Raw genomic sequence first — 56,766 nt, forward strand, 5'->3', positions numbered from 1 at the left:
TGGAGCCGCTGGGAATCAGGAAGGGCTGCACCACGAAGTTGCTGAAGAGCAGCACGCCGACCGCGCAGACGGCGCCCAGCGCCAGGGTGCGCCGCCATGACATCGAGGCGGCGAACCGGCTCGGGATACGCGAGAAGCGCGACCCCTCCTCCGAACCCTCAGGGAGTTCGGAGGAGCGGTCGCGCTCCTGGGGCTTTGCTTCCGTGTCCATCGGGGCCAGAGCTTATCCGGCCGTCCTGTGGACCAGGGAGTCAGCTCAGCGGTCGCGCTTCTCCTTGATCTTCGCGGCCTTGCCGCGCAGCTCACGGAGGAAGTACAGCTTGGCGCGACGGACGTCACCGCGGGTGATCAGCTCGATCTTCTCGAAGATCGGGCTGTGCACCGGGAAGGTGCGCTCGACGCCGACCTGGAAGGAGACCTTGCGGACCGTGAAGGTCTCGCTGATGCCCGCGCCCTGGCGGCGGATGACAATGCCCTTGAACTGCTGGATACGGGAGCGGTTGCCCTCGATCACTCGGACGTGGACGTTGACGGTGTCGCCGGGGCGGAACGCCGGGACGTCGGTACGCAGCGAAGCGGCGTTGACGTCATCGAGCAGGGAAGCCATGGTGTCTGCTTTCTTCGCCGATGCCACAGGTCATCGACGGGAGAGTGTGATGAGTTCGGGGTGCTGATCGCGTCGGACGAACGTCTTTCCCCCTGTGGCAGGGGCGCACGCGGACGTACAGCAGCGGCCTATTCTTCCACGGCTCGGGGCCTGCGCCAAAATCGGCCGCCGGGCTCCGGTGACCAGCCGAGGATGGAGAGCATCTCGCGGTCCTTCTTGTCGAAGGCGCTCGCCTCGCAACGCTCGATCAGATCCGGCCGGTTGAGCGCGGTACGACGGAAGGCCTCGTCCCGGCGCCAGCGCGCGATCCGGCCGTGGTGACCGCTGAGCAGCACATCGGGGATGCCCCGGCCACGCCACTCGGGCGGCTTGGTGTAGACGGGGCCCTCCAGCAGGTCGGCCATCGCGCCGGGTGCGAAGGAGTCGTCCCGGTGGGACTCGGCGTTGCCGAGCACCCCGGGCAGCAGCCGGGCCACCGCTTCCGTGATCACCAGCACGGCGGCCTCGCCGCCGGCGAGCACGTAGTCGCCGATGGACACCTCGATGACCGGCATCCTGGTGGCGTACTCCTCCGTCACCCGCCGGTCGATGCCCTCGTAGCGGGCCGGGGTGAAGATCAGCCAGGGCCGCTCCGACAGCTCGACGGCCAACTCCTGGGTGAAAGGCCGGCCGCTCGGCGTGGGCACCACGAGCACCGGGGAGTGCGCGCCCGACTCGTATCCGTCCGCCAGGGTCTCGTCCAGTGCGTCGCCCCACGGCTCGGTCTTCATGACCATGCCGGGGCCGCCGCCGTAAGGAGTGTCGTCGACCGTGTTGTGACGGTCGTACGTCCACTCCCGCAGATCGTGCACGTGGACGCCGAGGCGCCCGCGGGCACGGGCCTTGCCGACGAGCGAGACGTTCAGCGGTTCCAGGTACTCGGGGAAGATCGTGACGACGTCGAGGCGCATCAGACGTCTTTCCCGGGCTCGTCGGCACCCTCCGCGAAGGGTGCGTCCCCCGGCTCGGCCGCCGCTTCCTCGTCGCGCGTGGACACGACGATCGCCTGGCTCTCGTCGATCAGACCGGGCGGCGGCGTGATCACCGCGCGCTGCTCCTCCAGGTCGATCTCGGTGACGATCTCCTCGACGAACGGGATCATCACCTCGGTGCCGTCGGGACGCTCCACGATGAAGAGGTCCTGGGACGGCAGGTGCGTGATCTCGGTGATCCGGCCGATCTCGGTACCGTCGGCGAGGACCACGTCCAGGTCCATCAGCTGATGGTCGTAGAACTCCTCGGGATCCTCCGGAAGCTCCGCCGGGTCGACTTCGGCGATCAGCAGCGTGTTGCGCAGCGCCTCGGCGGCCGTACGGTCCCGTACGCCCTCGAAACGCAGCAGCAGCCGCCCGCTGTGCACCCGGCCGGTCTCGATGGTCAGCGGCCCCGTGGAGGCCGGCTCGGTGGCCAGTACGGCGCCGGGTCCGAGCCGGAGCTCCGGCTCGTCCGTGCGCACCTCGACGGTGACCTCGCCCTTGATGCCGTGGGCGCGACCGATCCGCGCGACTACCAACTGCACCTTGTGTCTCTCCTGTCGTACGACGACGGGCCGGGGTGGGCGCATGGCCCTCCCCGGCCCGTCGCCGGTGTTCAACTATTTCAGTGAACCTGGTCCACATCGACGAGGTCGACGCGAATACCACGGCCACCGATGGCGCCCACGACGGTACGCAGCGCGCGTGCGGTGCGGCCGTTGCGGCCGATCACCTTTCCGAGGTCATCGGGATGAACCCGAACCTCGAGCACACGTCCACGGCGCAGATCACGCGAGGCGACCTGCACGTCGTCGGGGTTGTCGACGATGCCTTTCACGAGGTGCTCGAGAGCCTCCTCGAGCATGCTCAGGCCTCGGTCGACTCGGCGGGCGCGGCAGCGTCAGCAGCCTCGTCCGCCTTCTTGTCGGCCTTCTTCGCCTTCTGCGTGATGGCCTCGCCCTTGGACTCCTCGCCGGCGTCCTTGGTGAGGGCCTCGAACAGGGCGCGCTTGTCAGCCTTGGGCTCCGGCTGCAGCAGCGGCGCGGGGGCCGGGAGGCCCTTGTGCGCCTGCCAGTCACCGGTGAGCTTCAGGATGGCGAGAACCGGCTCGGTCGGCTGGGCGCCGACGGACAGCCAGTACTGCGCACGCTCTGCGTTGACCTCGATGCGCGAGGGGTTCTGCACCGGGTGGTACAGGCCGATCTCCTCGATGGCCCGGCCGTCACGGCGGGTACGGGAGTCGGCGACGACGATGCGGTAGTGAGGCGAACGGATCTTGCCCAGACGCTTCAGCTTGATCTTGACTGCCACGGAAGTGGTGTCTCCTGGTCTATGACGTGGTTGGGCACAACAAGATGCCACGTGGGGTTGCGGTACTCGGAGTGCCCGATGGACGCGTCAGCCGGAGGAGAGAGGGGTCCTATGCGACTGTCGAGTACAGCTAGCCATTGTGCCACACCACATCGCCTCACCCCACCGCGGCCGCTGCTTCCGGGATCCGGAACGGCTTTCCGCAACCGCCGCAGACGATAGGGGCCTGTGCGAGGACCGACGGGACGACGCGCACGTTGCGGCCGCAGTCACAGACGGCCTTGACCCGCACCCCTCCTCCGGAGGAGCCGTGCCGGGCCGCGGGGCCCCGGAAGGAGCGCTTGGTGTCGGCGGCGGTGGCGACGGTGTGCGCCTTGAGGGCGCGCTGCAGTCGTTCCATCGTCGGCCGGTAGCGGCGCTTGGCCTCGGGGTTGAGCGTGACCAGCGAGAAGCCACTGCTGGGATGGGGCTCCTCGGCGTGATCGAGGCCCAACTCCTCGGCGATCGCGAGGAATCGGCGGTTGTGGTATCGGCCGGCGCGCGAGGTGTCGCGGACACCTCGGGCGGCGGCAATGCCATGGACTGCCTCATGGAGCAGTCGCTCGAAGGAGAGTTCGGCGCCACAGGCGGACGACGACTCTCCGATCAGGGACTCGGGTGCGGCTAGATCGGGCAGCTCGGGGTGGTACCGCTGAATGTCGGCCCACGCCTGTGCCAGCTCTGCGGCAAGTACAGGTGGTGTCGTGCTCACGTCGTGACAACGAGCGCGAGTGCCCCGGTGTTCCGATTCCGGGCCATCCCAAATATTTTGCACGTACCAGTCAGTTGCCGTTCATGCGTCCTGACGAGGGCGGGTGCGCTGATCTGCGGAGAAGCCTCACAGCTCGCACCAAGGTGGTACGTAGCGTCGCGTACGCCCGGGCGCGTAGACGGCGCGTACGCCCGCCCGCATGACAGTGCGGGCGCCGGGCGCGGACACCGACCGTATCCGGCTCACCGGCCGCCCCCGCGGCCTGTCCCGAGCAGCCGCGAAGGCAGCGCGCGGGCCGTCCCGGAGCGCTCGACGTGCCCACCCCCGCGTGCCGGGTGAGACTGGGACCGCGATGCGGGAACGCACAACCCCCGGCACCCCCGTCCTGCGGGTGGCCCGGTCCCGGAGGCATCGCCGGCCGCCGCCGCGGGCATCCATGGCCCGTAGCCCCTGGACGCGGCAGCGGATGCGCAGTTCTCTGGCATACGGGGGCGGCAGGGCCACGGGGAGATCGTCCATTCAGACTCGACAGATCGGTATGACCGGCATCTCGGCGGATTGGGGCGCATTCCATGACACCAACGCTCGTCCGGCACCACACGCAGGCGGAGCCGTCCGCGTCCGTGGACACCGGTTCCCGCGCCCGTGACTGGGCCGAGATCCAGGAGCGCATGCTCGCGCCGCTCTACGAGGCGGTGTACACGCGACTCGAGGTCGGACCCACCACGCGGATGCTCTCTCTCGGCTGCGGCTCCGGGCTCGCCCTGCTGATCGCGGCCCGTCGCGGGGCACACGTCACCGGCGTCGACCCCGATCTCGAACGTCTCGCACTCGCCCGGATGCGGCTGTTGCCCGGAGCGGAGGACGAGGGCCGGCCAGGAGCCGCCGAGCCGCGGCTCCTGGAATCCCTTCCGGCCACGACAGCCGGCCAGGAGCCCTACAGCCTGATCACCGCGTTCACCCCGATCGGCTGCTCCCCCGGAGACGGGGAGGCGCTGGTGAGGACGCTCGGTGCCGCGGTGCCGTCGGCCGGCCGGCGCAGCACGGTGGTGCTGACCGGCTGGGGGCCGCCCGAGCGGTGCGCCACCGAGGCCGTGTTGCGGGTGGCGACCCGGCTCGCGGGGGGTCCGGGCTCGGCGAAGGCCACGAGCGGGCGCGGAGCACGACGCGACGACCTCGAGAACGTGGCCTCCCGGTCGGGGCTGAAGCCGGACGGCTCGGGCCGGGTGGCGTGCCCGTTCGGCTACGCGGACGTCGACAGCGCGGTACGGGGCCTGCTGTCGACGCGGCTCTTCGACGCCGCGGTGGAGGCGACGGACCGGTCCCAGGTGGAGAAGGAGGTCGCGGAGGCGCTGCATCCGCATCTGCGCCGGGACGGCACCGTCTGGATGCCCAACGTGTTCCGTTACCTCGTCTGCACCACGTAGAACCTACGGGTGCCGGACCAGGTGGGGCCGGCACCCGAAGCGGCTACTTCGCCGTCCGGGTGACCCCGGCCGCCCGGTAGGCGTCCGCTTCGTCCAGCGTCTCGTTCGCCAACAGCGCCGCCGCCAGGGCGTCCAGCCGGTCGCAGTTCTCGCGCAGCAGCCGGCAGGCGCTCTCGTAGCACTCGTCGACGATGCGGCGCATCTCACCGTCCACCGCGTCCAGTGTCGCGGGCGCCGCCGACAGGCCGTACGCCTGCTGGGCATCGCCCGGGACCGCCGTCAGCCGGCCCACCTTGTGGCTCATGCCCCAGCGGCCCACCATGCCCCTCGCGAGGCTGGTGACCTGCTCCAGATCGCTCTCCGCGCCGGTGGTGATGACACCGAACACCACCTGCTCGGCCGCCATGCCGCCGAGCGCCCCGATGATCCGGCCGCGCAGGTACTCCTCGGTATAGGCGTACTTGTCGGCGTCCGGCGTGGAGAGCGTGACGCCCAGCGCACGCCCGCGCGGCACGATGGTGACCTTGCGGACCGGGTCCGAGCCCGGCTGGAGCATCCCCAGCAGCGCGTGCCCGCTCTCGTGGTATGCCGTCCGGCGGCGCTCCTCGTCCGACATGACGAGCGAGCGCTCCGCCCCGAGCTGGACCTTCTCCAGCGCGTCCGAGAAATCGGCGCCGTTCACCTCCGGCTGCCCCCGCTTCACGGCGAGGAGCGCGGCCTCGTTGGCGAGGTTGGCGAGATCCGCGCCGGTCATTCCCGGGGTCGTACGGGCCACCTGCTCCAGGTCCACGTCCGGAGCCATCGGGATCTGCCGGGTGTGGATCTGCAGGATCGCCTCCCGGCCGTTCTTGTCCGGCGGGCTGACCTGGACGACCCGGTCGAAGCGGCCTGGCCGGGTGAGCGCCGGGTCGAGGACGTCGGCCCGGTTGGTCGCCGCGAGCACCACCACGCCCTCCGAGCCGGAGAAGCCGTCCATCTCGGTGAGGATCTGATTGAGCGTCTGCTCGCGCTCGTCGTGCCCACCCATGCCCGAGCCGCCTCCGCGGACCCGTCCGATGGTGTCGATCTCGTCGATGAACACGATGGCGGGGGCGACCTTGCGCGCCTCGGCGAACAGCTCCCGGACCCGGCCGGCACCGACCCCGACGATCATCTCGATGAACTCGGAGGCCGAGGCCGAGAAGAACGGCACCCCCGCCTCCCCCGCGACCGCCCTCGCCAGCAGCGTCTTGCCGGTGCCGGGAGGCCCGGCGAGCAGCACGCCCCCGGGCATCCGGGCACCCATCTTCCGGTAGGCGTCCGGGTTCTTCAGGAAGTCGACGACATCGTTGAGTTCGCCCGCGACCTCGTCGATGCCCGCCACGTCCTTGAAGGTCGTACGCCGGCCACCCTCCAGCTCGACCGGCTTGGGCGGGGCCTTGCGGCCGAAGCCGCCCATTCCGCCGCCCATCCCTCCGCGCGACATCCGTCGGGCGAGGAACACCCACAGCAGCACGAGCAGCAGCATCGGTGCCAGCGAGATCAGCAGGTTGGCGAGGAAGCTGCGTTCCTTGACGACCGGTTCGGCGGTGACCGTGACGTCGTCCTTGAGGAGTTCCGCCCAGAGGTTGTCATCGGCGAAAGCGGGCCGCTGCGTGACGAACTTCGTGTACGTGTCGTCACTGCCGGGGACCTTCGCCTCCTTTTTCAGCTGCCCCTGGATGGCATCACCCTTGGAGTAGATCTTGGAGACGTTGCCCGAGGTGACCTGCTTGCTGAATTCCGTGTACGCGATGGTCGGCTCGTTCCTGCCGTTGAAGAACGACAGGACCAGATTGGCGATCAGATAGACGGCCAGCGCGGTCAGCAGGAGTCCGCCCCATCCCCCCGGCATCTTCCGGCCGGGGGGCGGGGGCTTCGGCGCGCCCTCGGAACGCCAGGGCTGGTCGGTGCGGTCGCGGGGAGGTACGGGGTTGGTCACGCGGTCTCCTCTGCCGACAGCCGTTGAGCCGACATTAAGGGAGAAATGTGAGCGAAGCCCTCCGAGTGACGGCCGGCCGGACCTGTCCGTTCCCTGATCCTCCGGAGGGGCCCCGGGAGCCCGGACGGAGCCGCCGCCCCGCCTGCACGCCCGAGGGGCGCCCGCCGGGTGGCGGGCGCCCCTCGGGGACACGATCGGTGGACTGCTCAGCCCATGAACTTCTTGAACTCGTCGGGCAGCTCGAAGTTCTTGTCGTCCTGACCGGCCGGCAGACCGAGCGCGCCACCCTGAGCCGCGGCCTCGCGGCGGGCGGCCTCGGCCTGCTCCTCGGCCTTGCGCTTCATGGGGTTGCCGCTCTTGCGCTTGCCCTTGGCCTGCTTGACCTGCTTCTTCTGCCGACCGGGGCCGCCGCCCATGCCCGGCATCCCGGGCATCCCCGGCATGCCGCCGCCCTGCGCCATCTTCGACATCATCTTGCGGGCCTCGAAGAACCGCTCGACCAGGTTCTTCACGGCGCTGACCTCGACACCGGAACCCTTGGCGATACGGGCCCGCCGGGAGCCGTTGATGATCGTCGGCTCGGCGCGCTCCTTCGGGGTCATCGACTTGATGATCGCGGCGGTGCGGTCGACGTCGCGCTCGTCGATGTTGTTGATCTGGTCCTTGATCTGCCCCATGCCGGGCAGCATCCCGAGCAGCTTGGAGATGGAGCCCATCTTCCGGACCTGCTCCATCTGGGCCAGGAAGTCGTCGAGCGTGAAGTCCTTGCCGCCCTTGCTCGACGCCAGCTTGGAGGCCATTTGAGCGGCCTCTTCCTGACTGAACGTCTTCTCCGCCTGCTCGATCAGGGTGAGCAGGTCACCCATGTCGAGGATGCGGGAGGCCATGCGGTCGGGGTGGAAGGCGTCGAAGTCCTCGAGCTTCTCACCGTTCGACGCGAACATGATCTGCTTGCCCGTGACGTGGGCGATCGACAGGGCGGCACCACCGCGGGCGTCACCGTCGAGCTTGGAGAGCACCACGCCGTCGAAGCCGACGCCGTCGCGGAAGGCCTCCGCGGTGTTGACCGCGTCCTGGCCGATCATCGCGTCGACGACGAAGAGGATCTCGTCCGGGTTGACGGCGTCGCGGATGTCCGCGGCCTGCTGCATCAGCTCCTGGTCGATACCGAGCCGTCCGGCGGTGTCGACGACGACGATGTCGTACTGCTTGGAGCGGGCGAACTCGATCGAGTCCTTGGCGACCTTGACCGGGTCACCGACGCCGTTGCCCGGCTCCGGTGCGTACACGGCGACACCGGCGCGGTCGGCGACGACGCTCAGCTGGTTCACGGCGTTGGGGCGCTGAAGGTCACAGGCGACGAGCAGCGGGGAGTGGCCCTGACCCTTCAGCCAGACGCCCAGCTTTCCGGCGAGGGTGGTCTTACCCGCACCCTGGAGACCGGCGAGCATGATCACGGTGGGCGGGTTCTTGGCGAACCGCAGCCGCCGCGTCTCGCCGCCGAGGATGGAGACGAGCTCCTCGTTGACGATCTTGATCATCTGCTGCGCGGGGTTCAGCGCCTGGGAGACCTCGACGCCGCGCGCACGCTCCTTGACCTTGGCGATGAAGGACCGGACGACGGGGAGCGCGACATCCGCTTCCAGCAGGGCGATACGGATCTCGCGAGCCGTGGCGTCGATGTCCGCCTCGGACAAGCGGCCCTTGCCCCTGAGGTTCTTGAAAGTCGCGGCAAGGCGGTCGGAGAGAGTATCGAACACGGCGCTCGTCGGTCCTCAGGGTCGGGGGCGGGGTCGGGTAGTCGTCCCCCAGGGTATCCGGACGCCGGGGAACGCAAAGCCCTCGCCCGGTTTACGTGGAGGACGAGGGCCTTTTCGCGCGGTATCCCGGCTCAGCCGAGCGCCTTCTCGATCTCCCGGGCCAGTTCCGCGGCCCGCTCCGCAGGCAGCGGCTCACCCTCCGCATCCGTGACGTAGACCGTGTCCACCGCATTCGCTCCCAGCGTCGACACGTGCGCGCTGCGTACCCGTACGGCGCTCTGCTCCAGCGCCCGGCCGATCCGGTGCAGCAGACCCGGGGCGTCCTGGGCGCGTACCTCGATCACCGTGGCCAGCTGCGAGCCCGCTGCCGCGACCGTCACCCTCGGCGGCGGGGCCTTCACCCCGCGGCGGCGAGGGTAGGCCGCTTCCCGTTCGGCGAGACGGGCGCGGATGTCCAGGGAGCCGTCCAGGGCGCGGACGAGATCGGCACGCAGCCGGGATGCCTGGGGCAGGGAGCCGTACTCGGCCGCGACCCGCCAGCTGAGCAGCAGCAGGTCCGCGGTCTCACCCAGTTCGGTGGGGAGCTCCACCGCCCGCAGATCGGCGGCGCGGACGGTAAGGCGGTGCAGGGCGAGGACCCCGGCGGCGGCGGGGAGGACCCCGGGGCGGTCGGGGAGGGCGATGAGGAGCTCGACGCCGACGGGTTCGGGGCCGCCGTCCTCGTGCGGGGCCTCGGGCTGGGTGTGCAGGGCGAGGACCGGTTCGCCGGTGCGCAGGGCCTCGATGGCCAGGCGCTCCTGTTCGGCGCTGGGCGCCTCGGGCGCCGGCGCCTCCGGCTCCTCGCCGGCGAGGACGGCGGCGACGCGCTTGACCAGGTCACCGACCAGGGAGGCGCGCCAGGTGGACCATGCGGCGGGCCCGGTGGCGAGCGCGTCGGCCTCGGTGAGCGCGTGCAGGAGCTCCAGGGTGGCGGTGCTCCCCACGGCGGTGGCCACGGAGCGGACGGTGGCCGGGTCGTCGAGGTCGCGGCGGGTGGCGGTCTCGATGAGCAGCAGGTGGTGGCGTACGAGGGTGGCGATGACGCCCACGTCGTGCTGGTCGAAGCCGATCCGGGCGGCCATGTCACGGGCGATGACCTCACCGGCGACGGAGTGGTCGCCGGGCCAGCCCTTGCCGATGTCGTGCAACAGGGCTGCGACCAGCAGGAGGTCGGGGCGCCCGACGCGGCGGGTGAGGGAGGAGGCGCGGACGGCCGCCTCGACGAGGTGACGGTCTACGGTCCAGGTGTGGACGGGGTTGCGCTGGGGCCGGCAGTGGACCCGTTCCCAGTCGGGCAGAAGGCGGGTGATGAGTCCCTCGGCCTCCAGTGCCTCCCAGACGGGGACGGTGGCCTCGCCCGCGCCGAGGAGCGTGACGAGTTCCTCCCGGGCCTCGGCGGGCCAGGGCACCGGCAGCGGCTTGGCGGCGCCGGCGAGGTGGCGTACGACGTGCCGGGAGAGCGGGAGTTCGGACTGGGCCGCCGCGGCGGCGGCGCGCAGGACGAGGACCGGGTCGCGTTCGGGCCGGGCGGTCCGGGCGAGGACGACCTCGCCCTCGGCCTCGACGACGCCGTCGGCGAGCGGGGTGCGGTCGGCGGCCGGAGCCCTGCCGCCTCCCAGCATGGCGCGCAGCCGGGGGCGGACCGAGCGGGCCCGCAGCACCCGGTTGACCTCGCGCCAGGTCACGTCGGTGGCGTACGAGACGGTGCGGGCTGCCTCGTACACCTGGCGGAGCAGGGCGTCGGCGTCGAGGAGGCCGAGGGCGGCGGCGACCTGGTCCTGTTCCTGCAGGGCGAGGCGGTCGGTGGCGCGGCCGGTGGTGAGGTGGAGGGCGTCGCGGGCGTCGAGGAGGACGCGGCGGGCCTCGGCTAGGCCCTCGCGGGGGGCGTCGGCGACCCAGGAGGCGGCGACGGCGCGCAGGGCGGTGGCATCACGCAGTCCGCCCCGGGCCTCCTTGAGGTCGGGTTCCAGGAGGAACTGGAGCTCGCCCTGGCGCTCGGCCCGCTCACGGCAGAGCTCGTCGAGCGCGGGCAGTCGTTTGGGGGCCTGGTTCCGCCAGTCGGCGAGGATCGCGGTGCGCAGGGAGGCGACCAGGCCGAGGTCCCCGGCGACGGGCCGGGCGTCGAGCAGGCCGAGCTGGACCTTGAGGTCCTCGCCTGCCGTCCTACGGACTTCGGCGGGAGTGCGCACCGAGTGGTCCAGGGCGAGGCCCAGGTCCCAGACGGGGTACCAGACCCGGTCGGCGAGGGCCGCCACGGCTCCGGCGTCGGCGCTGCCGTCGTGCAGGAGCAGCAGGTCGAGGTCGCTGCGCGGGGAGAGCTCGCCACGGCCGTAGCCGCCGACTGCGACGAGGGCCGCGCCCCGGACGCCGGCGTGTTCGGCCGCGGCGGCGAAGAGGGCGCTCAGCCACTCGTCGGTGAGCGTGGCGAGGGCCGCACGGCGCGGCGGCCCGGACTGCGCCTTCTCCTGGAGAAGGCGCAGCCGGGCCGCCGCGTAGCCGCTGGGTCCCGAGTCCTCGGATTCGGTGGTCACTTCGGTGCTCGTCACCCAGCTGCCTTTCCGTGTGCGGAACAGTCGGTCAGAGTGCGTCCGGGCCGCGTTCACCGGTGCGTACCCGGATCGCGGTCTCGACGGGGACGCTCCAGACCTTGCCGTCACCGATCTTGCCGGTCCGGGCGGCCTTCACGACGACGTCGATGAGCTGTTCGGAGTCCTCGTCCTCGACGAGGACCTCGATGCGGATCTTGGGGACGAGGTCGACGGTGTACTCGGCACCCCGGTAGACCTCGGTGTGGCCGCGCTGGCGCCCGTAGCCGCTGGCTTCCGTGACGGTGAGGCCCTGGACGCCGAAGGCCTGGAGGGCCTCCTTGATCTCGTCAAGCCGGTGGGGCTTCACGACTGCGGTGATGAGCTTCATGCGTCCACCTTCTTGGTCGTCGGGGCTGCCGTGGTGCCGGGCGCGGGGGGCGTGGAGCGCGAGGACGAACCGCCGCCCGCACCGCTGAAGTCGTAGGCCGTCTCGGCGTGTTCGACCTGGTCGATGCCGGAGACCTCGTCGTCCTCCTCGACCCGCATCCCGATCGTCCTGTCGAGCAGGAAGGCGAGGATCGCGGAGACGATCAGAGAGTACGCGAGGACCGCGAAGACACCGACGGCCTGCTTGCCGAGCTGGTCGAGGCCGCCGCCGTAGAAGAGGCCCTTGGCGTCGGACTGGACTCCGCCGGTGGCGAAGAAGCCGATGAGGAGGGATCCGGCCACACCGCCGACGAGGTGGACGCCGACGACGTCCAGCGAGTCGTCGTAGCCGAACTTGTACTTGAGGCCGACTGCCATGGCACACAGCACACCGGCGATGGCACCGACGGCGATGGCGCCGAGCGGGCTGACCGCGCCGCCCGCCGGGGTGATGGCGACGAGGCCGGCGACGGCGCCGGAGGCGGCGCCGAGGGTGGTGAAGGAGCCGTGGCGGAGCTTCTCGTAGCCGAGCCAGGCGAGCATCGCGGCGGCAGTGGCGACCTGCGTGTTGACGAACATGACCGCGCCCACGCCGTCGTCGTTGCCGAGCCACGAGCCGGCGTTGAAGCCGAACCAGCCGAACCACAGGAGACCGGCACCGAGCATGACGAGCGGCAGGCTGTGCGGCCGCATCGGGTCCTTCTTGAAGCCGACGCGCTTGCCGATGACCAGGATCACGCCGAGGGCCGCGGCACCGGCGTTGATGTGGACGGCGGTACCGCCGGCGAAGTCGATGACGCCGAGCTCGAAGAGCCAGCCGCCCGCGCCCCAGACCCAGTGCGCGACCGGGAAGTAGACGACGGTGACCCAGAGGGTGATGAAGAGCGCCCACGAGGTGAACTTGACCCGGTCGGCGAGCGCACCGCTTATCAGGGCCGGGGTGATGATGGCGAACATCAGCTGGAAGACGGCGAAGACGTAGACCGGGATGGTGTAGCCGTCCCAGAGCTCGGTGATGCCGATCCCGCTGAGGCCGACGTAGTCCGAGCTCCAGCCGATGATCGAGCCGGAGTCGGTGCCGAAGGCAAGGCTGAATCCGTAGAGCACCCACAGGATCGTGACGATCCCGAGGCTGATGAAGCTCATCATCAGCATGTTGAGGGTGCTCTTGACGCGGACCATGCCTCCGTAGAAGAAGGCCAGGGCCGGGGTCATGAGCATCACCAGGGCCGAGCAGATGAGCATGAACCCGGTGTTGGCGGCAGACAGCGTCGGGGCGTCTGCTGCAAGCGTCGTGATGCCTGGGGGCATCGGCGTCTCCTCGTCGTCGGTGCGGCCGCGTGCGGGCGATGGGGGCACAACCACGTGCGGGACCACTGGGGAAAAGGTGCGGGCCGGTTATGCGCCATGAGATTCGCTCAGCGCGGTTTCCGCCGATGCCGCACGATGTTTCGCCGCAGTGACTAAGAGGACCGCCGTGTTACGTCCCCATGAACCGCCCGTGCCGTACCCACGCTCGGGCCCACTCTGCCGCTGGAGCCGCATACGGTGCGGTTACGACGCTCCGGCGGGGGAACGACCACACGAACCGGCCACGACAACCACCCACTGACCAGGCAATCGGGGGAGCCGAAGTCGGTCCGTGCGGGGTGGCCGTCGTGGCCGGGGCAGAGATACTGCTCAGACCGCTTCGGCGGTCTCGGGCAGCTGTTCGGTGAGGAGATCGGTGAGCCGGGCGACCTCGGGAATGTCCCCGAAGTCCCTGGCAGCGGTGTCGACGGTCTTGCGCAGCCGGGTGTTGACGCGCTCCGAGCGGACCTTCTTGGCGACGCGCAGCGCCTTCTCGGCCAGCACCGTCGACTGCTCGGGTTCGTGCTTGAGGAGGTGAACGGTGGCGAGACCGACCAGATTGAGCGCGTACGACCGCTGGTGCTCGTCGTCCTCACCGAAGAGCTCGACCGCCCTGCGCATGACGGGCTCGGCGAGTGAGGCGTACGTGGGGCTGCGGCCCGCCACATAGGCCAGGTCACGGTAGGAGTGGGAGTTCTCGCCGTTGAGCTCGGCCTCGGAGAAGAAGCGGATCCAGTCGGGCTCGGGCTCACCATCCATCCCCGCGTCGAGGAAGGTGTCCTCGGCCATCCGGACGGCCCGCTTGCACTTGCTGGGCTGGCCCATGTTGGCGTAGGCGCGGGCCTCCATCGCATACAGCATGGCCTGGGTCCGGGCGGTGGCGCAGTCACGGCTGCCGTACTGCGCGAGGTGGATGAGCTCCAGGGCGTCGTCGGGGCGGCCGAGGTGGATCATCTGGCGGCTCATGCTGGACAGGACGTACGAGCCCAGCGGCTTGTCACCGGCCTCCTTGGAGGCGTGCAGGGCGAGTACGAAGTACTTCTGGGCGGTGGGCTGGAGGCCCACGTCGTAACTCATCCAGCCCGCCAGCTCGGCCAGTTCGGCGGCGCAGCGGAAGAGGCGCTTGGCTGTGGCGGCCGGCTGCGGCTCCTGGAGCAGGTCGGTGACCTCGTGGAGCTGGCCGACGACGGCCTTGCGGCGCAGTCCGCCGCCGCACTGGGCGTCCCACTGGCGGAACATCGCGGTGGTGGACTCCAGCAGGTCGAGCTCGGGTCCGGAGAGGCGGGAGGGGCGGCGGGCGGTGGCCGCCGACTCCGGCTCGACGGAGCCCCCGGAGGCGACGGGAACCAGCCAGCGCTGCATGGGCTCGATGAGCGCGGGTCCGGCGGCGAGCGCGAGTGAACTTCCGAGGAATCCGCGGCGGGCGAGCATCAGGTCGCTGCGGGAGAACTCGCTGAGCAGGGCGACGGTCTGGGGTCCGGCCCAAGGCAGGTCGACGCCGGCCACGGAGGGGGCCTGGTGGGCGGCGCGCAGCCCCAGATCCTCAACGGCGACGACGGAGCCGAAGCGCTCGGAGAACAGCTCGGACAGGATGCGCGGGATCGGTTCACGCGGCTGCTCACCGTCCAGCCAGCGCCGCACCCGTGAGGTGTCGGTGCTGATGTGGTGGGCACCCATCTGTCGCGCTCTGCGGTTCACCTGTCGGGCCAGCTCGCCCTTCGACCAGCCGCTGCGCACGAACCATGATCCCAATTGCCCGTTGGGGCGCTTACCGGCATTCGAATCGCCTGCGCCGCTGCCACTCACTGGAACGCCCCCATCCGCCGAATACTGTCGCGCGAACCTCTATCAGAATGCCGCGAACCGATGCCGCCCGTATGCAGGTTGCCCGCCATCGAACAGAGAATCGAGTTGCCTCCGGCATACCCACGAGCGCACATACTTCCACGGTTCGTGTACCGACGGTAATCCTACGATCACCCGCTCGGCGAGGTCGTTTACAGAAACGCCACCATTCGCCACCCCTTCGAATGAACGCCATCGCAGCCAGGCGCGATTCACTTGACAGACAGCGATCAGCGATGGGCGCAGAGATGCATTCGGGGGCGCGTGTCGGGCCTCGCACCCCCTGGGTGCGCCCTACGCCTCACGCGGGTCGTCAGGAACGACGGAGTATCACGACGACGCTCCGGTTCGTAACCACCGGCGAGCTGGACCCGTTGGAGGGGGCATGGGCTTCACGATCGGCGGCATCCGTGACATGCGATCCGGCGCACGGCGCCGCGGCCGTGCGGCCGAGAGCACCGCGGTGGCCGAGTACACGGGACTGTGGGGCTGGGCGGTCGCGCCCGGTGCTCGCGCCTCGGACGGCACCTGCTCGTGCGGGGACTCGGGTTGCCCCTCCCCCGGCGCCCACCCGCTCGACTTCGCCCAGGAGGTCCCCGCCGGGGCGACGCTCGACACGGCGGCACGGGCGTGGGCCGAGGTGCCCGGTGCCGCGATGCTGCTGCCGGTGGGCCGCACCTTCGACGTGCTCGATGTCGCCGAGCGGGCCGGGCGCCGGGCGCTCGTGCGGATGGAACGGATGGGGCTGCCGCTGGGCCCGGTGGCGGTGACCCCGGCCGGCCGGGCACAGTTCTTCGTCGCGCCCGGGGCGGCCGCCGGACTCCCCCGGCTGCTGTACCGGATGGGCTGGGACGACGCGGGACTGGACCTGCGGGCGTTCGGCGCCGGCTCCCACATCACCGCGCCGCCGTCGGACCAGGGCGGGCTCGGCCCGGTCCGCTGGCTGCGCCCGCCGGTCCTGGACACCGCGGCGGCGCCCCCGGAGGCCCGGCTGCTGCTGGGCACGCTGGCGTACATCTGCCACCGGCTGTCTCCCTGCGGCCGAGTGCCCGCTCACAGCGCCCGTACGACGATGAGCCCGGTCGCGCAGGGTGCGCGGCCGGGCTCATCGTCGTCGTAGCCGTGCGGGAGTTCAGTCCCCGATCAGGGCGTCCACGAACGCCTCCGGCTCGAACGGAGCCAGATCGTCCGGCCCCTCGCCGAGCCCGACCAGCTTCACCGGTACGCCCAGCTCGCGCTGGACGGCGATGACGATGCCGCCCTTGGCGGTGCCGTCGAGCTTGGTGAGGACGATGCCGGTGATGTCGACGACCTCGGCGAACACCCGCGCCTGCACGAGCCCGTTCTGGCCGGTGGTGGCGTCGAGGACGAGCAGGATCTCGTCCAGCGGTCCGTGCTTCTCGACGACCCGCTTGACCTTCCCGAGCTCGTCCATCAGCCCGGTCTTGGTGTGCAACCGGCCTGCCGTGTCGATGAGGACGACGTCGGCACCCTCGGCGATGCCTTCCTTCACGGCGTCGAAGGCGATCGACGCCGGGTCGCCGCCCTCGGGCCCGCGCACGGTACGGGCACCGACGCGCTCACCCCAGGTCTGGAGCTGATCGGCGGCGGCGGCACGGAAGGTGTCGGCCGCACCGAGCACCACGCTGCGGCCGTCGGCCACCAGCACCCGGGCGAGCTTGCCGGTGGTGGTGGTCTTGCCGGTGCCGTTGACACCGACGACCATCACGACGCCGGGGGTCTCCGCGCCGCCGTCCGACTTCACCGCACGGTCGAAATCGGTACCGAGGAGGGTGAGGAGCTCCTCACGCAGCAGCTTGCGCAGCTCCTCGGGGGTACGGGTACCGAGGACGCGGACGCGCTCCCGGAGCCGTTCGACCAGTTCCTGGGTGGGGGCGACGCCGACGTCGGCGGTGAGGAGGGTGTCCTCGATCTCCTCCCAGGTGTCCTCGTCGAGGTTGTCCCGGGAAAGGAGCGTGAGCAGCCCCTTGCCCAGGGAGTTCTGCGAGCGGGCGAGCCGTGCCCGCAGTCGTACGAGACGGCCGGCGGTGGGCTCGGGGACGTCCAGCGCGGGGGCCGCGGGCGTCTCCGGTTCGACGGATTCCGGGGCCTCCCCGGGCGGGGGGCCGACCTCCTCGGCGGTGCGGCGCGACGCGTCGCGCGGCGACTCGGCCTCCTCGCCGACATGGGGCTCGGCGGGAGGAGTGAGGGTCGGCGTGCTCGACGGTGCCGGGGGCAGCTGCTTCTTCTTGCGGCTGCTGACCACGAGCCCGCTGATCACGCCGACCGCGACCAGGGCGATGACTACAGCAAGGATGACGAATTCCATAACCCACCCAGTATCGGTCACGTGCGGCGGCGCGCGAGGGATGCGCGGGTCCCACGGGGGGCCGAGTGCGTACACCGGCCCACAGGACGTGAGGTGTCCCCACCCGGCCGGGCGTGACCTCTGCCCCGGCGCCGGCCGCGGCCCGGCCCGGGCGAGGATGCCGGTCGGATGACGGCACCCCCTGAATCGCCCGGGCGTTACGTACCGTATGTCAGTAAAGGTACGCTCCTGTTCGTGGAGACCCGTGGGCTGGACCCCGTCCCCGAACGCGAGCGCACCGGCCGGGTCCGGGCCCTCTTCCCCACGTGGGCGGCCGCCAACATGACCGTGCTGCTGCTCACCATCGGGGCGGGGCTCGTCGTCTTCGGCGGCCTGAGCTTCTGGCAGGTGCTGGTCGTCGCGGTCACCGCTCCGGCCGTCTCCTTCGGCATGGTCGGCCTGATCTCGGTCGCGGGGCGCGACGGTGGCGCCCCCGGCATGGCGCTCTCGCGCGCCGTCTTCGGCCAGCGGGGCAACCTGGCGCCCGGCGCGCTGATCTGGGTGGCCCGCTGGGGATGGGAGACGGTGAACGCGGTCACCGGGGCGTACGCCCTGCTGGCGGTGCTCGACGTGCTCTTCGACGTCCCGAGCACCACGACATTGATCATGGTGACGCTGCTCGCGTTCGTCGCGAGCAGCTTCCTGCTGTCGGGGCTGGGCGTGCGGGCGCTGCGGCTGTGCTGCACCTGGTCCGCGTACCTCTTCGGCGGGTTCAGTGTCCTGGTCCTGGCGCATCTGGTCGGGGCGACGGCCTGGCCGGCGGTACTGGACCGGCCGGCCGGCCCCACGTCGGCGATGATCGCGGGGATCGGCACCCTGGCGGCCGGCGGCATCAGCTGGGCGCCCACCGGGCCGGACTTCACCCGCTATCTGCCGCACACCGCGCCGGGGCGGGTGATGGTGGCGGCGACCGTCGGCGGGGCGGGCATCGTGTTCCTGCCGCTGGTCCTGACGGGTGCGGTGATGGCGGTCGGCACGCCGGGGCTGGCCGTCACGCATGATCCGGTCTCGTTCATCGGAGTGCTGTTGCCCGACTGGATCGCGGTTCCGTACCTGGTCGTCGCGGTGCTCGGAATGGTGCTGATCAACGCCATGTCGATGTACTCGGCCGGGTTCACCGCACAGACCCTGGGATTCGCGGTGCCGCGTGCCTGGGCAGTCGGCGTGAATGCGGCGATCAGCCTGTTCCTGGGGGCGCTGCTGATGCTCGTGGCGAGCAGTTTCGTCGATTCGTTCGTCTCCTTTCTGAACCTGCTCGCGGTGACGTTCTCGGCCTGGATCGGCGTCTTCGGCGTGGATCTGCTGCGCGGGCGCACATACGACCCGGCGGCACTGATGAACACCACCCCGACCAGCGCCTACTGGTACTCGGGCGGTGTCGCGTGGAACGCGGTGGCCGCTTGGGCGGCCGGCCTGGTGGTGGGGTTGCTGTTCACCGGCGTGGAGTGGTTCACCGGCCCGCTCGCGACGACCTGGCCGGGCCGCAACGGGCTCGGCTGGGCGGTCACGATCGTCGTCTCGGGAGGTCTGTACGCGGCGCTGCCGCGGCCCGGGGCGCGGCAGCGGGCCGAACCCCTACACTTCTGACGCTGCGTCAGCTAAGGTCCGGCCTCGCCCAGCCCGTCCAGACAGGACCCAGGGGGACAGCGTCATGGCCTTCACAGTCGTCCGGTTCAACCTCGTCGACCCGCAGGCCACGCCCGGGTCCCTCTCGGCCCGCTACCGCGCGGCGCTGGACATGGCCGCGTATGCCGACGAGAGCGGCGTGGACACGGTGCAGACCGAGGAGCACCACGGGGCCGCCAACTCCTGGCTGCCCTCCCCGTTCGTCTTCGCCGGGGCCGTCTTCGGGGCAACCCGTCGGATCGCGGTCACGGTCTCCGCGGTCATCGGGCCGCTGCACGACCCGCTGCGGCTGGCCGAGGACATCGCGGTGCTCGATCTGCTGGGCGCGGGCCGGCTGGTCACGGTGGCCGGTATCGGCTACCGGCCCGAGGAGTACGAGCGGGCGGGCGTCGAGTGGGGCAGGCGCGGCCGGCTCCAGGACGAGCTGCTGGAGACGCTGTTGCGGGCGTGGACCGGGGAGCCGTTCGAGTTCCGCGGCCGTACCGTCACCGTCACCCCGCGGCCGTACACCCGCCCTCATCCGTTGCTGCTGGTGGGCGGGAGTTCGAGGGCGGCAGCGCGGCGGGCGGCCCGGCTGGGGCTGCCGCTGTTCCCGAGCGCGCACCTGCCGGAGCTGGAGGCGTACTACCACGAGCAGCGCGCGGAGCACGGCACGGAGGGCTTCTGCATGATGCCCGCGGCCAAGACGCCGTTGCTGCACGTGTCGGAGGATCCGGACCGGACATGGGCGCAGTACGGGGAGCACTTCCTGCACGAGGCCCGTACGTACGCCTCCTGGCAGTCCAAGGACATCCGCTCGGCCGTCCGCTCCGCGGCGACGACGGTGGCGGAGCTGCGGGACGAGGGCGTCTACCGGATCGTCACACCGGAGGCCTGCGCTGCTCTCTCCGGGGAGCTGGACAGCCTGGTGCTGCACCCGCTGTGCGGCGGCATGCCGGTCGAGGAGGGGTGGCGCAGCCTGCGGTTGTTCTGCGGGGCGATCGGGGAGTGAGACGCGCGTACGGCCCCGGCTCGCGGGCGCGGGCCGGGGCCGTACGGATATCGAGGAGGGGGAGCGGGCCAGAGCCGGCCGTCACCTGGGGGGCGGCGGCGCGGGGCCGGTCGTGCGCTCCCCCGGGCTCCGGGCGGTCCGGCTGGTCTAACCCATCTCCTCCAGCGCCTTGCCCTTGGTCTCCTTGACGAACTTGATGACGAAGGGGATCGAGAGCGTGGCGAAGCAGGCGTAGATGATGTACGTGCCCGAGAGGTTCCAGTCGGCCAGGCTCGGGAAGCTCGCGGTGATCGCCCAGTTGGCGATCCACTGCGCGGAGGCGGCGACACCGAGTGCGGCGGCGCGGATCCGGTTCGGGAACATCTCGCCGAGGAAGACCCAGACCACCACGCCCCACGAGAGGGCGAAGAAGAGCACGAAGACGTGGGCGGCGACGAGAGCGACGACGCCCTGGGTGGTGGGGAGTTTGCCGTCGACCAGGTCGGCGGAGAACGCCCACGCCTCGAAGGCGAGGGCGACGGCCATACCGCAGGAGCCGACGAGAGCCAGCGGGCGACGGCCCACCCGGTCCACCAGGATCATCGCGATCACCGTACCGATGATGTTGATGATCGAGGTCGTGAAGGAGTAGAAGAACGAGTCGGTCGGGTCGATGCCGACGGACTGCCACAGCGTCGCCGAGTAGTAGAACGCCACGTTGATGCCGACGAGCTGCTGGAACACCGACAGGCCGATACCGACCCAGACGATGGGCAGGAAGCCGAAGCGGCTGCCGAGCAGGTCCCTGAAGCTCGACTTGTGCTCGCGGTGCATCGCGGTCTCGATCTCGGTGACCCGGGCGTCGAGGTCGATGTTCTTGCCCTCGACCTCTTCGAGGATCTGCCGGGCCCGCTCCTTCTTGCCGACGGAGATCAGGAAGCGCGGCGACTCGGGGATCGCGAACGAGAGGAGCCCGTAGAGCACCGCGGGCACGACCATCACGCCGAGCATCCACTGCCAGGCTTCCAGTCCGCCGATCTTGCCGCGCTGGTCACCGTCGGCGATCTGCAGGATGCCGTAGTTGACCAGCTGGGAGATGGCGATGCCGATGACGATCGCCGCCTGCTGGAAGGAGCCGAGGCGCCCGCGATAGGCGGGCGGGGAGACCTCGGCGATGTACGCCGGGCCGATCACCGACGCCATGCCGATGGCGAAGCCGCCGATGATGCGCCACATCGCCAGGTCCCAGAGGGCGAAGGGAAGCGCGGAGCCCACGGCGCTGATGGTGAAGAGCACCGAGGCGATCTGCATGCATCGGATACGCCCGATGCGGTCGGCGATCCGGCCCGCAGTGGCGGCGCCGATCGCGCAGCCGATCAGCGCGATGGCGATGACCTGGGCGAGCGTGCCGGAACCGATGTCGTACCGGCTGCGGATCGCTTCGACCGCTCCGTTGATCACGGAACTGTCGTAGCCGAAGAGGAAGCCACCCATAGCGGCCGCAGCGGTGATGAAGATGACATGGCCGATGTGGTCCGGGTGAGCCGTTCGGGCTCCGGACGCTGGTCCCTGCGGTGTGCTGGTCACATGAACTCCTGGGGCCTGGCCGCAACGTCAGGCGTGGGGGGTGAGCTCTCCCAGTGGCGCACAACTTCTTCCTTGCCACCACTTGAAGACAAAAACGACGTTGCAGAGACTATGCGTTCAACTTTTGAAGTTGGTATCGGGGTCAGGGCCCACGTGTACCCAGGAGTGTTCACATCAGCTTGTTGGAGTCTTGAAGATTGGGTAAAGGCTCAGCGCAGCCGTTGGCTGATCACCTTGGAGACGCCGTCGCCCTGCATGGAGACGCCGTAGAGCGCGTCGGCGACCTCCATCGTCCGCTTCTGGTGGGTGATCACGATGAGCTGGGAGCTCTCCTGGAGCTCCTCCATGATCCGGATCAGCCGCTGCAGATTGGTGTCGTCGAGCGCCGCCTCGACCTCGTCCATCACATAGAACGGGCTCGGCCTGGCCTTGAAGATCGAGACCAGCAACGCCACCGCTGTCAGCGACCGTTCCCCGCCCGACAGCAGGGACAGGCGCTTGACCTTCTTGCCAGGCGGCCTGGCCTCGACGTCCACACCGGTCGCGAGCATGTTGTCCGGATCGGTGAGAACGAGCCGCCCCTCACCGCCCGGGAAGAGGCGTGAGAACACCCCCTCGAACTCCCTGGCCGTGTCCCGGTACGCCTCGGTGAAGACCTGCTCGACCCGCTCGTCGACCTCCTTGATGACCTGCATCAGATCGGCCCGGGTCTTCTTCAGGTCCTCCAGCTGCTCGGAGAGGAACTTGTGCCGCTCCTCCAGCGCCGAGAACTCCTCAAGGGCGAGCGGATTCACCTTCCCGAGTTGCTGATACGCCCGTTCGGCCGACTTCAGCCGCTTCTCCTGCTCGGCCCGTACGAACGGCTTCGGCTGGTTACGCGGGTGCTCCGGATCCTCCGGCAGCTCCTCCCCCTCCGCCGCGGGCGACGGCGGCACGAGCTGGTCGGGGCCGTACTCCGCCGCCAGACCGGCCGGCTCCACACCGAGCTCCTCCAGGGCCTTCGCCTCCAGCTGCTCTATCCGCAGCCGCTTCTCGGCCCCGAGCACCTCTCCCCGGTGGACCGAGTCCGTCAGCTTGTCGAGCTCCCCCTTGAGCTCACGACCCCGATGGCGTTCGGCCGCCAGCTCACGCTCGCGCTCGGCCTTCGACGCCTCGGCGGCGGCCCGCTCCTCCTGGGCCCGCACCACGGACACCTCGACGTGGGCGAGCAGCTGACGGGCGCCGGCCGCGACGGCCGAGGCCACGGCGGCCTCGTGACGCAGCCGGGCACGGCGCTGCTCGGCGCGGGCGCGGGCCTCCCGTTCGGCGCGGGCCCCCCGGTCGAGCGAGTCGGCGCGACCGGCGAGGGCCTTGACCCTTTCCTCGTGCGTACGGACCTGGAGGCGGGCTTCCATCTCGGTCTGGCGGGCGTTGGCACCGTCGGCGGCCAGCCGGTCGCGCACGGCGGCGTCCGGCTCCTCGTCCGCACCGTCCTGCGCCGCCTCCTCGGCCACCAGCAGCCGTTCGGCCAGCTCCTCGGCCTCCTGGGTCGCCCTCTCCAGGGCCTCCTGGGCGCGGGCGGCGGAAGCGGCCATCCGTTCGGCCTCACCCGCGGCGCCACGGGCCTGCCCGGCGAGCCGGCCGAGTTGCTGGGCCACCCCGGACTTCTCCCGCTCGGCGGCCCGACGGCGCTCCCCCAACTCCTCGACGAGCGCCGCGCAGTCGCTGCGCCGCTGGGCCGCGACACGCTGCGTCCCGGCCAGCTCCGCGCACCGCACGTCGAGTTCGGCCAGCTCCGCCGCCGCTTCGTCCACGGACGCCTGGACCTCAAGGAGGCTGGGTGCCCCCGCCGATCCACCGTGCGCGAAGTGCGTCGAGAGCACGTCCCCCTCGCCGGTCACCGCCGTCAGCTCAGGGCGGGCGGCGACCAGGTCCTCGGCGTCCTCCAGCGTTCCGACGACCACCATGTCCCGGACGAGCCTGCGGACCGCGGCCATGAGTTCGACGGGGCCGCTGACGAGATCGGCGACGGCTGGGACACCCCGGCCGTCGGCGCGGACCAGGGCGGTCAGCTGTCCGGCCGCCTCGGCTTCGGTCTCCGTCTCGCTCCCGGCCGGAGCCGGTCCGCCGGGAGTGTAGGGCTCGGTGGTCCCCGGTCCCCGGGCCGCGGAGCCGGGCTCCGCACCCTGCCCGGGGACGTGGGCGACACCGGCCGGCGACGCGGGACGCGCCTCCGCACCCTGACCGGGTACGTGCCCCGCGGCACCGGATCCGCCGGGGGCGCCGCCGAGCAGCAGGGACGCGCGTCCCGCGTCCTGCTTGCGCAGCAGCCGGATCGCCTCCGCCGCCGTGGCCGGGTCCGTCACCGCCACCGCGTCGGCGGCCGCACCCAGGGCCGCCGCCACCGCGATCTCGTGTCCCGGGGCCACGGTGAGCAGTTCCGCGGCCGGGCCGAGCAGACCCGTCAGCCGGTCCCGGGCGCCCAGCAGCACACCGGTGCCGTCCTTCCGGCGCAGTCCGAGGGCCAGCGCGTCATGACGGGCCGTGACCGCCGCGCGCTCGCGTTCGGCGGTGGTGAGATCCTCCCGCGCTGCGGCGAGCGCCCCCTCCGCCTCCTTCAGTTCGCGCCGGGCGGCGTCATGCCGCTCTCCGAGTTCCGTGTCCCCCGCGTCCAGGCCGTCGACCTCGGCCTTCAGCTGCTCGTACTCCTCCTGGGCCCGGACCGCCCGCTCCTGCGCCTCGTCGCGCGAGGCGGCCAGCCGGTCGATCTCCGACTGCGCCGAACCGGCGCGGCTGCGGGCCGCGTTGACCTGGCCGTTCAGCCGGGCAAGTCCTTCGCGGCGGTCCGCGAGCGCACGGGCCGCGTCCTTGAGCCTGCGTTCCTCGGCGGCCAGTTCCCGTTCCAGTTCGGCCCGGTGGGACGCGGTGTCCTCCAGCGCGTGCTCCGCGGCCTCCAGCGCGGCGGTCAGCTCCGCCTCCTGCTCACGGATCCGGGCCGCCTCACGCTCCATGTCCTCGGGGTCGCGCCCTCGTCGCTCCTCCTCGGGCGGCGCGGTGGCGCTCTTCACCCGGGCGTCGGCGAGCGAGATGGTGCCGCGTACCCGTTCGGCCAGCTGGGACAGTTCGTACCAGGTCTGCTGGGCCCGCTGGAGGCGTGGCGTCAGTCGCCTTACCTCACCCTCCAGTTCGGCCTCGCGGGCGAGGGCCGCCTTCAGCTCCGCCTCGGCCGCCTCGCGGCGCTCCTTCAGCGCCGCCTCGTCGGCGATCTCGCTGCGCAGCGCGGTGTGCAGCCGCACCAGGTCGTCGGCGAGGAGGCGCAGCCGGGCGTCGCGCAGATCGGCCTGGATGACGGCGGCCCGGCGGGCCACCGCCGCCTGGCGCCCGAGCGGTTTCAGCTGCCGCCGCAGTTCGTCGGTGAGGTCCTGCACACGGGCCAGGTTCGCGCCCATCGCGTCCAGCTTCCGCAGCGCCTTCTCCTTGCGCTTGCGGTGCTTGAGAACGCCGGCGGCCTCCTCGATGAACGCGCGGCGCCCCATCGGGTCGGCGTGGAGCACGGAGTCCAGCTGGCCCTGGCCGACGATGACATGCATCTCCCGGCCGATTCCGGAGTCCGAGAGGAGTTCCTGGATGTCCAGCAGCCGGCAGGTGTCGCCATTGATCTGGTATTCGCTGCCGCCGTTGCGGAACATGATCCGAGTGATCGTCACTTCGGCGTACTCGATGGGCAGCGCACCGTCGGAATTGTCGATGGTCAGCGACACTTCCGCCCGGCCGAGCGGCGGCCGCCCGGTGGTGCCGGCGAAGATCACGTCTTCCATCTTGCCGCCGCGCAGTGATTTGGCGCCCTGCTCCCCCATGACCCAGGAGAGCGCGTCCACCACATTGGACTTGCCCGACCCATTGGGACCGACCACACAGGTGATCCCGGGTTCGAACCGCAGAGTGGTGGCGGAGGCGAACGATTTGAAACCACGCAGGGTCAGGGCCTTGAGGTGCACGCCGCCGGACTCTACCTTTCACTCTCGGTTTCGCTGATGAAGGTGCAGGGCACATCAGACGGTAAGGGAAGGGGTGTACGTCCGGGGCGGGACGGGGCAGGCCGGAGGGGAAAAGAAAGAAGGGACGCCGAAGCGTCCCCTGTAAATCTTGTTGCAGCGCTGCCCGATCCAGTGCAGTGCCGCCCGAATCGATTGCAGTGTTTCGTCGACGGATCCGCCGCCCCCATGAAGGCGCGCGTGCCCGGATCAGTGACTAGGCACATGAAGAAGCAGACCAAGAGCAATTGATCTTCAATGATCCGGTGACGATCCGGCGATGATGCCGTGCGGCTGACGCGTGCAGCCCGACCGGCCCCTGAGGGCCATCGGTCAGGTCAGCGCCGGCTCCGCCTGAGGTACGTCGATGTCGATGCTGTCGAGCAGCGACTCTTGGTGCTGGGCGGCGGCGTTGAGCGCGTCGTTCTCGTCCTGGATCCGTACGAGCTCGGATTCAAGATCCTGGACGCGCTGCTGAAGCCGTCGCATCTCGGCGAGGAGTCGCGGATCGGAACCGCCGACGTAACCGAGAAGCGCCTTTGCCATGATGGATGGTCCTCCACACTGAGTGACCGACCGATGCGGTGTGGGTCGTGAGGGAATCGCACCCGCGGTGCTCGGCAGTGCTCTGTGCTCACTGCTGTTCTGCTGCCAAACAGCTCTGCCGAACAGCTAAGGTGCGCGGGGATTTCAGCGTCTCACCAAAAAGTTTGACGGTCAACACGATCACACCCTGTAGAGGCGGGCGTCCCGGGGGCGCGCGGCTTGACGATCATGCGGCGCGACTCTCCAGCGGGGCCCTCAGGGAGCGGAGATCATCCTTACCGCCGCAGCCTGGCACGGCTACCGAATCTTGGCAACCATCGGGTCATTCCGCAGGTCATTTCATGTGTACGCATGACTGCGCGCGACGTGGTCACCCCTCGCCGCGCATCGAACACAGCCCGAACACGGACCTCGCTCCTCCCCTGTCCGAGGACCGCTTCAGCGGATCGCGAATCCCTCGTATCCACCCCGCGGCGTGTCCCAGATCTCAGTCACTCCGTCAACGCGGCCGGGTGTGTCGTCCGAGCGCAGCCAATCCAGCAGACGGTGGCAATTCTCACGCTGCCCTTCTGCCACAACCTGCACTCTGCCGTCCTCGGTATTGCGGGCGAATCCTGTGAGGCCGCCGATCTCCAAAGCGTTTGCCCTGGTGAACCAGCGGAACCCTACTTGCTGTACTCGGCCGCGTACCCAAGCGGTGAGTCGCACATCTTCGTTCATGCCCGAACGCTAACCGGCCAATTGCTCTCGGAGCACTTCTCGCCGAATCGCCATGGCGTACAGTCCCCTCGCAATAGCTTCACTCGATCGGGTGAGTAAAGGGGCGCCGACAACGGCGTCCGGATCGTCAGAAGGGCACAGCAGATGGGACGCCACCGACGCTCAGCCGCAGCTCCCGCCGCTGAACAGCACGCGGAGGGAACCGCAGGCCGGAGCCGGAGTACGAGCCGCAGGAAGCGGTCCGGCATTCCGGTCCGGACGGGACTGCTCGGCGTCTCCGCCGCCCTTGCCGTCGGTGCCGTCGCGGTCGCCTCCGGCCTGGTGCCCGGAGGCGACACCTACAACGTGGGGGGCGGCCCGGCCGCCGACCATGTGCGCTCCGACGGAGCCCCCGACCTGCTGACGCAGGGCGGCGCCACGACCGCTCCGGCCGATCGTTCCGCGACGGCCGCGGCCAGCCGCGGGACCGAACGCGCCAAGGCCCCCACGAAGTCGGCGTCCCCCTCGGCCGGAACGCCGTCCGCGTCGCCCTCGACGACGTCCGAGCCGACGAAGACGACGGTGACGGCAGAGGCGAAGCAGGCGAAGGAAACGGCCGCGAAGGAACAGACGAAGCGCACCGCTTCCCCGAAGGCCCCCGCTGCCGGAAGCACGAGGAGCTCGGCGCCGGCCCCCGCTTCGAGCCCTGCCTCCCCCAAGCCCTCCGCCTCCACGCCGGCCCCTCGCACGACCACCGCGCCGGCCGCCGCCACCTCGGCCCAGGCCGCCGTGCTCGCTCTGGTCAACCAGGAGCGCGCCAAGGTCGGCTGCAGCGCCGTGACCGCGAGTTCCTCACTGGCCTCGCTCGCCCAGAACTTCAGCGACGACATGGCGGCCCGCGGATTCTTCGACCACACCGACCCGGATGGGAAGTCCCCCTGGGACCGCGCCTCCGCGGCCGGTGTCTCGGGTCTCGGCGGGGAGAACATCGCCCGCGGACAGGCCGACGCCGAGGCCGTGATGGAGGCCTGGATGAACAGCGAAGGCCACCGCGCAAACATTCTCAATTGCGACTACAAGACGCTCGGCGTGGGCGTCCACTTCGGTTCCGGCGGTCCCTGGTGGACGCAGGACTTCGGCTTCTGAGGCGGACGGCGCCCTCCTGAGCCCCGCCCGTCCCCTCTCGCCTCCGCAGCACCAACCGCTTCGACCTCGTACGCCCCACACCGCTCACCCACGGAATGCGCAACCCCGTGGAAAGCGCTGTGCGGGCGTACGCTGGTTTTCATGGATGAGAACGGCAGCAGCGCACCGGGGGATCACTACCCGGCTGACGGCGCCCTCCCCTTCGACGTGTTCTCCAGACAGTGCCCCTCGCGCGGCACCCTGGAGCACGTCACCGGCCGATGGGGCAGTCTGACGCTCGGCGCTCTGCGCGAGGGCAGCCTCAGGTTCAACGCGTTGCGGCGCCGGGTCGACGGGGTGAGTGAGAAGATGCTCTCCCAGACACTGCACGCGCTGGAGCGCGACGGACTGGTGCACCGCGAGGCCCAGCCGACCAATCCCCCCCGCGTCGACTACGAGCTCACACCCCTGGGGCGTCAGGTCGCCGACCAGTTGCTCGCCCTCATCCAGCTGGTCGAGGGCCGGATGTCGGAGGTCCTGCTGGCACGCGGGCAGTACGACGAGGCCCACGCAGACCCGTCCTGAAGGTCCTATGCGCGCGGCGGGCGCTGACAGCGGGGGCAGAAGTAGCTCGACCGGTTCATCCAGGCACGGCGTCGCATCGGCGTACCGCAGCGGTGACAGGGCTCGTCCTCGCGCCCGTAGGCGTCGAGCGAGCGGTCGAAGTAGCCGGACTCGCCGTTCACGTTCACGTAGAGGCTGTCGAAGCTCGTGCCGCCCTGCGCGAGGGCCGCGTTCATCACGTCGCGGACGTGGCCGAGCAGCTCGGCCGACCTGGGGCGGGTCAGGCTCGCGGTCGGCCGGTCGTAGTGCAGCCTGGCGCGCCAGAGCGCCTCGTCCGCGTAGATGTTGCCGACGCCGCTGATCAGCGACTGGTCGAGCAGGGCACGCTTGACCGTGGTGCGGCGCAACCGCAGCGCGGTGTGGAACGCCGCGTCGTCGAAGGCCGGGTCCAGCGGATCGCGGGCGATGTGCGCGATGGTGTCGGGCAGCCCCTCGGGAGTGTTCTCGTGGAGGGAGAGCCCGCCGAAGGTGCGCTGGTCGACGAAGCGCAGCTCGGTGCCGACGGCGTCGTCGAAGCGGATCCTGATCCTCAGATGCTTCTCGTCGAGTGCCCCCTCGGGCTGCACGAGGAGCTGACCGCTCATGCCCAGGTGGCCGAGGAGGGAGGTGGCAGCATCGTCGAGCGGCACCCACAGGTACTTGCCGCGGCGCATCGCCACCCCGAACCGGACGCCGCGTAGCCGGGCAGCGAAGTCCGTGCCGCCCGCGAGGTGCCGGCGGACCGCACGCGGGTGCAGGACCTCGACCTCGCCGACCGTTCGCCCCGCGACCCAGCGCTCAAGACCGCGCCGGACGACTTCGACCTCGGGCAGCTCGGGCACGGTGTCGCTCCTGAAGATGGTCCGAAGGGTCCGAGGGACGGTTCGGAAAGGGTCGGGACAGAGAGAACCCCCCGGTGCGCTGGGCACCGAGGGGCTCTCGGGGTCAGGCAGGAGCAACGTCCGTGGACGCCGGGTCGGCAGGGGTGTCGGCGGCCCCTCCGTCGGCAGCGGACTTGTCCGCTGCCTCCCGTGCTTCCGCGGCGGCGCTGATCTCACGCCAGGCGGACTCGGCCGCCTGCTGCTCCGCTTCCTTCTTGCTACGGCCGGTGCCGGTGCCGTACGAGACACCACCGACGCGAGCAGCAGCAGTAAAGGTCTTCTCGTGGTCCGGGCCGGTCTCCGTGACGAGGTACTCGGGAACTCCGAGGCTCTCGCTCGCGGTGAGCTCCTGGAGACTGGTCTTCCAGTCCAGGCCGGCACCGAGGTTCGAGGACCTGTCGATCAACGGGTCGAAGAGCCGGTGAACCAGCTCCGAGGCCGCGTCGAGGCCCTGATCGAGATAGACCGCGCCGATCACCGCTTCAAGGGTGTCGGCGAGGATGGACGCCTTGTCCCGGCCACCCGTGCCCTCTTCACCGCGGCCGAGCCGGATGAAGGAGCCGAGTTCGAGGCCGCGGCCCACTTCCGCAAGCGCACGCGAGTTGACCACCGCGGCCCGCAATTTGGCCAGCTGGCCTTCAGGCAGGTCGGGGTGAGTGCGGTACAGCGTGTCCGTGACCACCAGTCCGAGCACCGAATCCCCGAGGAATTCGAGCCGCTCGTTGGTGGGCAGACCGCCGTTCTCGTACGCGTACGAACGATGGGTCAGCGCACGCACCAGAAGGGCGGACTCGAGGTGATACCCGAGCCGCCCTTCCAGAAGCGTGTGGGACGAGGCTGTGTTGACGTTGTCTGCCTGCTTCTTGGCGTGGGACAACTCAGACATCGGGCCTCTCACCAGCCGCTCAGACCTCGAGGACCTGGCGCTTGTTGTACGTGCCGCAGCTGGGGCACGCGATGTGCTGCAGCTTCGGCTCCTGGCAACGCTCGCACGAAACCAGGGTGGGGACCGCAGCCTTCCACTGCGACCGGCGGTGGCGCGTGTTGCTGCGCGACATCTTCCGCTTCGGAACAGCCACGGCTACTTCTCCTGCTTCTCGTCGACGCCGGGGTCGGCGCCGCCCATGTTGTCCTTCTCGCCGTCCTGAACGGTATCGGCGAGTCCTTGCAGTGCCGCCCAACGAATGTCGACGGCTTCGTGATGATGGCCCGGATTCTCGTCCAGCCTGATTCCGCACTCGGAACACAGACCGGCACAGGTCTCCTTGCACACAGGCTGCATCGGCAGTGCGAGCACCACCGCATCACGCAGCACCGACTCGAGGTCGAACAAGCCGTCCTCGAGGAAGTACCTGTCCTCGTCGTCCTCGGCGTCGTCGACCGGGTCCGCGGTCTTGCTGCGGTTCCGGTCATCGGCGTCAGGGTACGAGAACATTTCCTGGAAGTCCGCCTTGACCTCAAGGCTCAGCGGCTCCAGACACCTTACGCACTCCCCCTCGGCGGATGCACGGGCGGTGCCGGTGACCAGCACACCTTCCATGACCGATTCGAGGCGGACGTCCAACTGCACGGGTGCGCCCTCCGGCACACCGATGACCCCGTCGATACCGAAGTCCTTGGGGGCGTCCGCAGTGCGGGTCAGCCGCTTGAGGGCACCGGGACGCCGGCCCAGCTCGTGCGTATCGAACACGAGAGGGTTTCGGTGGTCGAGGTGGCCGTTCAGGGCTTCTCCTGCTTTCAGAATCGTGCGCATCACGCATGGTGGGGGTGGGCCGACCGGTTCGGAGTCGAAGCGGGCAGCCGGGATCGCAGACATACGCGCGACCGAACAACCAGGATACTGGACACACCGCCCAGCTCCCAATCCGGCCCTGGTCCCGGACGGTGACCGGCTCCCGGAAGCGCTCAGCGCTCCTGTTCGTACCGGCGGAGCTGTTCCAGGTCGATCATGCTGGTGTCGAAGAGGCTGGTCTCGTCCAGGGCGCCCTCGCCGTGCTGCAGGGGCTGCTGCCGGCCCTGCGCCGGCTGCTGCCAGGCGTCGTAGCCCTGCGCCGGGACCTGGACGGGGTCGTAGCCCTGCGCCTGGTTCGGATCGTAGCCCTGCTGCTGGTAGCCCGCGTAGGGGTCGGGCTGCTGCTGGTAAGCGGCGTACGGATCGGGCTGCTGCGACTGGTCCTGGTAGGCACCCTGCTGCGCCTGCTCCTGGTATCCGTACGTCTGCGCGTACTGCGGCTCGGGTTGCGCCGGGTACTGCGGCTCGCCGTGCTGCTGGGGAACCTGGAGCGGTTCCGGGGTGGCGATCTCGGCCAGACCCGCCCAGTGGTCCTCGTCGCTGGTGTGGCCCTGGGCGCCCGCGGCGTCCTGCGCGGCCATGTGTGCGCCGAGGTCGTCGGTGGCGACGCGGCCGTGCAGCTTCTGCCGGCCGCGGCCGACGGCCTCCAGGGTCTTGGCGAGCACGGCCTCGAAGGCGCCGAGCTTGGTGTCCACGTACTCGTCGGCACGGCGCTGGAGCGTGGCCGGGTCGGCGCTGCGCTCGGGCGCCTCGGCGAAGTCCGGGTCCTCGTAGCCCTGCTCGTCGAAGCCCTGGCCGCGACCGAGGAGCTTCTCGCGCCCCCGGTCGACCGAGCCGATCGTCTTGGTGAGGACGACCTCGAAGTTGGCGAGCTTGCTGTCGACGTACTCGTCCGCCTCGGCGCGGATCTCGTCGGCGTCCTTGCGGGCCTCGCCGAGGATCCGGTCGGCCTCCGCCTGGGACTGCCGGGCGATCTCCGTGCCGGAGATGAGCGACCCCCGCTCGGCGTGGGCGCTCTCGATGATCCGGCCGGCCTCCTGGCGGGCCTGCTCGACGAGCTGCTCGTGGCCGCCGATGACCTCGGCGGCCTGCGCGAGCGAGCCGGGCAGGGCCTCGCGCACCTCTTCGAGCATCGAGAGCAGTTCGGCGCGGTTGACCACGCAGGATGCCGACATGGGCATGGACCGGGCGTTCCCGACCGCTTCGACGATCTCGTCGAGCTTCTTCTGCACGTCCACCGTGTGCTCGCCACTCTCTACTGCCGATTGGAGACGGACGGGACGACTGTACGGCCAGTCGGCACCCGCCCGACACCTACAAGGCCTTCGGGAGGCCCTGGTGACGGGCCGTCAGAGCCTCACTGCTGCGCGAGGCGCTCGGTCAGTGCCTCGTGGACCAGGGGCGGCAGCAGGTGAGAGACGTCTCCGCCCCAGGTCGCGACCTCCTTGACCAGCGAGGACGACAGGAAGCTGTAGGTCGGGTTGGTCGGCACGAAGAGCGTTTCGACGCCCGAGAGCCCGTTGTTCATCTGGGCCATCTGGAGCTCGTAGTCGAAGTCGCTGACGGCCCGCAGACCCTTCACGATCGCCGGGATGTCGCGCTGCTTGCAGAAGTCGACCAGCAGTCCGTGGAAGGCCTCGACCTGGACGTTGCCGAAGTCCGAGGTGACCTGGCGGATCATCTCGATCCGTTCGTCGACCGTGAACAGGCCCTTCTTGGACTGGTTGATCATCACCGCGACATGTACGACGTCGTACAGCTTCGAGGCGCGGCCGATGATGTCGAGATGTCCGTTGGTGATGGGGTCGAACGACCCCGGGCAGACGGCGCGGCGCAACTTGATTCCCTCGCTCTCCGGTCCGGTCATCGTGCGTCTTCGCACGTAGCGGCGGCGCGACCGTACCAAAGCGTTCCCTCGCCGTAGCGACGGGCCCGCAATGGCTCGAATCCCTTGGGCCAGCTGAATTCTCCGCCTCTGGTGCTGCGTTCCACCGTGACGAGCGCATCGGCTGTGAGCCACCCCTGGGCACGGAGTGTGAGCAGGATCTCGCCAAGATCGTCGTCGGTGACGGCGTACGGAGGGTCGAGGAAGACCACGTCGAACGGGTCCTCGGGCGCCGGTCCTGTCACGATCTGTTCGGCTTTGCCGGCCCGGACCTCGGCGCCGGGCAGGCCCAGGGTGCGGACGTTGTCGCGGACTGCGCGGACGGCCTTGGCGTCGGCCTCGACGAACAGGGCGTGGGCCGCCCCGCGGGAGAGCGCTTCGAGGCCGACGGCTCCCGAGCCCGCGTAGAGGTCGGCGATCCGGATGCCGTCGAGGGTACCGAGGAGTGCCTGCCAGGTGGAGAACAGGCCCTCCCGTGCGCGGTCGGAGGTGGGACGGGTGCCGGTGCCGGGCGGGACGGCCAGGCGGCGTCCGCCGGCCACGCCTGCGATCACGCGGGTCATGAGTGTCGGTCCTCGGGTCGGGGCGGCGCGCAGGGTGCTGCGGGCGCCGTGCCACCACGATATGGCGTCGGGTCGGTCGGGGCTCCCCCGGCCGCCCCCCGCTCCCTGCCCGCGGCCTTGGGCGTCACCCCTTGTCGAGGTACTCCTCGCGGTCCTTGTCGAGCAGGGCGTCCAGAGCGATGCGCAGCTCGGGCAGGTGCTCCAGGTCCGGGTCGGCGGCCACGACCGTGACGGCCTCCTGGCGGGCGGCGGCGATGACCTCCTCGTCGTCGATGACGCTGAGGACCCGGAGCGAGGAGCGGACGCCCGACTGGGCCTGTCCCAGGACGTCGCCCTCGCGCCGCTGTTCGAGGTCGATCCGGGAGAGTTCGAAGCCGTCGAGGGTGGCGGCCACGGCGGAGAGCCGGGCGCGGGCGGGGCTCGCCTCGTGGGCCTCGCTGACCAGCAGGCAGAGGCCTGGAGCCGATCCGCGGCCCACCCGGCCGCGCAGCTGGTGGAGCTGGGAGACGCCGAACCGGTCGGCGTCCATGATCACCATCGCGGTGGCGTTGGGGACGTTGACGCCGACCTCGATGACGGTGGTGGCGACCAGGACGTCGACCTGGCCCGCGGCGAAGCGGCGCATCACGTCGTCCTTGTCGTCGGGGTGCATCCTGCCGTGCAGCACTTCGATGCGCAGACCGCTCAGGGCGCCCTTGGCGAGCTGCTCCGCGATCTCCAGGACGGCGAGCGGAGGGCGCTTGTCCCCCTCCTCCTTCTCCGCGTCGGTCTTCTTCCCCTTCTTCTTGGCGGCGTCGTCCTCGTCGTCGCCGATGCGGGGGCAGACCACGTATGCCTGGTGGCCGTTCTCCACCTCCTCGCGGACCCGTTCCCAGGCGCGGCTGAGGAAGTGGGGCTTGTCCTTGGCGGGCACGACATGGCTGGCGATCGGCGAGCGTCCGGCGGGCAGCTGGTCCAGGACGGAGGTCTCCAGGTCACCGAAGACGGTCATGGCGACCGTACGGGGAATGGGGGTGGCCGTCATGACGAGCAGATGCGGCGGCTGCTTCCCCTTGGAGCGCAGGGCGTCACGCTGTTCCACCCCGAAACGGTGCTGCTCGTCGACGACGACCAGCCCCAGGTCGTGGAACTGCACCTTGTCCTCGATCAGCGCATGCGTCCCGATGACGATCCCGGCCTCACCGGTGACCAGGTCGAGGAGGGCCTGACGGCGGGCCGCCATACCCATGGAGCCGGTGAGCAGCACCACCTTCGTACCGTGGTCGGACCCTCCGAGCATGCCGCCCTCGGCGAGCTCCCCCATCATCTCGGTGATGGACCGGTGGTGCTGCTGGGCGAGGACCTCGGTGGGCGCGAGCATGGCTGCCTGTCCGCCGGCGTCGACGGTGCCGAGCATGGCGCGCAGCGCGACCATCGTCTTTCCCGATCCGACCTCGCCCTGCAGCAGCCGGTGCATGGGGTGTTCGGTCGCCAGGTCGTCGAAGATCTCCTTGGAGACCTTGACCTGGCCGTCGGTGAGGGTGAACGGCAGCTTGGCGTCGAAGGCGTCGAGGAGTCCGCCGGGGACCGGCTTGCGGGCAACGGCGGGCAGCTGGGTGTCCGCGTATCGGCGGCGGGCCAGCGCGACCTGGAGGACGAAGGCCTCGTCCCATTTCAGCCGGTCCTTCGCCGCTGCGACATCGGCCTTGGTCTGCGGCCGGTGGATCTTCAGGAGTGCCTCGGGCAGCGCGGTGAAGCCGCGGCCCTCGCGCAGCGCGGGCGGCAGCGGGTCCACGGCTTCCTGGGCGCTGGGCAGCACGGCGTCGACCGCCTTGGCGATGCGCCAGGAGTCGAGCTGTTTGCAGGCCGGGTAGATCGGCAGCAGCCGGCCGGCGAAGGCGTCCACGGCCTCGCTCGCCCCGGCCTCGTCAACGGCCTCCGCGTCGAGCAGCTGGTACGTGGGGTGGGCCAGCTGCATCTTGCGGTTGAAGACGGAGACCTTTCCGGCGAACATCGCGCGCCGGCCCGGCAGCAGCTCCTTGTGCGGCTTGTGGACGCCATGGCCGAAGAAGACCAGCTGGAGCCGGCCGTGGCCGTCGGTGAGGGTCACTTCGAGGCGCTTGCCCCGGCCGCCGTTGAACGTCATCACGCGGGCGTCGTCGACCTGGGCGACGACCGTCACGTGCTCGTCGAGCGGGAGGTCGGTCAGCGCCGTGAGCCGGCCGCGCTCCTCGTACCGCCGCGGGTAGTGATGCAGGAGATCACCGACCGTGTGCAGGTCGAGGTGCTCGGCCATCACCTTCGCGGTGGCGCCACCGAGCAGCTTCTTGAGGGGTTCGTCGAACGCAGACACGCGATCCATTGCACACCACGCCACTGACAGTTGTCCGCCGGGCGCCACCGCGCGCCCGAAACTCCTGTTCAGAATCGTGCCCGCAACCCTAGGATCGGCTCCCACGCTTCTCGTTCGCGATCACCTCACAAGGGATCGCCCGACCCGCGCTGTCGCAAGTCCCCCCACCGGCGCTGCGACGATGACATCTGAGACCTCAGCGAATTCCGCGTCCACCGAGTCCGCCGCCGCCCAGGAGCCGCACACCTTCCAGGTGGATCTGCGCGGACTGGTCGACCTCCTCTCCCATCACCTGTACTCCTCTCCCCGCGTCTATCTGCGCGAGCTGCTGCAGAACGCCGTGGACGCCATCACGGCCCGGCGGGCCGAGCAGCCGGACGCGCCCGCTCTGGTGCGCCTGTACGCCGAGGGCGGCCGGCTGCGCGTCGAGGACAGCGGCATCGGCCTGACCGAGACCGATGTGCACAGCCTGCTCGCCACGATCGGCCGCAGCTCCAAGCGGGACGGTGCGGAGGGTCTCGCATCGGCACGGGCGGATTTCCTCGGTCAGTTCGGCATCGGCCTGCTGGCGTGCTTCGTCGTCGCGGCCGAGATCCGGGTGGTGAGCCGCTCCGCGCGGACACCCGGAGCGCCGCCGGTGGAGTGGTGTGCCCGGGACGACGGTTCGTACACCGTCCGTACGCTCCCCGACAGTGCGCGCCCGGAGCCCGGCACCACCGTGCACCTGACGGCCCGCCCCGGCAGCGCCCCGTGGCTGTCCGAGGAGCGGGTGCTCGCGCTGGCCCGGGATTTCGGCTCGTTGCTGCCCTACGACGTGCGGGTCGGCGAGACGGCCGTCACCGATCTGCCGGCGCCGTGGGACCGCCCGTACGCGAGTCCGGCGGGGCGGCGGGTGGCGCTGGCGCGGCACTGCCACGCACAGTTCGGCTTCACACCGCTCGACACGATCGACCTCGATCTGCCGCTCGCCGGTATCCGCGGGGTGGCCCATGTCCTGCCGTCCGCCGTCAGTCCGGCGCAGCGCGCGGGCCACCGGGTCCATCTGAAGGGCATGCTGCTGACGGACCGGGCGGACGCGCTGCTGCCCGAGTGGGCGTTCTTCGTGCGGTGCGTCATCGACACGGACAGTCTGCGGCCCACCGCCTCGCGGGAGGCGCTGTACGCGGACGAGACCCTTGCCGCGGTCCGGGACGCGCTGGGCGAGCGGATCAGGGACTGGCTCACCGGACTGGCGGCGGGCGATCCGGAGCGGCTGGCGGAGTTCCTGTCGGTGCACCACCTGGGGGTGAAGTCGCTCGCCCGGCACGACAGCGCCATGCTGCGCACGATGTTGCCGTGGCTGCCGTTCGAGACGACGGACGGACGCCTGTCGCTGGAGGAGTTCGCCCGGCGTCATCCCGTCGTGCACTTCACCCGGACCGTGGAGGAGTTCCGGCAGGTCGCGCCGATCGCCTCCGCGCAGGGCATCGGTGTGGTCAACGGCGGCTACACGTACGACACCGAGCTGGTCGAGCGGCTGCCCGCGGCCCGGCCGGGGGCGGTGGTCGCGGAGTTGGACGCCGATACGGTGACGGCGCATCTGGACTCCGTGGATCCGCAGGAGGAGCTGGCGCTCGGCGCGTTCCTCACGGCGGCGCGCGCCCGGCTGGATCCGCTGGGCTGCGATGTGGCGTTGCGCGCCTTCCATCCGCTGACGGTGCCGGCGCTGCACCTGGACGACCGCTCGGCCCGCCATGAGCAGGCGCGCGCCGAGGCCGAGGGGCAGGCGGACGATCTGTGGGCGGGCATTCTGGGCTCGCTGCGCGGCAGTGCGCCGCGGGCCCGGCTGGTGCTGAACCATCTCAATCCGTTGATCCGCCGCATCAGTTCGCTGGACAGCCCGGAGCTCGCGGCGAACGCGACGGAAGCGCTGTACGGGCAGGCGCTGCTGATGGCGCAGCGGCCGCTGCGGCCGGCCGACTCGGCGCTGCTGAACCGGGCGTTCCTCGGCCTGCTGGAGTGGGCCACGCATCCCGCCGCCCCGGGGGACTCCCCCGTGAATCCTCAGGAGGACGGCCGATGAGCGCCGATGCCGCGACGGTCCGCCAGGCGCTGCGGGACAACCAGGAGGAGCCGGAGGGCCCCGCGCGCAACGCCCGTGCGGAGCGGCTGCTGGCCGAGGCGGAGCAGAACGGGGACGCGGCGCTGCTGGTCGAGGCGCTCGTCCATCAGCTGCAGGTCTACAACTACAGCTCCGAGAAGGACAAGATGTTCGTCCCGTTCGCGCGGCTGCTGCGGATGTGGGACGAACGGCCGGGCGACTTCGACCCGTTCATGACCCACCATCTCTTCTGGATGTTCAAGTGGGTCTCCAGCTCCATGGTCGACCAGCCACACATCCCGCTCGCCTCCATCGAGAAGTGGCAGGACGAGATGGAGCGCCGCTACCGGCTGGCCGGGCACTCCGAGCGGGCCGTGCGCCAGGGCGAGCTGGAGATCGCCCGGCATCTGGGCGATCTGGAGCGGGCCGGACAGGCGTACACGGCCTGGCAGGCCGCAGACCGGGACCGGATGGCCAACTGCCACGCCTGCGAACTGCACGAGCAGGGGAGCTGGCAGGCGCTGCGGGGGCAGGACGAGGAGGCGCTGGCCGCCTGGACGCCGGTGCTGGAGGGTGAGCACGTCTGCGCGCACGAGCCGCATGCGGTGCTGGCCGCCTCCCTTCTCCCGCTGCTGCGGACGGGGCGTGCGGAACAGGCCCGCGCGCACCATCTGCGCGGGTACCGGATGGTGCGGCCGATGGAGAGCATGCGGTACTCGGTCGCGCTGCACGTCGAGTTCTGCGCACTGACCGGCAACGAGCCGCGCGCGCTGGAGATCCTGGCGGACCGGCCCGCGTACTTCACCGACAGCGGGAACCCCGGCAGCCTGATGGACTTCCTGGCCGTCACGGCCCTGCTGATGGAGCGGCTGACCGAACTGGGGCACGGGGCGCAGTCGGTACCGGGCCCGGCCGGCAGGGACTGGACCGCCGCCTCGCTGGCCGCCGGGGCCAGGGCACAGGCGCTCGCCCTCGCGGCCCGTTTCGACGCGCGCAACGGCAACGGCTACGTGGGCGAGCAGGTGCGCGAGCGTCTGGCGCGCCGGCCGCTGCTGGACCGGCTGCCGCTCGGGGTACGGGCCGTGCGGCTCACGGCACCGTCCGCTCCGCCGGCTTCCGTGGTGGCGCCCGCCGCGGTGGAACCCGCACGCGACCTGGCAGGGCTGCTGGCCGAGGCGCAGCGGCTCTCGGACGCCCGGCATCCGGACGCCGTGGCTGCCTGGCTGGCGGTCGGGGAGCGGGCCGGGCAGCCCGGGGAGGCCGGCGCACTGACCGTCCACGACCGGGCGAGCGTGGAGGACCATCGCGCGATGAACCCCTCGCTGCCGCCCGCCGAAGGGGTGGAGGCCTTCCGGGAGGCGGCCCGGCTGTACGAGGAGGCGGGCGACCGCGGCGAGGCCGTCGCGGCACGGGCCAGGGGTGCCGTCCTCCACTCGATGCAGGACGGCGGCACGGACGAGGCGGTGGCGGAGATCGAGCCGCTCGTGGCCATGGCCCTCGCCCTGCACGCGGAGGGCGGGGCCACCGGGCGGCAGGCGAGCGGTGTGCTGGTCTGCCGGGCCCGCATCCTCCGGCAGCGGCTGTTCCATGCCTCGGGCGAGGCGGCCCCGGACGCGGCGGTCGCCCTGGAGCGGGCGGCCCGCGAGGTGCTCGCGTTCGCCGGATCCCTTCCGCACGACCGGGTGGCCGAGGCGCTGGGATTCCTCGCGGACATCGCGGCCGGTCGCGGCGACGGGCGGGCGGCGGCGGAGCTGTACGCACGGGCGGCCGCCGAGAGTCATGCGGCGGAACTGCCCTGGGACGCCGCCGAGTACGAGGCCCGGACCGCACGGCTCGCCGCGCACCTCGACGACCACGAGACGGCGGAACGGGCGGCGCGGGCGGCGCTGGAGCACGGCGGGAGGTGGCTCACGGCCCCCGGGCGGGCCCGGCTGCACCTCCAACTGGCCGACGTGCTCGGCGCCACGGGACAGTTCGCCGAGGCGACGGAGCACGCCCTCGACGCGGCGCACTGGGCGGACGAGGCGGGCGAGAGCGAGTCGCTCGGGGTCCATGCCCGGCACCAGCTCGGCGGCTGGCTGCTCCGGCTGGGGCGCGCGGCGGAGGCCTCGGCCGTGTTGGAGGCCGTGCTGCCCGACGTCTCGGCCGAGGACCACGGGGACGGCATGGTCGTCCAGACGTTGTGGTGGCTGGGTGACGGGCTGTCCACGCTCGGCGAGCCGCGGGCGGCGGCCGAGCACTGGCTGCGCGCGGCGGACATCGCGCGCGGCTGGCCGGAACAGGACGACCACGCGATGCTCGCCCAGCTCGCCGGGCAGGCGCTGTACCGGGCCGATCTGAACTCCGAGGCTGAGCGTGCGTACGAGCGGGCCGGGGAGCTGTGGCGGGCGCTGGGCGACATCCCCGCTCTGGTACGGACGTTGCGGGTCCGGGCCTGGATCGCGGTGCGGGACGGGCAGCCAGGACTCGGCAGGGCACGCGCGTTCATGGCCGGGGCGGAACGGGAGTGCGAGAGGGCTCAGCTGCCGCTGGACCTCGCGGACACCTACCGCCAGACCGCCGAACTGCTCGCCCACGCGTGCGAGGGCGAGCCGGGCGAGGCCACGGACGATCCGGCGCGGCTGGCGTACGAGGAGGCGCTCGGGTACGTCGACCGTGCGTCGGCGGCCTTCCACGAGGCCGGCCCCGACCACCTCGACCAGTGCACGGCCGGCATGCTGATGGCCGCCTGGCTGGAGGCGGACCTGGGACGCGCGGACGCAGCGCTGAGGCGGGCTGCGGAGGTCCTCGCGGCGTACGAGGGGGTGCCTGCGGGCGCGGACGGGACGGTGGACGCGCGACGGTCGGAGGTGGAGTCGGTACGGGGATATGTGGCGGGGGCGTAGCGGCGGGGGCGTCCGGCCACAGGCGCCTCCTCCCCGGTCGCCGGACAGGACGAAGCCCGTCCGGCGCTCCAGGACACCCGGCGCCCGTGCGCTGCGTCGGTGCTATTCCACGCCGATCAGCAGCGGAGCGCACTGGTGGCCGCCGCGGTAGACCACCGTGTCCACCGCCAGGTAGCCCTCGCGGACGTGTTCCTCCAGCTCGTCGGCCAGGGCATCGGGAACGTCCTCACCGAGGACCAGGGTGACGAGCTCGCCGCCCGCCGCCAGCATCCGGTCCAGCACCTTGCGGGCCGTGTCGGGGACGTCCTCGCCGATGACCGCCACATCGCCGTCGATGAGACCCAGGATGTCGCCGGTCTGGCAGATGCCCGCCATGGTCCAGGACTGCCGTTCGGCGACGGCCAGTTCGGCGTAGCGGGTGGCGCCCGCCGCCGCGGTCATCGCGACGACGTCCTCGTCGAAGCTGCGGTCCGGTTCGTGGACGGCCAGGGCCGCTATGCCCTGGACCGCGGCCCGGGTGGGGACGAGGGCGACCCGGATGCCCTCGGTCCGGGCCTGCTCGGCGGCGGCCGCGGCGGTGTGGCGCAGGTCCCCGTCATTGGGCAGGAGCACCACCTCGCGGGCGTGCGCGCGCCGGATGGCGTCGACGAGTTCGCCGCTGGCCGGGGGCTCCCCCGGCCGCGCGAGCACCGTCGTCGCACCGGCCTGCGCACACAGGCCGCGCAGGCCGTCGCCCGGGACGACCACGACGACGGCACGCTGGACGGGTTCGGGGCGGGCGTGCGCCCGGTCCGCGGCGAAGTGGGTGATCCGGATGCGGTACGGCCGCCCGGCCTCGACCCCGGCCTCCACCGCCGCTCCGGCGTCGTCGACGTGCACGTGGACGTTCCACAGCCCGTCGCCGCCGACCACCACCAGGGAGTCGCCCAGCCCGTCGAGCCGGGCCCTCAGCCGCTCCACGGCCTCGTCACGGGCCTCCAGCAGGTAGATGACCTCGAAGGCCGGACCGTCCTGCGGGTCGTCGAGCGCGGGGCAGTCCGTGGCGGCCTCCGCGGCGGGAGCGACAGGCACGACGAGCGCGGAGGGCGCCCGTTCCGGGCCGCGGCCCGAGACCGCCTCGACCAGGGCGCCGAGCACCGCCAACAGGCCTCGCCCGCCGGCGTCGACGACCCCGGCCCGCCCGAGGACGGCGAGCTGTCCGGGGGTCGCTTCCAGGGCAGTGCGCGCCCCTTCGTACGCCGCCCGCACCACCGCGGGCGCTCCGGCGCCGTCCGGTACCCGCCCCGCGGCCGCGGCCGCCTCGTCGGCCACGGTGAGGACCGTGCCCTCGACGGGATGGGCGACCGCCTCGCGGGCCGACGCCGCGGCCGTTGCCAGCGCGAGGCGCAGCGAGCCCGGGCCTGTTCCGTCGGCCAGGACCCCGGCCATGCCGCGCAGCAGCTGGGCCAGGATCGTGCCGGAGTTCCCGCGGGCCCCGATCAGGGCCCCGTGCGCCATGGCGCGTATCGCGTCGGCGGTGGAGGGCACCGAGGTACCGGTCTCGTGCGCGGCGAAGACGGCCTCGACGGCCGCCGCCGCGGATTCCACGGTCAGGTAGAGGTTGGTTCCGGTGTCGCCGTCGGCGACGGGATACACGTTGATCGCGTCGATCGCCTCGCGCTCCCGGCCCAGGGCGTCCAGCGCCAGTGAGCACCAGGTACGCACCGCGACGGCGTCCAGGTCGTCGGCGGTCTGCGGCACCTGATGGTCCTCCTCGAAACGCGTACCGGGACGGCGGGCTGCACCGCAGACTAGTCCTTCGCCCGGTAATCCACGGCGGACGAGGCACCGCCCCCGGCCGGCGGCCGGGAGGGGCCCCGGGGCGGGGCGGACGGCTGTGGACCCATGGTAGTTTCGTATCTCCGACGCAGCCGTTGTATGCTGCTTCGGTTGCCCGACGAGAGTCGGGAACATTCCCCCGGTACCGCCACTTCAGTCAATGAATCCGGCGTGCCGGAATTCACTGTAAGTGCATCTGAAGTTTTGGAGTGACCCGTGGCTGCCAACTGCGACGTTTGCGGCAAGGGGCCGAGCTTCGGCAACAGCATTTCGCACTCGCACCGCCGTACGTCCCGTCGCTGGAATCCCAACATCCAGCGCGTGCGTGCCGTGGTCGGGCGGACGCCGAAGCGGCTCAACGTCTGCACCTCGTGCATCAAGGCCGGCAAGGTCGCGCGCTGACGTTCCCGTCGTAGCGCAGCCCTACCGGTTGCCCAAAAAGCCGGTCCATCTCGGTGGACCGGCTTTTTGCTGTGCGCTTCCGGGAGGGAAGGGGCGGGTCAGCGGGGGTCCCGCAGCCGCCATCCGTGGTCGACCGGGCCGATCCCCGCGCCCAGCGGGAATCCCGACATGATCGCGCCGGTGACATAGGTCTTCGCGGCCCGTACCGCCGTGGGCACGTCCTGGCCCATGGCCAGTCCGCAGGCGATGGCGGAGGCGAGAGTGCAGCCCGTGCCGTGGGTGTGGCGGTTGTCGTGACGGGGCGCGCGCAGCCAGTGCTCCTCGGTGCCGTCCGTGAGCAGGTCGACGGGTTCGCCCGGCAGGTGTCCGCCCTTGACGACGACCCAGCGGGGGCCGAATTCGAGCAGCGCGGCCCCGGCCTGCCGCATTCCGGCCTCGTCGATGACGGTGATGCCGGTGAGCTGTGCCACTTCGTCGAGGTTCGGGGTCGCCACGGTCGCGACGGGCAGCAGTTCGGTACGGACCGAGTCGAGTGCCTCGGCGGCCAGGAGCGGGTCCCCGTGCTTGGAGACGCCGACCGGGTCGACGACGACAGGGGCGTCGGTCCCGGCGAGAAGCTCGGCGACGGTCTCGACGAGCAGCGCGGACGACAGCATGCCGGTCTTGACCGCGCTCACGCCGATGTCGTCCACCACGCTGCGGTACTGGGCGCGTACGGCTTCCGCGGGCAGTTCCCAGGCCCCCTGCACGCCCAGTGAGTTCTGTGCGGTGACGGCGGTCAGCACGCTCATGCCGTGCGCACCGAGCGCCAGCATCGTCTTCAGGTCGGCCTGGATGCCCGCACCGCCGCCGGAATCGGATCCGGCGACGGTGAGCACTCGGGGCGGCACGACGGAGGGTTCGGAAGGTATCGGCATACGCCGCAATCTACTGGGCGTCCTCGATGTCGCCGAAGTGGTCCCATCCGCTCTTGCTGGTCCAGGGCGCCCCGTCGACCGTCACCTGGGGCAGCGCCGAGGGGTTCAGGACCTCACCGATCACCTTCCAGCGGGCCGGCAGTTTCACGTCGGGCGGGAACGTCGCGACGATCGCGTGGTCCTCGCCGCCGGTGAGCACCCACTGGAGCGGGTCCACGCCCACGGCCTGCCCGATGTCGGACATCTGGGAGGGGATGTCGATGAGCCCGGAACGCAGGTCGATGCGGACCTTGCTGGCCTCGGCGATGTGACCGAGGTCGGCGACGAGCCCGTCGCTGACGTCGGTCATCGCCGTGGCGCCGAGCCCGGCCGCCGCGGGGCCCGCGTGGTACGGCGGTTCGGGGCGGCGGTGGGCCTCCACGAAGGCACGGGGCGAGCGGAAGCCGCGCGAGAGCACGGCGTACCCGGCGGCGGACCAGCCGAGCCAGCCCGTGACGGCGACGACGTCGCCGGGCTGGGCGCCCGCCCTGGTGACGGGCTCGTGGTTGCGCAGATCGCCGAGCGCGGTGATCGCGACGGTGATGGTGTCGCCGCGCACCACATCGCCGCCGACCACGGCCGCCCCCGCGACCTGGCACTCGTCGCGGATGCCGTCCATCAGCTCCCCGGCCCAGGTGACCGGGAGTTCGGCGGGGACGACGAGGCCGAGGAGCAGCGCGGTGGGCACGGCGCCCATCGCCGCGATGTCGGCGAGGTTCTGCGCGGCGGCCTTGCGGCCGACGTCGTACGCCGTCGACCAGTCACGCCGGAAGTGCCTTCCCTCCAGCAGGATGTCCGTGCTGGCCACGACCCTGCGGTCGGGGGCGGTGACGACCGCGGCGTCGTCGCCGGGCCCCAGCCGTACCGCCGGAGTGGTGGTGAGCCGGGACGTCAGCTCCCTGATGAGCCCGAACTCCCCCAACTCGCCCACGGTTCCCTTCACCGAGTGTCACCTCTCATCTATGGGGCCGGACGGGCGTCCGGCCTGCTTCAGCGGCCGGACGCCCGAACCGGCCGTGGAGCGTGTCCGCCGGCGGGGGCGGTCCGTCCTGCTGGTCACGGGCATGCCTGTCCCCCGTCCGCCCCGCTGAGCTTGCGGTCGCGGGCCGTCACTGCTGTCGGTACTGTCAAGAGATACGTCAACTTGTGTGTTCTGTACGCCACGCTGTGGGCGTCATCCGGCCCGCAGGTCTCCCCGCAGTCCGCGGCAACGCGATACCGTGGCGTCCCTTTCCCCCACATGATCCTCGTGGCCGCCCTGGAGGTTCCGTGGTACAGGCGTACATCCTTATCCAGACCGAGGTGGGCAAGGCGTCGACCGTCGCCGAGACCATCGCCAAGATTCCGGGAGTGATCCAGGCAGAGGACGTCACCGGCCCCTACGACGTGATCGTGCGGGCTCAGGCCGATACGGTCGATGAACTCGGACGCATGGTGGTCGCCAAGGTCCAGCAGGTGGACGGCATCACCCGAACCCTGACCTGTCCGGTCGTTCACCTGTAGCCCCCGTCTACGCTGGGCCGGTGACATCTTCCTGCCGCCGGCTCCCCCACGTGCTCCTCGGTCCGTCCGCCGCCCTGGTCCTCATGGCTGCGGCGGGCTGCACTTCCACGGGCCCGTCGGCATCGGTCACGGTGCCCGCCCCGTCCTCGGAAGCCGCAGCCTACTGCCGTGCGCTGCACAAGGAGCTGCCGAGTTCCGTCGCCGGTCTGGAGCGCAGTGATCCCGCGCCCCGTTCGGATCTGACCGCCGGGTGGGGGGACGGGGCGATCGTACTGCGCTGCGGTGTCCCGCGCCCCGCGAAGATGGACGACGCCCAGGCGAAGGCCGCCGAGGCCGACGGCGTCAACTGGATGCTGGAGCAACGGGAGGACGACGGGCCGCGGTTCACGACCACCCTGCGCAAGGCCTACGTCGAGGTCACGCTCTCGGCGGCGTACGCACATGACGCGACCCCGCTGGCTGCCTTCGCGTCGGCGGTCAAGAAGACGGTCCCCAGCAGCCTGTAAGGGCTGTCCCGCAATTCCTGGCGGGACAGCCCTCAGGGAGTGCGCCCCGGTCACAGCGCACTCCACGTGCCGGGCCGAAGCCTCTCAGCGCAGGCCGGTCGGCCGGTCCAGCGCCGCCTGGATGAGCCGGTCCACCAGCTGCGGGTAGCTGACGCCGCTCTCCTGCCACATGCGCGGGTACATCGAGATCGGGGTGAAGCCCGGCAGGGTGTTGATCTCGTTGATGACGAAGCCGCCGTCCTCGGTGAGGAAGAAGTCGGCCCGCACCAGCCCCTCGCAGGAGGCGGCCTCGAAGGCCTCGACCGCGAGCCGCTGGACCTCGGCGGTCTCCTCGTCGGTGAGCGGGGCGGGCACGATCCCGGACGCCGCGTCGATGTACTTGGCCTCGAAGTCGTAGAAGTCGTGCGAGGTGACCGGCGGGATCTCGGCGGGGACGCTGGCGCGCGGGCCGTCCTCGAACTCCAGCACCCCGCACTCGATCTCGCGGCCCCGCAGCAGCGACTCCACCAGGAACTTGGGGTCGTGGCGGCGGGCCTCCTCGATCGCATCGTCCAGGCCTGAGGGGCCCTCGACCTTCGTGATGCCGATGGACGAACCGGCCCGGGCGGGCTTGATGAAGAGCGGCCATCCGTGCTCGTCGGCGAACTCCGTGATGCGCTTGCGGGCGCCCTGGGGGTCGTTGTCCCACTCACGGGGGCGCACGACCACGTACGGGCCGACGGGGAGCCCGAAGGAGGTGAAGACGCGCTTCATGTACTCCTTGTCCTGGCCGACCGCCGACGCGAGGACACCGGCGCCGACATAGGGCACGCCCGAGAGCTCCAGCAGGCCCTGGAGCGTGCCGTCCTCACCGTAGGGGCCGTGCAGGACGGGGAAGACGACGTCGACCTCGCCGAGCGCCTTGGGGACCGATCCGGGCTCGCTGTAGACCACTTCGCGGCTGCCGGGGTCGACGGAGAGAACCACGCCGCCCTCGCCGGACTCGGCCAGTTGTGCCACGTCGGGCATCTTCCGGTCCGTGATGGCCATGCGGTCGGGCTCGTCGGCGGTGAGCGCCCAGCGGCCGTCCGTCGTGATGCCGATCGGCAGGACGTCGTACTTCGTCCGGTCGATCGCGTTCAGGACCGCACCGGCCGTGACCACCGAAATGCCGTGTTCGGAGCTGCGGCCGCCGAACACGACGGCCACACGCGGCTTGCGGAGCTGCTGCTCCGTGCTCTGGGGGAGGTTCTCGCTGCTCATATCGCGTTGAGCGTACCTGCTGGTACGGGTCGCGTCAGCGCGGCCGGGGCCGCTCGGGGCCGAACGGGGTCAGTGCCGTTCGGCCTTGGCGCTGCGCGACATCAGTTCCTTGAGCGCGACCATCGGGGGCTTGCCCTCGTGGACGATGCCGACCACCGTCTCGGTGAGGGGCATCTCGACGCCGTGGCTCCGGGCCAGGTCAAGCACCGATTCGCACGACTTGACGCCCTCGGCGGTCTGCTTGGTGACCGCGATGGTCTCCTGGAGCGTCATGCCGCGGCCGAGGTTGGTGCCGAAGGTGTGGTTGCGCGAGAGCGGCGACGAGCAGGTCGCCACCAGGTCGCCGAGCCCCGCCAGTCCGGAGAAGGTCAGCGGGTCGGCGCCCATGGCCACCCCCAGCCGGATGGTCTCGGCGAGACCGCGCGTGATGAGCGAGCCCTTGGTGTTGTCGCCGAGCCCCATGCCGTCGGCGATGCCGACGGCGAGCCCGATGACGTTCTTGACGGCGCCCCCGAGTTCGCAGCCGACGACGTCGGTGCTGGTGTACGGGCGGAAGTACGGGGTGTGGCAGGCGGCCTGGAGGCGGCGTGCGACGGACTCGTCCCGGCAGGCGACGACCGCTGCCGCGGGGCGGCGTTCGGCGATCTCCTTGGCGAGGTTGGGTCCGGTGACGACGGCGATACGGTCGGCGGAGACCTTCGTGACGTCCTCGATGACCTCGCTCATCCGCTTCGCGGTGCCGAGTTCGACGCCCTTCATCAGCGAGACCAGGACCGTCTGCGGCTCCAGGTGCGGTGCCCAGTCGGCGAGGTTGGCGCGCAGCGTCTGGGACGGCACGACGAGCACGGCGAAGTCGGCGCCGCGCAGCGCCTCGGCGGCGTCCGTGGTGGCCCGGACCGATGCGGGGAGTTCGATGCCCGGCAGGTAGTCGGGGTTGGTACGGGTCGTGTTGACGGCCTCGGCGACCTCGGCCCGACGCCCCCAGAGGGTGACCTCGCAGCCGGCGTCCGCGAGGACCATGGCGAAGGCCGTACCCCACGAGCCGGTTCCGAAGACGGCTGCCTTGACGGGGTGGGTCACTTGGGTGCCTCTCCTTCGGCCTTGCGCCGTTGTTCCGCACGGGCCTTGCGGTGGTCGTAGAGCTCGGCGGGGGCCTGCTGGCCACGTACGTCCGCCAACTGCTGGGTGACCGCGAACATGATGGCCTCGGTCGCCTGGCGCAGCACGTCGGGCGTGGGCTCCCGGTCGTAGAACCGGGACAGGTCGACGGGCGGACCTGCCTGGACCTGCAGGGTCTTGCGGGGGAAGAGCCGCAGCTTCTTCTCCGTGGCGTAGGGCGGCATCGCCAGGTTGGCGCCCCACTGAGCGACGGGGATGACGGGTGCGCGGGTCATCAACGCGACGCGGGCAGCACCGGTCTTGCCGGCCATCGGCCACATCTCGGGGTCCCGGGTGAGGGTGCCCTCGGGGTAGAAGGCGACGCACTCGCCGCGCTCGATGGCGTCGACGGCGGCCCGGAAGGCGTCCAGCGCGTTCGTGGTCTCGCGGTACACGGGGATCTGGCCGGTGCCGCGCAGCATCATTCCGACGAAGGGGGTCTTGAAGAGGCCCGCCTTGGCGAGGAGCCGCGGCACCCGTCCGGTGTTGTACTGGAAATGCCCGTACGAAAGCGGGTCCAGGTACGAGTTGTGATTGACCGCGGTGATGAATCCGCCATCGGCCGGAATGTGTTCCATTCCCCGCCAGTCGCGCTTGAACAGAATCACCAGCGGCGGTTTCGCGATGACCGCTGCCAGGCGGTACCAGAAGCCGATTCTGCGGCGGGACACTCGGACACCTTCCTTTAGGACCTGACTGTGGAGCTGACTACTGGCTGACTACCGACGGTCAAGTCTCGCCCCAGGCCCCTGCTCTGTCGAGAACACCGTACGCCTCGCCTTCGGGACCGACCCTCCGGGTTGTCGCACCGGCAGGCGAGAATAGGCGGCCATGCGCACCGAGGGGGAGACCGCCACGAACACCGACCCGACCGGCCCCTGGTCACTGGTCGTCCCGTTGAAGCCGCTGGCCCTGGCCAAGAGCAGGCTGACACCTGCTTCCGGCGCCCTGCTGCGGCCGCGGCTCGCTCTGGCCTTCGCCCGGGACACGGTGTCCGCGGCACTGGCCTGCCCCGGGGTCGTGGATGTGGTGGTCGTCACGGACGACACGGCGGCCGGGGCCGCACTGGCGGCGCTCGGGGCCCGGATCGTGGCCGACACCCCGGCCGCCGGACTCAACGCCGCCCTCGCGCACGGTGAGCGTGCCGTGCGGTCGCTCCGGCCCCGCGCGGCCCTCGCCGCACTGAACGCCGATCTGCCCGCGTTGCGCCCGGCGGAATTGTCCCGCGTACTCGAATTTTCCGCCGCTTTTCCCCGCGCCTTTGTCACCGACGCCGCAGGAATCGGAACGACTTTTCTCTCCGCTGGGCCGGGAGTGGAATTGCGCCCCGCTTTCGGTGGTCCGTCCAGGGCCCGGCATCTCGCGTCGGGGGCCGCGGAGATCACCCTGTCCGGTATCGATTCGGTGCGCCAGGACGTGGACACGGGCGACGATCTGCGGGCGGCGCTGGGCCTGGGCGTCGGCCCGTACACAGCGGGGCGCTGGGCCGCGGGGGTCCGGGCAGCGGACCGATAGGCTGCCGCCCATGCAGGCGACCTCGTACACGTACGACCCCGAGACCCGCACCGGCAGCGTGCTGCTCGACGACGGCACCCCGGTGGACTTCGACGCCCCGGCCTTCGACGCGGGCGGCCTGCGGCTGCTGCGTCCGGGGCAACGGGTGCGCATCGAGGGCCGGGGCGAAGGAGCCGGGCTGCGGATCACCCTGGTGACGCTGCAGACGTTCTGAACCCGGGCCCGGGCGGCCCGGAACAGCCCGCGGGCCGGGCTCCCCGAGGGGAGCCCGGCCCGGCGCGTGTGAGGAGCCCTGTGGTGCCGGTCCTCACTTCTTGCGTGCAGTGGCCTTCTTGGCCGTGGTCTTGCGCGCGGTGGTCTTCTTCGCGGGCGCCTTCTTCGCCGTGGTCTTCTTGGCGGGCGCGGTCTTGCCGGCGACTGCCTTCTTGGCGGTCGTCGCCGTCTTCTTCGCCGCCGCCGGGGTCGCCTTCTTCGCGGCCGCCGTGGTCTTCTTCGCCGCCGCGGACGTCTTCTTCGCGGTGGTCTTCTTGGCGGTGGCAGCAGTCGTCTTCGCCGCTGCCGCGGTCTTCTTGGCGGTGGCCTTCTTCGCCACGGCCTTCTTGGCGGTCGCCTTCTTCGCGGCGGCCTTGGCCGTCGTACGGGTGGAAGAACCGCCCGAGAGGCTGCCCTTGGGGGCCTTCTTCACGGCCACGTCGTTCTTGGGGAGCTTCTTCGAGCCGCTCACCAGGTCCTTGAAGCCCTGTCCCGCACGGAAGCGGGGCACCGAGGTCTTCTTGACCCGTACGCGCTCACCCGTCTGCGGGTTGCGGGCGTAGCGGGCGGGGCGGTCGACCTTCTCGAACGAGCCGAAGCCGGTGACCGAAACCCGGTCACCTGCGACAACCGCACGAACGATCGCGTCGAGCACCGCATCGACGGCGTCCGCGGCCTGCTGACGGCCGCCGACCTTGTCGGCAATCGCTTCTACGAGCTGCGCCTTGTTCACGTCTTCCCCTTCGGAGACATTGCCCGAACGAAACTGTTCAGGCTTTTTCGCACGTTAGGCAGATATATACCGCAAATCAAACACGAAACGGGCTAATCACCCTAGTGCCGCAACGAAGTCGACCGCTGCGCAGTTCCGCAGAGTCAGTCACCTTCGGGGAATCGGCCCTCATCGAGGTCCTTCATCAACCGGTCCAGACGCCTTGCCGCATCCGGGAGATCGTGCTTTGCCGCGGCCGTGACGACCAACAGCTTCCGGTTCAGCGCCATCCGTACGCCCTCCGGGACTTGCAGTGCACGCACTCGCGAGTGCGCTTCCTTCAATTGGTCGGCGACTTGGCCGTAAAGCTTGAGTTGGCTGTCGCGTTCCATGCACCGATTGTGCCATCTGGGGCGAGTTGTCGCCCGACGGGGGCTCAACAAGCGACTGCGCCCCCTACCAGAAGGCAGGGGGCGCAGTACTGGAAACGCGCTGCTCAGGCGTTAATTGTACGGGGCTTGTGGGCCGGCCTGGCCGCCTCGTAGGCCGCGATGTCCGCTTCGTTCTGAAGGGTGAGGCTGATGTCGTCCAGGCCGTTCAGCAGCCGCCAGCGGGCGTTCTCGTCGAGCTCGAAGTCGGCGGTGATGCCTTCCGCGAGGACCTGTCGCTTCTCCAGGTCGACGGTGATCTCGGCCGTCGGGTCGGCCTCGGTCAGCTCCCACAGGGCGTCCACGACCTGCTGGTCCAGGACCACGGTCAACAGCCCGTTCTTCAGCGAGTTGCCGCGGAAGATGTCGGCGAACCGGGAGGAGATGACGGTCTTGAAGCCGTAGTTCTGGAGCGCCCAGACGGCGTGTTCGCGGGACGAGCCGGTGCCGAAGTCGGGGCCGGCCACCAGGACCGAGGCACCCTTGCGCTCCGGGCGGTTGAGGACGAAGTTCTCGTCCTTGCGCCAGGCCTCGAAGAGCCCGTCCTCGAAGCCGTCCCGGGTGACCTTCTTCAGCCAGTGGGCGGGGATGATCTGGTCGGTGTCGACGTTGCTGCGGCGCAGCGGGACGGCCCGGCCGGTGTGTGCGGTGAAAGCTTCCATGATTCTCAGACTCCGGCGGGCGTGCGGACGTCGGACAGGTCGGCCGGCGAGGCCAGATGGCCCAGCACGGCGGTCGCGGCGGCGACCTGCGGGGAGACCAGGTGCGTACGGCCGCCCTTGCCCTGCCGGCCCTCGAAGTTACGGTTCGAGGTCGAGGCGGAGCGCTCGCCGGGGGCGAGCTGGTCGGGGTTCATGCCGAGGCACATCGAGCAACCCGCGTGCCGCCATTCGGCGCCGGCGGCGGTGAAGACCTTGTCCAGGCCCTCCTCCACGGCCTGCAGGGCGACCCGGACGGAGCCCGGGACGACCAGCATCCGTACGCCGTCGGCGACTTTGCGGCCGTCCAGGATCGCGGCGGCGTTGCGCAGGTCCTCGATCCGGCCGTTGGTGCAGGAACCTACGAAGACGGTGTCGACGTTGATCTCGCGCAGCGGCTGGCCGGCGGTCAACCCCATGTACTCCAGGGCCTTTTCGGCGGCGTTGCGCTCCGAGGCGTCCTCGTACGAAGCAGGGTCGGGGACGTTGGCCGACAGCGGAGCGCCCTGGCCGGGGTTGGTGCCCCATGTGACGAACGGCGCCAGTTCGGCGGCCTCGATGACCACCTCGGCGTCGAAGACCGCGTCGTCGTCCGTGCGCAGCGTCTTCCAGTACGCGACGGCCGCGTCCCAGTCCTCGCCCTGCGGGGCGTGGTCCCGGCCCTGCAGGTAGTCGAAGGTGGTGCGGTCGGGGGCGATCATGCCCGCCCGCGCACCGGCCTCGATCGACATGTTGCAGATGGTCATCCGGGCCTCCATCGAGAGCTTCTCGATGGCGGAACCGCGGTATTCGAGGATGTAGCCCTGGCCGCCGCCGGTGCCGATCCGCGCGATGATCGCGAGGATCAGGTCCTTGGCGGTGACGCTGTCGGGCAGTTCGCCGTCGATGGTGATGGCCATCGTCTTCGGGCGGGCCAGCGGCAGGGTCTGCGTGGCCAGCACGTGCTCGACCTGGCTGGTGCCGATACCGAACGCCAGCGCGCCGAACGCACCGTGCGTGGAGGTGTGGGAATCACCACAGACGACCGTGGTGCCGGGCTGGGTCAGACCCAGCTGCGGGCCGACCACGTGCACGACGCCCTGCTCGACGTCGCCCAGCGGGTGCAGCCGGACGCCGAACTCCGCGCAGTTCTTGCGCAGGGTCTCCAGCTGTGCGCGGGAGACCGGGTCGGCGATCGGCTTGTCGATGTCGAGGGTCGGGGTGTTGTGGTCCTCGGTGGCGATGGTGAGGTCGAGGCGCCGCACCGGGCGTCCGGCCTGCCGCAGACCGTCGAAGGCCTGCGGGCTGGTCACCTCGTGCAGCAGGTGCAGATCGATGTAGAGGAGGTCGGGCTCACCTTCGGCGCGCCGGACGACATGGTCGTCCCAAACCTTCTCCGCGAGTGTCCTACCCATCGCTTTCCCTCCGGCCGGCGTCGTCGCCGGCCCAACTAGAGATTCGGTGCGCCCCCGTCCGGACCCCCGTGCGGGGCGGTGGCTACGGGCCGTTGTGGGGCCGCCCGTACAGGTTCGCAACTTCCCTGGAAAATTGAACTTGCGTTTCACAGAGTGAGACGCGAGTATCGTCGTATGGACAACTCTAGCGGCGTCGGCGTTCTCGACAAGGCAGCTCTGGTATTGAGCGCCCTGGAGTCCGGGCCGGCCACCCTCGCCGGGCTGGTCGCGGCGACCGGGCTCGCACGACCCACGGCTCATCGACTGGCCGTGGCACTGGAACACCACCGCATGGTGGCAAGGGACATGCAGGGCCGGTTCATTCTCGGCCCCCGGCTGTCGGAGCTCGCCGCCGCGGCGGGCGAGGACCGCCTGCTCGCCACGGCGGGACCGGTGCTCACCCACCTCCGCGACATCACGGGCGAGAGCGCTCAGCTCTATCGCCGGCAGGGCGACATGCGCATCTGCGTGGCGGCGGCGGAGCGGCTGTCGGGTCTGCGGGACACCGTGCCGGTCGGCTCCACACTCACCATGAAGGCGGGGTCCTCGGCCCAGATCCTGATGGCCTGGGAGGAGCCGGAGCGCCTGCACCGCGGCCTCCAGGGTGCCCGCTTCACGGCAACGGCGCTCTCCGGCGTACGGCGCCGGGGCTGGGCCCAGTCGATCGGTGAGCGCGAACCGGGCGTGGCCTCGGTCTCCGCGCCGGTGCGCGGGCCCTCGAACCGGGTCGTCGCGGCGGTCTCGGTCTCCGGACCGATCGAGCGGCTGACCCGCCACCCGGGCCGGATGCACGCCCAGGCCGTCATCGACTCGGCCGCCCGGCTGAGCGAGGCGCTGCGCCGCACGGGCTGAGTCCGCGCCCTTCCCCCTCATCAGAGGCCGCCCCAGTGTCGTGGCGGCCCCCTTCCAGCTCAGCTTCGGCTCGATGCCTCACTTCGCCGACGAGCGGTGTGCGAAACGATCCGCCCCACGGCGGCCCCGCTCCTCGACCGGCAGCGACCCGGTCGCCGCGGCCAGTCCGTACGCCGGCATATCCGCGTAGATCGACTCGTAACCGCCCTCGGGCACCACATAGGTCTCGTGCCACAGCCCCACGTGCTGCCGGGACTTCTTCTCCTTGCGGTTGATCATCGCCCACGCCTTGCGGTGCAGCATGTCCGGCGCCACGGCGTACTCGTACAGCTTCTCCTTCGACTCCCAGTACTGGACGACGTAGTACGTCCTCGGCGAGCCGGTCAACAGGTGGTATCCGAGCAGCCCCCTGCTCTTCTCCCGGCTCAACTCCCGCAGCAGGCGCGGCATCGCGAGGAGGACGGGGAGCCAGTGGTGCACTCCCCGGAAGTGGTTGATGCGCATGCCGATCAGCAGGACCACCACATCCCCCTCGGCTGCGGCGGTCATCCGTCCCGGAATCGGTTTCGCGAACATGCGGGCCCCCTGGCTTCGTTGGAGAGTCGAACTATCCAATGGTTGGATCGTGGCACCGCCTCAGGGGTGGCGCAAGGGAGGGGACGAAGTGCGACTCTCGGAATTGAGTGAGCAGAGCGGCGTCAGCACGGCGACGATCAAGTACTACCTGCGCGAGGGCCTGTTGCCGCCGGGGCATCGGGTGAGTGCGACGCAGGCCGAGTACGACGACAGCCATGTGCGCCGGCTTCGGCTGATCCGGGCCCTCCTCCAAGTGGGCCGCCTCCCCGTGGCCACGGCGCGCGAGGTGCTGAACCACGCCGACGACGCGTCCCTGAGCCGGACGATCCGGCTGGGGGCTGCCCTCTGGTCGTTGCCGCACGGCCCCGACCCGGACGAGGAGGCGCCCGAGACGGCGATCGCCACGGCGGAGGTCGAGCGGCTCCTGGATCGCCTGGGATGGTCGACCGCGCAGGAAATCGGCGCCTTGTCCCCCTCCCACCGCTCACTGGTGGCATCCCTGGCCACCCTGATCCGTCTCGGCTACCCATGCAGGGGCGACTATCTGGCGGACCACGCACGCCTCATGCACGAGGCGGCGGTCAGGGACCTGGACATGATGGAGACGTATCCGACACAGTCCGAGCAGGTGGAGATGGCTGTCGCCTCCGCGGTGCTGTACGAACCGCTGATGGCGGCGCTGCGCCGCCTGGCCCAGGAGGAGGAGTCGGCCCGCCGGTACGGACTGTGAGCGCGGCACCGGCTCCGGGAGGCGTCCGGGCCGAACGGCCCCCGTACACAAGCGAAAGGCCCCTCACCGGAGTGAAGGGCCTTCGCCTGCTGCTCTGTTGTACCCCCGACCGGATTTGAACCGGCGCTACTGCCGTGAGAGGGCAGCGTGCTAGGCCGCTACACAACGGGGGCTTGGATACTGCGACTTGCTTGTCTTGCGCTGGGCTACCAGGACTCGAACCTAGAATGACGGTACCAGAAACCGTAGTGTTGCCAATTACACCATAGCCCATGGTGTTACAAGTACCCCCGACCGGATTCGAACCGGCGCTACTGCCGTGAGAGGGCAGCGTGCTAGGCCGCTACACAACGGGGGCCCTAGCGATCCTGCATCGAAAACGTGGGTGCGACCCAGGTGTTCTCGCGGGAAGGATCTGTACCCCCGACCGGATTCGAACCGGCGCTACTGCCGTGAGAGGGCAGCGTGCTAGGCCGCTACACAACGGGGGCTTGTCCTACGACTTACTCTTCTTGCGGTCTTGCGCTGGGCTACCAGGACTCGAACCTAGAATGACGGTACCAGAAACCGTAGTGTTGCCAATTACACCATAGCCCACTGAAACGCAACCCCTGAAAGGTCTTGTCTCTGTCTGCGCTTCCCGTCCGGATCTTTCGTCCCGCTCGGGCGGCGCAGGAAGAACATTACCCGAAGGTGTCCGGCGCTCCAAAACGGGTATGGGCGGCAAGCAGGCCGGGGAGCTGGTCGAGGGCCGTGATCCGGACGAGTTCCGGCCGTCCGCCCCTCCCCTGCCGGTCCAGCCAGATCCCCGTGAGCCCGGCGGCCACCGCGCCGCCGGCGTCGATGTCGGGCTCGTCCCCCACATAGGCGACCTCCGCCGGCGCCAGGGAAAGCGCCTCGCAGGCGGCGAGGAACGCCCCGGGGGCGGGTTTGGAGATGCCCAGTTCCGCCGCGCACAGGACGGACTCGAAGCGGTCGCGCACACCGAGCACGGTCAGCTTGTGGTGCTGCTG

The 56,766-nt window shown here is 70.7% G+C and carries 52 protein-coding genes, 5 tRNA genes and 1 pseudogene (2 of these 58 running past the window's edge); 15 read left to right on the plus strand and 43 right to left on the minus strand.

What is annotated here, in order from left to right:
* The 7 genes from lepB to OG538_RS09510 all read right to left on the minus strand — a co-directional run.
* Positions 1-211: the start of a signal peptidase I gene (gene lepB, locus OG538_RS09480; protein ID WP_406092036.1), read on the minus strand. It extends 560 nt beyond the left edge of the window; only the first 211 of its 771 coding nucleotides appear in the window; its start codon is at positions 209-211; its stop codon lies beyond the left edge, outside the window.
* A gap of 45 nt (positions 212-256) precedes the next feature.
* Entirely contained in the window at positions 257-607 is a 351-nt protein-coding gene (gene rplS, locus OG538_RS09485; RefSeq protein ID WP_136329605.1) for a 50S ribosomal protein L19, read from the minus strand.
* A 128-nt stretch (positions 608-735) separates the two neighbouring features.
* On the minus strand, positions 736-1,557 hold the full coding sequence (gene trmD / locus OG538_RS09490) for a tRNA (guanosine(37)-N1)-methyltransferase TrmD (protein WP_406092038.1): 822 nt from the start codon (positions 1,555-1,557) through the stop codon (positions 736-738).
* Positions 1,557-2,165 carry a ribosome maturation factor RimM gene (gene rimM / locus OG538_RS09495; RefSeq protein WP_406092040.1) on the minus strand — a complete coding sequence of 203 codons (609 nt, stop codon included), beginning with the start codon at positions 2,163-2,165 and terminating at the stop codon, positions 1,557-1,559. The genes trmD and rimM overlap by 1 nt, the downstream gene beginning before the upstream one ends.
* Positions 2,166-2,245: 80 nt before the next feature.
* A complete protein-coding gene (locus OG538_RS09500; RefSeq protein WP_215097147.1) occupies positions 2,246-2,485 on the minus strand; it encodes an RNA-binding protein in 240 nt (79 codons plus the stop codon).
* 2 nt (positions 2,486-2,487) lie between these two features.
* Positions 2,488-2,931, minus strand: a complete 444-nt coding sequence (rpsP, locus tag OG538_RS09505; RefSeq protein WP_148021156.1) for a 30S ribosomal protein S16 — start codon at positions 2,929-2,931, stop codon at positions 2,488-2,490.
* A gap of 157 nt (positions 2,932-3,088) precedes the next feature.
* Entirely contained in the window at positions 3,089-3,682 is a 594-nt protein-coding gene (locus tag OG538_RS09510; RefSeq protein ID WP_406092042.1) for a hypothetical protein, read from the minus strand.
* A gap of 572 nt (positions 3,683-4,254) precedes the next feature.
* Here OG538_RS09510 and OG538_RS09515 point away from each other — a divergent pair.
* Positions 4,255-5,109: a methyltransferase domain-containing protein gene (locus OG538_RS09515; protein ID WP_406092044.1), complete on the plus strand. Its 855-nt coding sequence runs from the start codon at positions 4,255-4,257 to the stop codon at positions 5,107-5,109.
* 43 nt (positions 5,110-5,152) lie between these two features.
* On the opposite strand, the gene ftsH is transcribed toward OG538_RS09515, so the two are convergent.
* From ftsH to OG538_RS09545, 6 genes are all read right to left on the minus strand, one after another.
* On the minus strand, positions 5,153-7,069 hold the full coding sequence (ftsH, locus tag OG538_RS09520) for an ATP-dependent zinc metalloprotease FtsH (RefSeq protein WP_406092046.1): 1,917 nt from the start codon (positions 7,067-7,069) through the stop codon (positions 5,153-5,155).
* 206 nt (positions 7,070-7,275) lie between these two features.
* On the minus strand, positions 7,276-8,829 hold the full coding sequence (gene ffh, locus OG538_RS09525; RefSeq protein WP_406092048.1) for a signal recognition particle protein: 1,554 nt from the start codon (positions 8,827-8,829) through the stop codon (positions 7,276-7,278).
* A gap of 131 nt (positions 8,830-8,960) precedes the next feature.
* Positions 8,961-11,414, minus strand: a complete 2,454-nt coding sequence (locus OG538_RS09530; RefSeq protein ID WP_406092050.1) for a [protein-PII] uridylyltransferase — start codon at positions 11,412-11,414, stop codon at positions 8,961-8,963.
* Between the two features lie 31 nt (positions 11,415-11,445).
* On the minus strand, positions 11,446-11,784 hold the full coding sequence (locus OG538_RS09535; RefSeq protein ID WP_136330688.1) for a P-II family nitrogen regulator: 339 nt from the start codon (positions 11,782-11,784) through the stop codon (positions 11,446-11,448).
* On the minus strand, positions 11,781-13,133 hold the full coding sequence (locus OG538_RS09540) for an ammonium transporter (RefSeq protein ID WP_406092052.1): 1,353 nt from the start codon (positions 13,131-13,133) through the stop codon (positions 11,781-11,783). The genes OG538_RS09535 and OG538_RS09540 overlap by 4 nt, the downstream gene beginning before the upstream one ends.
* A gap of 369 nt (positions 13,134-13,502) precedes the next feature.
* Positions 13,503-14,978: a hypothetical protein gene (locus tag OG538_RS09545; protein WP_406092054.1), complete on the minus strand. Its 1,476-nt coding sequence runs from the start codon at positions 14,976-14,978 to the stop codon at positions 13,503-13,505.
* Between the two features lie 424 nt (positions 14,979-15,402).
* Here OG538_RS09545 and OG538_RS09550 point away from each other — a divergent pair.
* Positions 15,403-16,044: pseudogene (locus OG538_RS09550) on the plus strand (bifunctional DNA primase/polymerase); the annotation flags it as partial.
* 105 nt (positions 16,045-16,149) lie between these two features.
* Here OG538_RS09550 and ftsY read toward each other — a convergent pair.
* Positions 16,150-17,346 carry a signal recognition particle-docking protein FtsY gene (ftsY, locus tag OG538_RS09555; RefSeq protein ID WP_406092056.1) on the minus strand — a complete coding sequence of 399 codons (1,197 nt, stop codon included), beginning with the start codon at positions 17,344-17,346 and terminating at the stop codon, positions 16,150-16,152.
* 234 nt (positions 17,347-17,580) lie between these two features.
* On the opposite strand from ftsY, the gene OG538_RS09560 reads away from it, so the two are divergent.
* Positions 17,581-18,972, plus strand: coding sequence for a purine-cytosine permease family protein (locus OG538_RS09560; protein WP_406092058.1), 1,392 nt, complete (start codon positions 17,581-17,583; stop codon positions 18,970-18,972).
* 64 nt (positions 18,973-19,036) lie between these two features.
* A complete protein-coding gene (locus OG538_RS09565) occupies positions 19,037-20,002 on the plus strand; it encodes an LLM class flavin-dependent oxidoreductase (protein WP_406092060.1) in 966 nt (321 codons plus the stop codon).
* 147 nt (positions 20,003-20,149) lie between these two features.
* On the opposite strand, the gene OG538_RS09570 is transcribed toward OG538_RS09565, so the two are convergent.
* The 4 genes from OG538_RS09570 to OG538_RS09585 form a co-directional block, all read right to left on the minus strand.
* Positions 20,150-21,568: a sugar porter family MFS transporter gene (locus OG538_RS09570; RefSeq protein ID WP_406092062.1), complete on the minus strand. Its 1,419-nt coding sequence runs from the start codon at positions 21,566-21,568 to the stop codon at positions 20,150-20,152.
* A gap of 209 nt (positions 21,569-21,777) precedes the next feature.
* Positions 21,778-25,545, minus strand: a complete 3,768-nt coding sequence (locus OG538_RS09575; protein ID WP_406092064.1) for an AAA family ATPase — start codon at positions 25,543-25,545, stop codon at positions 21,778-21,780.
* A 369-nt stretch (positions 25,546-25,914) separates the two neighbouring features.
* Complete coding sequence (locus OG538_RS09580) at positions 25,915-26,127, minus strand: hypothetical protein (RefSeq protein WP_018551753.1); 213 nt, start codon at positions 26,125-26,127, stop codon at positions 25,915-25,917.
* Between the two features lie 438 nt (positions 26,128-26,565).
* The gene (locus OG538_RS09585) at positions 26,566-26,847 is read right to left on the minus strand and encodes an acylphosphatase (protein ID WP_406092066.1); all 282 of its coding nucleotides are present in this window, start codon (positions 26,845-26,847) and stop codon (positions 26,566-26,568) included.
* A 144-nt stretch (positions 26,848-26,991) separates the two neighbouring features.
* Between OG538_RS09585 and OG538_RS09590 the strand changes: the two genes are divergently transcribed.
* Both OG538_RS09590 and OG538_RS09595 read left to right on the plus strand, forming a co-directional pair.
* A complete protein-coding gene (locus tag OG538_RS09590) occupies positions 26,992-27,972 on the plus strand; it encodes a CAP domain-containing protein (protein WP_406092068.1) in 981 nt (326 codons plus the stop codon).
* A 141-nt stretch (positions 27,973-28,113) separates the two neighbouring features.
* Positions 28,114-28,536: a winged helix-turn-helix transcriptional regulator gene (locus OG538_RS09595; RefSeq protein ID WP_406092070.1), complete on the plus strand. Its 423-nt coding sequence runs from the start codon at positions 28,114-28,116 to the stop codon at positions 28,534-28,536.
* 5 nt (positions 28,537-28,541) lie between these two features.
* Here the strand turns inward: OG538_RS09595 and mutM are convergent, their stop codons facing one another.
* From mutM to recG, 8 genes are all read right to left on the minus strand, one after another.
* Positions 28,542-29,396, minus strand: a complete 855-nt coding sequence (gene mutM, locus OG538_RS09600) for a bifunctional DNA-formamidopyrimidine glycosylase/DNA-(apurinic or apyrimidinic site) lyase (RefSeq protein ID WP_406092072.1) — start codon at positions 29,394-29,396, stop codon at positions 28,542-28,544.
* A 103-nt stretch (positions 29,397-29,499) separates the two neighbouring features.
* Positions 29,500-30,321, minus strand: coding sequence for a ribonuclease III (rnc, locus tag OG538_RS09605; protein WP_406092074.1), 822 nt, complete (start codon positions 30,319-30,321; stop codon positions 29,500-29,502).
* Positions 30,322-30,340: 19 nt separating this feature from the next.
* Complete coding sequence (gene rpmF / locus OG538_RS09610; RefSeq protein WP_003965982.1) at positions 30,341-30,514, minus strand: 50S ribosomal protein L32; 174 nt, start codon at positions 30,512-30,514, stop codon at positions 30,341-30,343.
* A 2-nt stretch (positions 30,515-30,516) separates the two neighbouring features.
* Entirely contained in the window at positions 30,517-31,125 is a 609-nt protein-coding gene (locus OG538_RS09615; protein WP_406100042.1) for a YceD family protein, read from the minus strand.
* A gap of 215 nt (positions 31,126-31,340) precedes the next feature.
* Positions 31,341-32,465: a cell division initiation protein gene (locus tag OG538_RS09620; protein WP_406092076.1), complete on the minus strand. Its 1,125-nt coding sequence runs from the start codon at positions 32,463-32,465 to the stop codon at positions 31,341-31,343.
* Between the two features lie 119 nt (positions 32,466-32,584).
* Positions 32,585-33,064, minus strand: coding sequence for a pantetheine-phosphate adenylyltransferase (gene coaD, locus OG538_RS09625; RefSeq protein WP_359135856.1), 480 nt, complete (start codon positions 33,062-33,064; stop codon positions 32,585-32,587).
* 26 nt (positions 33,065-33,090) lie between these two features.
* Positions 33,091-33,675, minus strand: coding sequence for a 16S rRNA (guanine(966)-N(2))-methyltransferase RsmD (gene rsmD / locus OG538_RS09630; RefSeq protein WP_406092078.1), 585 nt, complete (start codon positions 33,673-33,675; stop codon positions 33,091-33,093).
* Positions 33,676-33,799: 124 nt separating this feature from the next.
* Positions 33,800-36,016, minus strand: a complete 2,217-nt coding sequence (gene recG, locus OG538_RS09635) for an ATP-dependent DNA helicase RecG (protein WP_406092080.1) — start codon at positions 36,014-36,016, stop codon at positions 33,800-33,802.
* Positions 36,017-36,188: 172 nt separating this feature from the next.
* On the opposite strand from recG, the gene OG538_RS09640 reads away from it, so the two are divergent.
* Together OG538_RS09640 and OG538_RS09645 are read left to right on the plus strand one after the other, a co-directional pair.
* Positions 36,189-38,069, plus strand: coding sequence for an HSP90 family protein (locus OG538_RS09640; RefSeq protein WP_406092082.1), 1,881 nt, complete (start codon positions 36,189-36,191; stop codon positions 38,067-38,069).
* Positions 38,066-40,972 carry a tetratricopeptide repeat protein gene (locus OG538_RS09645; RefSeq protein WP_406092084.1) on the plus strand — a complete coding sequence of 969 codons (2,907 nt, stop codon included), beginning with the start codon at positions 38,066-38,068 and terminating at the stop codon, positions 40,970-40,972. Before OG538_RS09640 ends, OG538_RS09645 begins: the two co-directional genes overlap by 4 nt.
* A gap of 102 nt (positions 40,973-41,074) precedes the next feature.
* Here OG538_RS09645 and OG538_RS09650 read toward each other — a convergent pair whose 3' ends face one another.
* Positions 41,075-42,712: a DAK2 domain-containing protein gene (locus OG538_RS09650; RefSeq protein ID WP_406092085.1), complete on the minus strand. Its 1,638-nt coding sequence runs from the start codon at positions 42,710-42,712 to the stop codon at positions 41,075-41,077.
* A 294-nt stretch (positions 42,713-43,006) separates the two neighbouring features.
* Here OG538_RS09650 and rpmB point away from each other — a divergent pair, with 294 nt between their 5' ends.
* Positions 43,007-43,192, plus strand: coding sequence for a 50S ribosomal protein L28 (rpmB, locus tag OG538_RS09655; RefSeq protein WP_003965989.1), 186 nt, complete (start codon positions 43,007-43,009; stop codon positions 43,190-43,192).
* A 98-nt stretch (positions 43,193-43,290) separates the two neighbouring features.
* Here rpmB and thiD read toward each other — a convergent pair whose 3' ends face one another.
* A complete protein-coding gene (gene thiD / locus OG538_RS09660) occupies positions 43,291-44,109 on the minus strand; it encodes a bifunctional hydroxymethylpyrimidine kinase/phosphomethylpyrimidine kinase (RefSeq protein WP_406092087.1) in 819 nt (272 codons plus the stop codon).
* 10 nt (positions 44,110-44,119) lie between these two features.
* A complete protein-coding gene (locus OG538_RS09665) occupies positions 44,120-45,091 on the minus strand; it encodes a thiamine-phosphate kinase (RefSeq protein ID WP_311310021.1) in 972 nt (323 codons plus the stop codon).
* A gap of 326 nt (positions 45,092-45,417) precedes the next feature.
* On the opposite strand from OG538_RS09665, the gene OG538_RS09670 reads away from it, so the two are divergent.
* Positions 45,418-45,651 carry an Lrp/AsnC family transcriptional regulator gene (locus OG538_RS09670; RefSeq protein ID WP_064070330.1) on the plus strand — a complete coding sequence of 78 codons (234 nt, stop codon included), beginning with the start codon at positions 45,418-45,420 and terminating at the stop codon, positions 45,649-45,651.
* 20 nt (positions 45,652-45,671) lie between these two features.
* The gene (locus OG538_RS09675; RefSeq protein WP_406092089.1) at positions 45,672-46,157 is read left to right on the plus strand and encodes a DUF3515 domain-containing protein; all 486 of its coding nucleotides are present in this window, start codon (positions 45,672-45,674) and stop codon (positions 46,155-46,157) included.
* An 84-nt stretch (positions 46,158-46,241) separates the two neighbouring features.
* On the opposite strand, the gene OG538_RS09680 is transcribed toward OG538_RS09675, so the two are convergent.
* The 3 genes from OG538_RS09680 to OG538_RS09690 all read right to left on the minus strand — a co-directional run bounded on the left by OG538_RS09680 (position 46,242) and on the right by OG538_RS09690 (position 49,228).
* A complete protein-coding gene (locus OG538_RS09680) occupies positions 46,242-47,399 on the minus strand; it encodes a D-alanine--D-alanine ligase family protein (protein ID WP_406092091.1) in 1,158 nt (385 codons plus the stop codon).
* Between the two features lie 69 nt (positions 47,400-47,468).
* On the minus strand, positions 47,469-48,479 hold the full coding sequence (locus OG538_RS09685) for an NAD(P)H-dependent glycerol-3-phosphate dehydrogenase (protein ID WP_406092093.1): 1,011 nt from the start codon (positions 48,477-48,479) through the stop codon (positions 47,469-47,471).
* The gene (locus OG538_RS09690) at positions 48,476-49,228 is read right to left on the minus strand and encodes a lysophospholipid acyltransferase family protein (RefSeq protein WP_406092095.1); all 753 of its coding nucleotides are present in this window, start codon (positions 49,226-49,228) and stop codon (positions 48,476-48,478) included. The genes OG538_RS09685 and OG538_RS09690 overlap by 4 nt, the downstream gene beginning before the upstream one ends.
* A gap of 160 nt (positions 49,229-49,388) precedes the next feature.
* On the opposite strand from OG538_RS09690, the gene cofC reads away from it, so the two are divergent.
* Both cofC and OG538_RS09700 read left to right on the plus strand, forming a co-directional pair.
* Positions 49,389-50,072: a 2-phospho-L-lactate guanylyltransferase gene (gene cofC, locus OG538_RS09695; RefSeq protein ID WP_406092097.1), complete on the plus strand. Its 684-nt coding sequence runs from the start codon at positions 49,389-49,391 to the stop codon at positions 50,070-50,072.
* A gap of 10 nt (positions 50,073-50,082) precedes the next feature.
* A complete protein-coding gene (locus OG538_RS09700; protein ID WP_207315838.1) occupies positions 50,083-50,286 on the plus strand; it encodes a hypothetical protein in 204 nt (67 codons plus the stop codon).
* A gap of 93 nt (positions 50,287-50,379) precedes the next feature.
* Here OG538_RS09700 and OG538_RS09705 read toward each other — a convergent pair whose 3' ends face one another.
* From OG538_RS09705 to leuC, 4 genes are all read right to left on the minus strand, one after another.
* On the minus strand, positions 50,380-51,057 hold the full coding sequence (locus OG538_RS09705) for an HU family DNA-binding protein (protein ID WP_406092100.1): 678 nt from the start codon (positions 51,055-51,057) through the stop codon (positions 50,380-50,382).
* Positions 51,058-51,200: 143 nt separating this feature from the next.
* The gene (locus OG538_RS09710; RefSeq protein WP_136330716.1) at positions 51,201-51,428 is read right to left on the minus strand and encodes a hypothetical protein; all 228 of its coding nucleotides are present in this window, start codon (positions 51,426-51,428) and stop codon (positions 51,201-51,203) included.
* Positions 51,429-51,532: 104 nt separating this feature from the next.
* Positions 51,533-52,126, minus strand: coding sequence for a 3-isopropylmalate dehydratase small subunit (gene leuD / locus OG538_RS09715; RefSeq protein WP_406092102.1), 594 nt, complete (start codon positions 52,124-52,126; stop codon positions 51,533-51,535).
* A 5-nt stretch (positions 52,127-52,131) separates the two neighbouring features.
* Positions 52,132-53,556 (minus strand): 3-isopropylmalate dehydratase large subunit, encoded by a 1,425-nt coding sequence (gene leuC / locus OG538_RS09720; protein ID WP_406092104.1) that lies wholly within the window; start codon positions 53,554-53,556, stop codon positions 52,132-52,134.
* Between the two features lie 174 nt (positions 53,557-53,730).
* Between leuC and ndgR the strand changes: the two genes are divergently transcribed.
* A complete protein-coding gene (gene ndgR, locus OG538_RS09725) occupies positions 53,731-54,447 on the plus strand; it encodes an IclR family transcriptional regulator NdgR (protein WP_003966003.1) in 717 nt (238 codons plus the stop codon).
* A gap of 78 nt (positions 54,448-54,525) precedes the next feature.
* On the opposite strand, the gene OG538_RS09730 is transcribed toward ndgR, so the two are convergent.
* On the minus strand, positions 54,526-55,023 hold the full coding sequence (locus OG538_RS09730; protein ID WP_406092106.1) for a DUF4188 domain-containing protein: 498 nt from the start codon (positions 55,021-55,023) through the stop codon (positions 54,526-54,528).
* Between the two features lie 88 nt (positions 55,024-55,111).
* Here OG538_RS09730 and OG538_RS09735 point away from each other — a divergent pair, with 88 nt between their 5' ends.
* Positions 55,112-55,753, plus strand: coding sequence for a MerR family transcriptional regulator (locus OG538_RS09735; RefSeq protein WP_406092108.1), 642 nt, complete (start codon positions 55,112-55,114; stop codon positions 55,751-55,753).
* 100 nt (positions 55,754-55,853) lie between these two features.
* Here OG538_RS09735 and OG538_RS09740 read toward each other — a convergent pair.
* The 6 genes from OG538_RS09740 to OG538_RS09765 all read right to left on the minus strand — a co-directional run.
* A tRNA-Glu gene (locus OG538_RS09740) sits at positions 55,854-55,926 on the minus strand.
* Positions 55,927-55,954: 28 nt separating this feature from the next.
* Positions 55,955-56,026, minus strand: a tRNA-Gln gene (locus tag OG538_RS09745).
* Positions 56,027-56,038: 12 nt separating this feature from the next.
* Positions 56,039-56,111, minus strand: a tRNA-Glu gene (locus tag OG538_RS09750).
* A gap of 60 nt (positions 56,112-56,171) precedes the next feature.
* A tRNA-Glu gene (locus tag OG538_RS09755) sits at positions 56,172-56,244 on the minus strand.
* 34 nt (positions 56,245-56,278) lie between these two features.
* Positions 56,279-56,350, minus strand: a tRNA-Gln gene (locus tag OG538_RS09760).
* Between the two features lie 86 nt (positions 56,351-56,436).
* On the minus strand, positions 56,437-56,766 hold the end of the coding sequence (locus tag OG538_RS09765) for an HAD family hydrolase (protein WP_406092110.1). It continues 390 nt past the right edge of the window; 330 of the gene's 720 nt are visible here — the last part of the coding sequence; its start codon lies beyond the right edge, outside the window; the stop codon is at positions 56,437-56,439.

This window comes from Streptomyces sp. NBC_01013 (assembly GCF_045162765.1).
Lineage (GTDB): Bacteria > Actinomycetota > Actinomycetes > Streptomycetales > Streptomycetaceae > Streptomyces.

Excerpts from the sequence above, each read along its gene's own strand:
- OG538_RS09730 (WP_406092106.1), bottom strand. The coding sequence starts at position 55,023 with ATGTTCGCGAAACCGATTCCGGGACGGATGACCGCCGCAGCCGAGGGG.
- trmD (WP_406092038.1), bottom strand. The coding sequence starts at position 1,557 with ATGCGCCTCGACGTCGTCACGATCTTCCCCGAGTACCTGGAACCGCTG.
- OG538_RS09515 (WP_406092044.1), top strand. The coding sequence starts at position 4,255 with ATGACACCAACGCTCGTCCGGCACCACACGCAGGCGGAGCCGTCCGCG.
- ndgR (WP_003966003.1), top strand. The coding sequence starts at position 53,731 with ATGGACAACTCTAGCGGCGTCGGCGTTCTCGACAAGGCAGCTCTGGTA.
- rnc (WP_406092074.1), bottom strand. The coding sequence starts at position 30,321 with ATGTCTGAGTTGTCCCACGCCAAGAAGCAGGCAGACAACGTCAACACA.
- OG538_RS09500 (WP_215097147.1), bottom strand. The coding sequence starts at position 2,485 with ATGCTCGAGGAGGCTCTCGAGCACCTCGTGAAAGGCATCGTCGACAAC.
- OG538_RS09640 (WP_406092082.1), top strand. The coding sequence starts at position 36,189 with ATGACATCTGAGACCTCAGCGAATTCCGCGTCCACCGAGTCCGCCGCC.
- OG538_RS09580 (WP_018551753.1), bottom strand. The coding sequence starts at position 26,127 with ATGGCAAAGGCGCTTCTCGGTTACGTCGGCGGTTCCGATCCGCGACTC.
- cofC (WP_406092097.1), top strand. The coding sequence starts at position 49,389 with ATGCGCACCGAGGGGGAGACCGCCACGAACACCGACCCGACCGGCCCC.
- OG538_RS09710 (WP_136330716.1), bottom strand. The coding sequence starts at position 51,428 with ATGGAACGCGACAGCCAACTCAAGCTTTACGGCCAAGTCGCCGACCAA.
- rsmD (WP_406092078.1), bottom strand. The coding sequence starts at position 33,675 with ATGACCCGCGTGATCGCAGGCGTGGCCGGCGGACGCCGCCTGGCCGTC.
- OG538_RS09700 (WP_207315838.1), top strand. The coding sequence starts at position 50,083 with ATGCAGGCGACCTCGTACACGTACGACCCCGAGACCCGCACCGGCAGC.
- OG538_RS09565 (WP_406092060.1), top strand. The coding sequence starts at position 19,037 with ATGGCCTTCACAGTCGTCCGGTTCAACCTCGTCGACCCGCAGGCCACG.
- OG538_RS09535 (WP_136330688.1), bottom strand. The coding sequence starts at position 11,784 with ATGAAGCTCATCACCGCAGTCGTGAAGCCCCACCGGCTTGACGAGATC.
- ftsY (WP_406092056.1), bottom strand. The coding sequence starts at position 17,346 with ATGGAATTCGTCATCCTTGCTGTAGTCATCGCCCTGGTCGCGGTCGGC.
- recG (WP_406092080.1), bottom strand. The coding sequence starts at position 36,016 with ATGGATCGCGTGTCTGCGTTCGACGAACCCCTCAAGAAGCTGCTCGGT.
- leuD (WP_406092102.1), bottom strand. The coding sequence starts at position 52,126 with ATGGAAGCTTTCACCGCACACACCGGCCGGGCCGTCCCGCTGCGCCGC.
- OG538_RS09585 (WP_406092066.1), bottom strand. The coding sequence starts at position 26,847 with ATGAACGAAGATGTGCGACTCACCGCTTGGGTACGCGGCCGAGTACAG.
- rplS (WP_136329605.1), bottom strand. The coding sequence starts at position 607 with ATGGCTTCCCTGCTCGATGACGTCAACGCCGCTTCGCTGCGTACCGAC.
- thiD (WP_406092087.1), bottom strand. The coding sequence starts at position 44,109 with ATGCCGATACCTTCCGAACCCTCCGTCGTGCCGCCCCGAGTGCTCACC.
- OG538_RS09540 (WP_406092052.1), bottom strand. The coding sequence starts at position 13,133 with ATGCCCCCAGGCATCACGACGCTTGCAGCAGACGCCCCGACGCTGTCT.
- OG538_RS09590 (WP_406092068.1), top strand. The coding sequence starts at position 26,992 with ATGGGACGCCACCGACGCTCAGCCGCAGCTCCCGCCGCTGAACAGCAC.
- OG538_RS09680 (WP_406092091.1), bottom strand. The coding sequence starts at position 47,399 with ATGAGCAGCGAGAACCTCCCCCAGAGCACGGAGCAGCAGCTCCGCAAG.
- OG538_RS09645 (WP_406092084.1), top strand. The coding sequence starts at position 38,066 with ATGAGCGCCGATGCCGCGACGGTCCGCCAGGCGCTGCGGGACAACCAG.
- OG538_RS09595 (WP_406092070.1), top strand. The coding sequence starts at position 28,114 with ATGGATGAGAACGGCAGCAGCGCACCGGGGGATCACTACCCGGCTGAC.
- leuC (WP_406092104.1), bottom strand. The coding sequence starts at position 53,556 with ATGGGTAGGACACTCGCGGAGAAGGTTTGGGACGACCATGTCGTCCGG.